This is a genomic window from Sphingomonas sp., from assembly GCF_039595165.1.
Taxonomy (GTDB): domain Bacteria; phylum Pseudomonadota; class Alphaproteobacteria; order Sphingomonadales; family Sphingomonadaceae; genus Sphingomonas.
The window spans coordinates 1-56367 of record NZ_JBCNMA010000006.1; the positions used below are offsets into that span (position 1 = coordinate 1).

Here is a 56367-nt window from a genome sequence, read left to right on the forward strand (position 1 = left end):
CCGGCGCACCTGCGGGCCGCGAAATCCCATAGCCGCGTCCAGTCGGGATCGGCCTTGGTGCCGCTCGGCGAGCCGTCGAACAGGCAGATGGTCGTGCCGCTGAGCAGCCCGCCGACCTGGATGTTCCACATCACCCAGCCGCTGGCGCTATACCAATGGAAGCGGTCGCCGAGATTGTTGGCGCAGTAGCTGGGGCCGAGGTCGAAATGCAGCCGGCCAGCGGCGGTGGCGAGGACGATGCCGCCATGACCATGCACGATTGCCTTGGGCAGACCGGTGGTGCCGCTGGAGTAGAGGATCCAGAGCGGGTGATCGAAGGGCAGCCATTCCGGCTCGAACGCCGCGACCGCGCCGTCATCGCGTGCGATTGCAGTCGCGAAGTCGACGGCATCGGGCACCTCGGCGTCGCTGCAGCCGCTGGCGACGAGGAAGAGCGTTTCGATGCAGGGCAGTTGCTCGCGGATTTCGGCCACCGCGGCACTCCGGTCCAGGGCCTTGCCCGCATAGGAGATGCCGTCGACCGCGATCAGCGCCTTGGGCGCGGTCTGCCGCCACCGGTCCAGCACAGCATTGGTGCCCATGTCGGGCGAGCAGAGCGTCCAGACCGCGCCGAGGCTGGCGCAAGCGAGCAGCCCGACCACCGCCGCCGGGACATTCGGGAGATAGGCGGCAACGCGATCCCCCGGCGCGATCCCGCGCGCGCGGAGCTCGAGCGCGAGCGACGCCGCCTGGCGCTGCAACTCCGCCCAGCCGAGCGTCAGCCTGCCCCCGCGCTCATCCATGGCGACGATCGCAGGCTGACCCGCTTGGTCGGCCGCCGTGACGTGCCGGAACACCTGCCGCGCATAATTGACCTGGGCCCCGTCGAACCAGCGCGCGCCGGGCATCCGATCTTCGTTCAGGACGGCGGCGAAGGGCGTCGGGGAGACGATCCCGTCAAAGTCCCATATGCTGCGCCAGAAGCCGTTGAGATCCTCCACCGACCAGCGGCGCAGCGCCTCATAGGTCGAGAATTCATTCCGATGCGTGGCGCTCAGCCAGTCGCGATAGAGGCGGATCTGCGGAATGGGGGTCGAGAAGTCCGGGCTGTTACTGGCACGGGTCATTGAATGGCGAACCTTGGCTGATTTTCAGTTGGTTGTGCATGCCGGGATGGGCGGGCGGCGCTCCCGTTGGAGGAGCGCCGCAGCCATCGTTCAGAATGAGCTCCGCAGGCTCATCGCCGCATAGCGGCCGATCGGGTTATAGGCGCCGCCGATGCCGTCGGTGCCCGGGAAGAAGGGCGGAGTCGCGTCGAACAGGTCGTTCACCTGCAAGCCGAGCTCCAGGCCCTTGGCGAAGGCGAGATCGGGCAGCCGCACCGACAGTCGAAGATCGACCGTGGTGTAGCCTTCCGATTGGTAGAGGCTCGAGCCGGTCGGCGTCGCATAGGATGCGGTGACGCCGGTGCGATGGTTGACGAAATTGACGAAGGTAACCGGACCCGCCGTGACGCCCAGCGTCGTGCGCAGCGTGGCGCGGGGAATGCCGGCGTCGAGCGAATTGCTCTCGACCGAGGTCGGCGACAGCTGGTTGCGGTAGTTCAGGATGTAGTTACCGGCGACCCCCCCAAAGATCGTGCCGAAGGCCGCGGACTGCCGGTAGCGAACGTCGAAGTCGATTCCGCTGGTCTTGCGAACGCCGAAATTGCCCTGACGCAGATCCAGGATGTTGCCGATCGCCGGGATGGCCGAGAAGGTGTAGAAGAACGGCACGGTGTCCGTGATCGCCGCGCTCAGCTGCGCTGCGGTCGGATCGCGAATGACTCGTGACGCGAAGGTCGGGTCGCTGAACAGCAGCGCGCCAAGGCCCGACGGCGTGCCGATCACATCGTCATATTTGATGTCGTAGAAGGTCGCGCTCGCGGTGAGGTTGGGCGCGAATTTGGGCCGGAGGTCGATGCCGAACGAATAGGTGCGCGCGGTTTCCGGCGTCAGCGCCGCGTTGCCGCCGAACAGCAGGATCGTGTTGACCTGCGCCGCGCCGCGCGACGGGTCGCGGGCACCGAAGGCGTCGACGAGCGCGGCGGCGGAATAATAGGAGCCGACGGTCGAGCCGAGGTCGCGGAGGCCCGGGGCGCGGAACGAGCGGCCGAAGCTGCCGCGCAGGTTCACGCCGTCGACGGGCTCCCAGGTCAGGCCGACCTTGGGATTCGTGGTCGAGCCGAAATCGCTATAGTGATCGTAGCGCCCCGACAGCGACAGGGTCAGGCTGCGGGCCAGCGGCCCGGCATTGCCTTCGCCGAAGAGCGGCACGAACAGTTCGCCGTAGAGCGAGCGGACATTGCGCTCGAGGTCCTCGGGAAATCCGACCCCTCCGCTCGAGCCGCGCTGCATGTAGGTCTCGCGGCGATATTCGGCGCCGAGCGCGATCTTCACCTCGCCGCCCGGGAGCCGGGCCAGCGGGCCGTCGATCTTGATCGCACCGATCCGTGTGCGCTGGCGATTGGTGAAGTCGGTGGGATTGTCGAGGATGGCGGCGACCACCGCCGGGTTGGTCCGCGTACCGAAGGGGTCGAGCGCGGTCGCCGCCGTGGTTCCGGCCGCGGCGGCGGTCAGGGCGGTGGTGTTGATGCCGGGCTGGAAGGTGTCGTTGCGCGACCAGTTGTAGCTGCCGTAGACGCTTGCCTTGAAGTCGCCGGGCAGGTCGATGTCGATCCCCGCCGTCGCATTGCCGGTGCGTACCCGGAAGCTCTGGTCGAAATGATCGGCGCCGACCAGCCGGTCGGGCCGGAAGTCGAAATAGCCGAACAGCGACCCCGTCCCCGGCGGCGCCCGGAAAAAGGGGTTGGCGGCGGTGATCAGGACGAACGTCTGCCCCGGCAAGGCGGCCTGCACGATATCCTCCCGGTCCGAATAGAGGAGATCGGCCCACAAGGTCACGTTGCTCGACAGTTGCTGGCGAGCCGACACCAGCGCGCTGTGCGTGCGGTTCTGCGGCATAAGGTCGACCGGGCCGCGCGGATCGCAGGTGTTCAGGCCCGGCGCGAGGTCCGGCGCAGCGTAGATCGTCCCGGCGAACAGGTTGACGTTCGCATCGGGGCAGACGGCGGAGCGGGTGTCGATGCCGCCGGCCGCCCGGAAGTCGAGCGTGCGGTAGCGGCGGTCGGCGCCGGTGATGTTGCTGTTTTCCTGGTACTGATAGGCGACGATGAGCGAGCCGCCGGCCCAGTCCTGGCCGAAGATGCCGCCGGCGTTGAAGGCGTGATAGTCGTCCGCCATGCCGTACCGGACGATGGCCTCGAGGCCGGAGACGCGCTTGCGGGTGATGAAGTTGACGACGCCGGCGACCGCATCCGACCCGTAGATCGCCGACGCGCCGTCGGCGACGATCTCGACGCGTTCGATCGCCAGTTCCGGGATGAACGGAAAGTCGGGATTGGTCTGCTGGGTGCTGCCGGAGATCAGGCGATGCCCGTTCATCAGCGGCAGGGTGGCGGCGGTCGGCAGTCCGCGCAGGCCCGGCGCGAAGGAGCCGAGACCGGCATTGCTCGTGCGCGGGGCGGTGTTGAAGCTGTTGAGCTGGGGCACCGTGGCCAGCAGTTCGGGGGTGCTCGCGGCGCCGATCAGCTTGGCGTCCTCCCGCGACACGCTGATCAGCCCGGATCCGGTCGGCGGGATGCCGCGGATGCTGGTGCCGGTGATGACGATGTCGGCCTCCGCCTCGGCCTCCGCAGCGTCCTGCTCGGCGCGATCGCTCGCCTCGGCGCTCTGGGCCTGAGCCGCGATCGGCAGGCCCAGCGCCGCCAGCGCGAGCGCGGTACGGCACAGCAGCCGCGCACGATGTCCCATGCGAATGGCTCGGATCGACATGACGTTCTCCCCTCCTGGATGTGTCTTGGTCGCGGACATGGCCGCTGCCGCACTTTGTCGGCTTGATGCCATGCTTATGGTCTGACACATCCTCTCGTAAGCGCATTTGCGGACATCGCTGTGTCTTTAGCGGACACGTAGGGGGAGGGTGGCAGCCATGACCATGGGGATGAAAGACGAGAGCGGACCAACCAGCCGCAGTGCCCGCGCCGGTTTCCCCTCGCTCAACCAGCGCAGTTTCGCGCCGTTCAAGATCGCCACCGTGATCGACACGGTCGCGAGCCGCGGCATCGCGCCGGAGACGGTGCTGGAGCGGACCGGGCTGACCCCGGCGGAGGTGCGCGATCCGCATACGCTGACTTCGATCGGGCAGTATCTGATCGCGTGCGAGAATATCGTCGCGGCCGGCGCGCAGTTCGCTGATGCCTTCGCGATCGGCTCGCGCCTGCACCTCTCCGCCTATGGCATGTACGGCTATGCGCTGATGTGCTCGCCGACGATGCGCGACTTCTTCGACTTCGCCGTGCGGTATCAGCCCCTCGCCACACCGACCGTGCGCCTGGAATGGCGTACCGAGGGCGACGTTGCGATCTGGCAGTTCCGCGAAATCTACCGCGACGTGATGAGCAGCGACGTGCGCACCTTCCTGATGCGGCAGCAGATGAAGATGACCTTCACGCATATTCGCGACACCGCCGGCGCCGACAATTTGCCGGTGTGCGCCCTGTTCGCCCTTCCGAAGGACGCGCACGCGGCCGGTGACGCGCTCGCGCTGTCGTGCCCCTGCCGCTACGAGCAGTCGGCGAACGAGCTCCATTATCCGGTCGGTATCCTCGAGCAGACACCGGAACTGGGCAACCGGCTGACCAGGACGATGCTGGAGGAGACGTGCGAGCGATTGATCGGACAGTCGCGACTTTCATCAGGCCTGTCGGGCGAAGTCTATCAATTGCTGCTGAATGCACCCAGCGAGTTCCCGTCGATGACGGCGGTTGCCGCACAGCTCGGCTTGCAGGAACGAACGCTTCGACGCCGCCTCGCCGCCGAAGACTCGAGCTACGGCGCGATTGCCGATGACGTGCGACGAAAGCTGGCCATCGAGTATCTGCAAACCACCCGGATGAGCGTGGACGACGTGGCCTGGAAGGTGGGCTTCAGCGACAGCGCGAATCTGCGCCGGGCGATCAGACGGTGGACCGGCAGGACGATCAACGAGGTCCGTGCAGGGAAATGGGGAATGACAACCGTTGAGCCGAACGGGCGGTCGGCCGCAGACTAGTCGAGGCCGCTGTCAACGGACCGCCGCCGATTATCCGGCCCGAACGGCATCGATCCACCTGTCTTATTCGCTGCCTACGCATCGATATGGCAATGTAATTCACACTCAAGAGAGTGAATGTTGACATGATTGATGCGATCGGCGACACCAATGCCAGGTCGACGCACGATCGACGGCATCGAGGAGAGGCAAATGAGGGGAATGCTGCTCGCGTCCGCTTGCGCGGTCGCGCTTTTTACCAGCCCTGCTGTCGCGCAAGCGCAGGATGCGGCCGATGGCGAAGCCCAGTCGCGCGAGGCGGCGGACGAGGTCATCGTCACCGCGACCCGCCGCGCCGAGCGCATCCAGGACGTGCCGCTCAGCATCTCGGCGTTCCAGCAGGAAGAGCTGACCGAGAAGGGCATCGTCGGGTTCGAGGGCATCGCCCGCGAAACGCCCGGCGTGGTGCTCAACCGTCCCACGCAGAACTTCAACAATTTCACCGCGCGCGGCATCGCCACCAATGGCTACAACGCCAATCTGCAAAGCTCGGTCGCGGTCTATATCGACGAGCTGCCGGTCTCGACGATCGGCAATACGACCGTCGTCGATCCCAACCTGTTCGATGTCGAGCGAGTCGAGTTCCTGCGTGGGCCGCAGGGCACGCTGTTCGGCTCCGGCTCGCTGTCGGGCGCGATGCGCATCCTCACCAAGAGCCCCGTCCTCGGCAGCTTCGACACGTCGGCGCTGGTCGATCTCGGCCTGACCGGCTCGGACAGTTTCCGGCAACGCTACAATCTCATGATCAACCTGCCGATCGTCTCCGACAAGCTCGCGGTCCGCGCGGTCGGCTTCTACCGGAACGAAGAAGGTTATCTCGACAATGTCGGCACCGGCGTGCACAACTCGAACACGCTGGTCGACTGGGGCGGGCGCGTGGTTGCCTTGTGGAAGCCGACCGACCGGCTCTCGATCCGGCTGCTGGGCTCGTACGAGGACAGCGATCCCAAGGACAGCTCGCTGACCAGCCCGTCGCTCGGCCGTGAGAAGCGCATCTCCGACCAGCCCGACCGCTTCACCGGCAAGCAGACCGTGATCAACGGCACGATCGAATATGAGTTCGACTTCGCCAAGCTGACCAGCTCGTCGACCTATTCCGATTTCGACCAGCGCTTCTATGTCGATCTCGCCGGCACCTTCCCGCCGGGCTCGTTCCCCGGCGCGCCGATCGCCTTCGGGCTCGACGCCGACGCCTATGACAAGGTATTCGTGCAGGAAACCCGGCTCGCCTCGTCGCTCGACGGCCCGCTCCAGTTCGTGGTCGGCGGCTTCTATCTCCACCGCCGCCGCGACGTCGACTATTTCTACCGCTCGTCGCCGGAGTTCATCCAGGCGCGCAACTATACTGGCTTCGAGGGGCAATATTACCAGAAGCTGCTGACTCACCAGGTCAACGAGGAGCTCGCCGGGTTCGGCGAGATCACCTATCGCTTCTCGCCCAAATTCTGGCTGACCGGCGGCATGCGCTATGGCCGCATCTCGGCGCAGGGCTTCACCGAGGCGGGGGGCTATCTCGCGACTGCGGCGGGCTTCAACTATTTCGACTATGCGTTGCTCGGTCTGCGCAACATCGCCTTCACGCGTACCCCATACCAGGCCGCGACCGGCGTCAAGGCGTCGGGTTCGAAGCCGTCATGGAAGGCGAGCGCGACGTTCAAGCCGAGCGAGGCGCTGACCACCTACGCCACCTTCTCGACCGGCTTCCGCGCCCCGATCGTCAACGCGCGGGCGGGCGCCCCGAGCCTTGTCGACCCCAATGACATCATCATCCCCTACGGGGCCGAGTCCGACGATCTCAAAAGCTATGAGATCGGGGCCAAGGCACGCTTCCTCGACGGCCTGGTGACGATCAACGCCGCAGCCTATCTCATCGACTGGAGCAACATCCAGGCCCAAGCCAACCGCCGCTCGGACTCGGTCCAGTTCGCGACCAATATCGGCGCCGCGCGAAGCAAGGGCGTCGAGGTCGAGCTCGGCGTCATTCCCGCCAGGGACGTGTTCATCGGGCTGAACGCGGCGTACAACGACGCCAAGATCACCAGGCTCACGGCTGAGGAGGCCGCGATCTCCGGTGCGGTGCTGGGGCACCGTCTGTCCGCGCCGCGGCTCCAGGGCGCGATCTACCTGTCCTATGGCTTCGACCTGGGAGACGACGCCAAGGCGACGCTGGCGGCGAACGCCCAATATGTCGGATCCTACAACAGCTCTTTCCCGAACACGCCGGGCAACCCCAATCTGCGCTTGTCCACCTTTGGCGAGACCGACGAATATGTGAACACCAACCTCTCGCTCGGCATCAAGCGGCGCAGCCTGTCCGCCCAATTCTATGCCGAGAACCTCTTCGACGACCATTCGGTGGTCTACATCCATCCCGAGGCGTTCCTGGTGAGCCGCTTCGGCACGTTGCGTCCGCGCACCGTGGGCATCCGCCTTGGCTACGGCCTCTGACGCAGCGGCGGTCGGCGGCGACGCCGGCCGCCCGCCCGCGGCGAACCGGTCGTGGTTCGTGCTGGCGGCGCTCACCTTCGTCTATGTCCTCAACTTCCTCGACCGGCAGCTGATCGGGATCCTCGCCAAGCCGATCCAGGATTCGCTCGGCGTCACCGACGGCCAGCTCGGGCTGATCGGGGGTCTCTATTTCGCGATGTTCTATTGCTTCATCGCGATCCCGGTCGGCTGGTTCGCGGATCGCACGAGCCGCGTCGGCGTGCTTTCGCTGGCCTGCGCGATCTGGAGTGGGGCGACGGTCGCGTGCGGCATGGCGGCCAATTACGCGCAACTCGTCGTCGCGCGCATGGCGGTCGGGTTCGGCGAGGCGGGCGGCGTGCCGCCCTCCTATGCGATCATCACCGACAGCTATCCGCCGGGCAAGCGCGCCGCGGCGCTCGGCATCTTCAATCTCGGCCCGGCGATCGGCGCGGCGATCGGCGTTGCGTTCGGGGCGGCAGTGGCGGAGCGTTTCGGGTGGCGGATGCCGTTCATCATCGTCGGCGCTGTCGGCGTCGTCACCGCGCTGCTCGTCTGGCTGCTGATCCGCGAGCCGCGGCGCGGCGCGATGGACGGTGCGCCCGCCCCCGGCGCCTCCGACAAGGCTCCGTTCTGGCCCACGGTGGGCATGTTCCTGTCCAATCCCGTGCTGATGCTCGCGGCGCTGGGCAGCGGCGCGACTCAGTTCGTGACCTATGGCCTCGGCAATTTCGCGGTGCTGTTCCTGATGCGCGAGAAGGGCATGGCGCTGGGTGACGTCGCGATCTGGTACGCGCTGGTGCTGGTGCTCGGCATGGGCGGCGGCATGGTGTTGTCGGGGCGAGTCATCGATCGCATGACGCGGCGTTCGCGCACCGGCTATGCCGTCGCGCCCGCGCTGTCGCTTGCTATCGCCATGCCCTTCTATCTCGGCTTCCTGTGGGCGCCGGGATGGGCGTTGTCGCTGGCGCTGCTCGCGGTGGTGATGGCGTTCAACTATTTCTACCTCTCGGCGTCGGTCGCGCTGGTGCAGGAGGAGGTGAAGCCCAATCAGCGCGTGCTGTCCGGCGCGCTGCTGCTGCTCATCATGAACTTCATCGGCCTCGGCCTCGGCCCGACCTGGGTCGGCTTCGCGAGCGACTGGTTCAGGGCCCAGGGCGACACCCACAGCCTGCAGTCCGCGCTCTACACGCTGACGCCCTTCTACCTGGTCGCGATCGCGCTCTTCTTCTGGCTCGCGCGCCTGCTGCGCCGCGACGCCGTCACCTTGCAGGGATCCGCATGAAACAGCTTCGCTTCGCGGCGCTCGCCGCCGCGCTCGCCGCCGGCGCGCCGGCGCTCGCCCAGTCGCCGACCGTGACCGCGCCCGCCGGTACGATGGAGGGAGCGCTGCAGGACGGCGTCCGTGTCTTCCGTGGGATTCCCTATGCGCAGCCGCCGGTCGGGCCGATGCGATGGAAGCCGCCGGCGGCGCTGCCGGCCTGGCAGGGGGTACGCAAGGCTACCGCATTCGGCCCGTCCTGTGTCCAGCCGCGGTCGGGCGGCACCAGCATCTACACCAACCCGCCCGAGCGAATGAGCGAGGATTGCCTGACCCTCAACATCTGGGCGCCGCAGACGGCGGCCAGGCTGCCGGTGATCGTGTGGATCCACGGCGGCGCGCTGGTCAACGGCTACAGCCACGAGCCGATGTACGACGGCGTTCGCATGGCACAGCGCGGCGGCGTGATCGTCGTCTCGATCAACTACCGGCTCGGCATTCTCGGCTATCTCGCGCATCCCGAGCTCAGCGCGGAATCCGGCGAGGGCGTCTCGGGCAATTACGGGCTGCGCGACCAGATCGCGGCGTTGCAGTGGGTCAGGCGCAACATCGCGGCGTTCGGCGGCGATCCCGGCAATGTCACCATCGCCGGGGAGTCGGCGGGCGCGCTCAGCGTCATGTACCTGATGGCCTCGCCGGCGGCGCGCGGCCTGTTCCACAAGGCGATCGCGCAGAGCGCCTATATGATCACCGCGCCGGAGCTGAAGCGGGGCCGTTTCGGCCTTCCCTCGGCCGAAGCGGCGGGGGCGCAGGCGATGGCGGCACTCGGCGCAACGAACCTCGCGGCGTTGCGCGCGGCCGACGCCGCGCAGCTCACCCGCGATGCCGCGGCGAAGGGCTATGGCCCGTGGGGCACGGTCGACGGCAAGCTACTGACTCGCCAGCTGGTCGAGACCTGGGACCGCGGCGAGCAAGCCCCGGTGCCGCTACTGGCCGGCTTCAACCAAGGCGAGATCCGCTCGCTGCGCATTCTGCTTCCGCCCGCGCCGGCGAATGCCGAGGCCTATGAGACGCTGATCCGCGCACGCTACGGCGATCTCGCGGCGGCATTCCTGCAGCTCTATCCGGCGCGTGACGTCGGCGAGTCGATGCTCGCGGCGACGCGCGATGCGCTCTATGGCTGGACCTCGACGCGGCTCGCGATCGGGCAGACGGCGATCGGCCAGCCGGGCTATCTCTATTTGTTCGACCATGGCTATCCCGCCGCGGACGAGAATGGCCTGCACGCCTTCCATGCCGCCGAGATTCCCTATGTTTTCGGCACGGCGGCCAATGTGCCCCCCTATTGGCCAAGGATCCCGGACGGCGTCGACGATCGCCGGCTGTCGGTGGCGATGCTGCAATATTGGACTTCGTTCGCGCGAAGCGGAACGCCCAGCGCCGAGGGGCAGCCAAGCTGGAAGCCCTATGGGCGGGACGCCAGCCATATGACGTTCGCAAAGGAACCCCGGCCCGGCACGCGACTCTATCCCGGCATGTTCGCCCTGCATGAGGCTGCGGTGTGCCGCAGGCGGGCCGCGGACCAGCCGTGGAACTGGAACACCGGGATCATCTCGCCCGTGCTTGCGAGGACGGCGGGGTGCCGATGATCGACGGGAGCATGCAGGACTATCCGCTCACGCTCGACAAGTTTCTGCTTCACGCCGCCAAATGGCATCCGCGCGCGCAGGTCGTCACCGCGCACGCGGGCAGGGTGGACCGGATCGGCTATGCCGAGCTCGCCGATCGCGCGCGCGGCGTGTCGGGCGTTCTTGCCGGGCTCGGCGTCCGGGCCGGCGACCGCGTGGCGACGCTGGCCTGGAACAGCCAGGCGCATGTCGAGGCGTGGTATGCGATCATGGGCATGGGGGCGGTGTGCCACACGCTCAATCCGCGCCTCACCGCCGCGCAGCTTGCGGCGATGACGGTGCAGTCCGAAGCGCGGCTGCTGGTGGTGAGCGCGGACCTGCTCGCGCTCGCGCTGCAGATCGCCGAACGGGCAGGGGGGATCGCGCGGATCCTGCTGATCGACGGCGGGTTGACGGGCGATCTTCCGGCCGGCACGCCCCCCGTGACGCTGCTCGAGCCGCTGATCGCCGGCGCTTCGCGCGCGGTGCCATGGGGCGAGTTTCCCGAGACCGCGCCCTCGGGCCTGTGCTTCACCTCGGGCACGACCGGCGAGCCCAAGGGCGTCACCTATACCCATCGATCGAGCTTCCTCCACACCTTGCGCGTCCTTCAGGCCGACGTGATGGCGATCTCGGCCGCGGACGCCGTGCTCACCGTGGTGCCGATGTTCCATGCCAATGCCTGGGGACTGCCCTTCGCCGTCCCCGCGGCGGGCGGCAAGCTCGTCCTGCCCGGACGGCACACGGACGGCGCGAGTCTCGCGCGGCTGATCGCGGCGGAAGGGGTCACGGTGGGAGTCGGCGTGCCGACCGTCTGGCTCGGCGTGGCTGAGCATCTCGAGGCGAGCGGCGAGACGCTGCCGAGCCTCGAGCGCGTCATCGTCGGCGGTTCGCCGCTCGCGCCGGCGCTGATGGCGCGAATCGAGGAGCGGCTGGGCGTCGCCGTCCAGACGAGCTGGGGCATGACCGAGCTCTCGCCGTCGGGCACGGTCGCGCGTCCGCACGATCCAGCGCGGCGCGCGATCGTCTCCGGGCGCCCGGCGATCGGCGTCGACTTGCTGATCACCGATGCCGAGGGGCGTGCGCTACCCGAGCAACGCGAGACCGAGGGACATTTGCGCGTGCGCGGCGCCGCGGTGATCGACCGCTATTTCGGACAGAGCGAGCCGGCCATCGACGCCGAGGGCTGGTTCACTACCGGCGATCTCGCGCGCATCGACAAGGACGGCAACCTCATCATCACCGGGCGCGCCAAGGACCTCATCAAGTCCGGCGGCGAATGGATCAATCCGGCCGAGATCGAGGCGGTGGTGGGTTCGTTGCCCGAAGTCTCGCTGGCGGCGGTGATCGGGCGCGTCGATCCCAAATGGGGCGAACGCCCGCTGCTCCTCGTCGAGATGCGCGACGACGCGTTCAGCGACGATCAGTTGCTCGAGCCGCTGCGCGGCCGGGTCGCGCCCTGGTGGATCCCCGATGCGGTGATCCGGCTCGACGCGATGCCGCTCGCCCCGACGGGCAAGATCGACAAGATTCGCTTGCGGGCACAATATGGAAACGCTTGAGCATCGGATCGGCTCGGCGCAGTCCGTCCGGACGGCGCCGGAGAATGCAGAGGAATATCGTCAAGTGCCCGATCGACCCGCTACCCGGCGACGCACCACCAAGGCGGAGCAGCGCGCCGAGACGATGGAGCAGATTCTCGACGAGGCCGAGCTGCAATTCTCCAAGCATGGGCTGCACGGCGTCACGCTCAAGGACGTGGCGAAGCGCGTCGGCGTGCATCACACGCTCCTCAACTATTATTTCGCGGACAAGAAGGCCCTGTTCGATGCCGTGTTCGCCCGCCGCGCGGTCATCACCAGCGAGCGGCGGATGCGCGCGCTCGACGATTATGACGCCGCGACCGGCGGCAAGCCGACGGTGGAAGGGGCGCTTCACGCGTTCCTCGACACCGATCTCGACCTGTATATCGAAGGCGGCGACGGTTGGAAGAACTATGGCGCGCTCGGCGCGCTCGTCGCGAACACGCCCGAATGGGGCGCCGAGCTCATGGACGAACATTTCGATCCGGTCGTGTTGCGGCTGATCGAGCTGCTCAAGAAGGCGCTGCCGCACTGTGCCGAGGCCGACATCTTCTGGGGCTATCACTTCGTGACGGGCGCCCTGATGGTCACGCTCGCGCGCACTGGCCGGATCGACAAGCTGTCGGGAGGGCTGTGTGCGTCCGACGACTTCGCCGCGGTCAAGGCGCGCATGGCCTCTTTCATGGCGGCGGGGTTTCATCAGATCTGCGGAACGTCGGGTTGAAGGCCCGCGCTCGCAGACGTGCGAATAAGATATTCACTCACTAGAGAGTTAAAGGGAGAAGCTTAATGTTGCTCGAAGGCCGGATTGCGATCGTGACAGGTGCCGGCGGCGGCCTGGGCCGTGCGCATGCGCTTTATCTGGCGAGCCAGGGGGCTAAGGTCGTGGTCAACGATCTTGCCTTGGCATCCGCTGAGGGCGTTGCCGGCGAGATCCGTGCGCACGGCGGCGATGCGATCGCGATCGCGGGTTCGGTGAGCGATGAGCGTGCGATGGCCGATATGGCCGCCACCGCCCAGGAGACCTGGGGGCGCGTCGACATCCTGGTCAACAACGCCGGCATCCTGCGCGACAAGAGCTTCGCCAAGATGAGCATCGACGATTTTCGCGCGGTGGTGGACGTGCACCTGATCGGCGCCGCGATCTGCAGCAAGGCGGTGTGGGAGATCATGCGCGAGCAGCGCTTCGGCCGGATCGTGATGACCACCTCCTCCTCGGGTCTGTGGGGCAATTTCGGGCAGGCCAATTACGGTGCCGCGAAGATGGCGCTGGTTGGGCTCATGCAGACGCTGGCGATCGAGGGCGAGAAGCACGACATCCGCGTCAACTGCCTCGCGCCGACCGCCGCGACGCAGATGACTCATGGCGTCCTGTCCGAGGCGAGCCTCGCCGCGCTCGATCCGTCGCTGGTCAGCCCGGCCTTGCTCCCCCTGGTCAGCGACGACGCGCCGAGCCGCACTATCCTCTGCGCCGGTGCCGGACATTTTGCCGCATCGCGTGTCACTTTGAGCCAAGGCTTGTATTTGGGCGCGGGCGACCACGTTGGCCCGGCATTGGTCGCTCGCTGGGATAAAGTTGGCGATCCGGAGGGCGAGCTCGCACCGAGCTATGGCTTCACCCAGGCAGAGCGCGAACTGGCGAGCGCTGGTATGATCGACCCCACCGTGGTGAATATGCGACGGCAATGAGGCTACAACGTTGCGCGCCCTATAGCGGTCTTCGACTTGCCCACCGGCGATCCCGAAGGCGCCATTGTCCAGGCGATGAGGGGGCCGGTGCCGCGATTCAGCAAGGCCGAATCCGGCTCCAAGCCAAATCAGGCAAGCTCGACCCCTTGCTCGCGCGCCCAGTCCTCCAGCGCCGCGCGCGTGTCGTGCGGCGGCAGCGCGAGGAAACCCGCCATCGCCCCGATCAGCGCGCCGCGATCGAGCGTGCGCAGCATCGCCTTGATCGGCCCGACCGCCGCCGGGGTGATCGAGAGGCGCTCGATGCCGAGGCCGATCAGCGCCATCGCCTCGAGCGGTCGGCCGCCCATCTCGCCGCACACCGCCAGCGGCACGCCCGCGGCATTGGCCTCCAGCGTCACGCGGCGCAGGAAACGGAGGATCGATGGCGAAAGCCAGTCGTAGCGCACCGCGAGCTTGGGATGTGCGCGGTCGGCGGCGAACAGGAATTGCGTCAGGTCGTTGGTGCCGATGGAGAGGAAATCGATATTGGGCAGCAGCAGGTCGAGCACCTCGGCCAACGCCGGCACCTCGAGCATCGCGCCGTAGCGGATCTGCAGCGGGAGCTTGTGCCCGCGCGCCTCCAGCCAGGCCCGCTGGCTCTCGAACAGGCTGCGCGCCTGGTCGAACTCCCACGGCTCGCTGACCATCGGGAACATGACGTTGAGCGTGCGCCCGGCGGCAGCTTCCAGCAGCGCGCGCGCCTGCACCTTCATCAGGCCTTCGCGGTCGAGCGCCAGGCGCAGTGCGCGCCAGCCCATCGCCGGATTCTCCTCCTCGCCATTCTCGTCATGGTCGAGATAGGGCAGCGCCTTGTCGCCGCCGATATCGACCGTGCGGAAGGTCACGGGCCGGTCGCCCGCCGCGTCGAGCACGTCGCGATAGAGGCGGCGCTGCCCCTCGCGCTGGGGCAGGGTGGCGGAGACGAGGAACTGGAATTCGGTGCGGAACAGCCCGATGCCGTCGGCGCCGGTCAAGTCGAGCGCCGCGACGTCGTCGCGCAGGCCGGCATTGACCATCACCGTGACGCGGTGCCCGTCCTTGGTGATCGGCGCCTCGCCCTTCAGCGCGGCAAAGGCGGCGCGGCGTTTCTGCGTGATCAGCAGCTTGGCGTCGAACGCTTCCTCCATCGCGGCCGTGGGCCGGATGATCAGCGTGTCCTCGGTCACGTCGACCAGCAGCCGGTCGCCCTCGGCGATCAGGCGGCGGATGTCCTTGACGCGGCCCAGCACCGGCACGCCCATCGCGCGCGCGACGATCGTGACGTGCGCGGTCAGCGAGCCTTCCTCGAGCACCACACCCTTGAGGCGGCGGCGGTCATATTCGAGCAGCTCGGCGGGGCCGAGGTTGCGCGCGATCAGGATCGAATCCTGCCGCAGGCCGAGCTGCGCGGCGGTGCCGAGCTGGCCCGAGACGATGCGCAGCAACCGGTTGGACAGGTCCTCCAGATCGTGCATGCGGTCGCGCAGCAGCGGGTCGTCGATCTGGCGCATGCGCATCCGCGTGCGCTGCTGGACGCGCTCGATCGCCGCCTCGGCGGTGAGGCCGGAGTCGATCGCTTCGTTGATGCGGCGCGACCAACCCTCGTCATAGGCGAACATCTTGTAGGTCTCGAGGACCTCCTCATGCTCGCCGCCGACGCCGAACTCGGCCTGGCTGGTCATGCGGTCGATCTGCTCGCGCATCTTGTCGAACGCGGCATAGACGCGGTGGCGCTCGGCCTCGATGTCCTCGGCGACGGTGTGCTCGATCGTGATGCGCGGCTGGTGGAACACCGCCGCGCCCGCCGCCATGCCCTCGACCAGCTTGAAGCCGGTGACGCGCGCGGTCGCGGTCGATTGCGGGCGAGTCGACCCGCCGCCGCCGCCGGCCGGATCGATCAGGTCGGCATTGGCGATCAGCTCGGACAGCACCATCGCGACCGTCTGCAGCGCCTCGATCTCGACTTCTTCATATTTGCGGGGATCGGCATGCTGCACCGCGAGCACGCCGACCGCGCGCTCCTTGCGGATGATCGGCACGCCGGCGAAGCTGTGGAAACGCTCCTCGCCCGTCTCGGGGCGATAGGCGAAGTCGGGATGCGCTGCCGCCTCGTCGAGGTTCAACGTCTCGACGTTCGCCGCGATCGTGCCGGTCAGGCCCTCGCCCAGGGCGAGCTTGGTGACGTGCACCGCCTCCTGCGCGAGGCCGCGCGTGGCGAACAGCTCGAGCACCCCCTCGCGCAGCAGGTAGATCGAGCAGACCTCGCTATTCAGCGCCTCGCCGATGATGTTCACGACCGAGTTGAGCTTGGCCTGCGCCGGCGCGCGCGACGCCATCACGTCGTGCAGCCGCGTCAGGATCTCGCGGGCGGAGGCGGCGGCGGAAACGGGCATGAGATCGCGCTATCAGATCGGCGCGGGCACGCCAATCGGCGTTCTCGGGAAACGGCACCGGCCCGCTCCCTCACCCGGCCAACCCATCAAGATATGCTGGCGTGGCGGCTGCGTAGGGGAGCGGCCGGTGTCGACCTCCAACAGACGCTCAGGCGGCGCGCTTCTCCAGCGCGTGCGCGGCCTCGGCGAGCAGCTGGGCGATGATCTCGGCGACCGGCTCCTCCTTGGTCACCATGCCGACCGACTGGCCCGCCATCAGCGAACCATTGTCGACATCGCCCTCGATCACCGCGCGGCGCAGCGCGCCGGCCCAATAATGCTCGATCTGCAGCTGGGCTTCCATCATCTCGACCTTGTTCTCGTCGAGCAGCTGCGCGACCTCGCGCTGCTTGGCGGTGAACAGCTCGGACGAGGCGTTCTTGAGCGCGCGCACCGGGATCACCGGCAGCCGCGGGTCGATCTGCACGCTGGCGACGGCGTCGCGGGCCGAGGCGCGGAAGAAGGCCTTCTTGAAGTTCGGATGCGCGATGCTCTCGGTCGCGCAGGCGAAGCGCGTGCCTAGCTGCACCCCCGCCGCGCCCATGTCGAGATAGCCGGCGATCGCCTCGCCGCGCCCGATCCCGCCGGCGACGAACACCGGCACTTGGCTTGCGACCTCGGGCAGAATCTCCTGCGCCAGCACGCTGGTCGAGACCGGCCCGATATGCCCGCCGGCCTCCATCCCCTCGACCACCAGCGCGTCGACGCCCGAGCGGATCAGCTTCTTGGCGAGGCTCAGCGCTGGCGCGAAGCAGATCAGCCTGGCGCCATTCCCCTTGATCGCATCGAGCGACCCCGCCGGTGGCAGTCCGCCCGCGAGCACGATATGCGTCACCTGGTGCTTCGCGCAGACCTCGATGAGATCGAACAGCTGCGGATGCATGGTGATCAGGTTCACGCCGAAAGGCTTGTCCGTCAGTGCCTTGGTCCCGGCGATCTCGGCATCGAGCAGCTCGGGGGTCATCGCGCCGCACGCGATCAGCCCGAAGCCACCCGCGTTGGAGATCGCGGCGACGAGGTTGCGCTCGCTCACCCACGACATCGCGCCGCACAGGATCGCGGTCTCGCTGCCGAGGAATTCGACGCCACGCGCCATGCGGCGCTGAAGCCGCTCTTGACCAATGCTCATGCGCGCGGGCCTAGCCGGGCGAGGCGGTTTGAGGCAAGCAGATGATATGCGGCAGGACATCGGCGAACTGGTGATCGGCACCCCGGGACAGGGGCTGCACGAATTCACGCCTGCGGTGCTGCGGTGGGTGGCGGGCACCGGCATTGCCACCGGGCTGCTCACCCTGTTCGTGCGCCACACCAGCTGCTCGCTGCTGGTGCAGGAGAATGCCGCTCCCGCCGCGCGGCGCGATCTCGAGCGCTGGCTCGCCCGCCTCGCGCCGGAAAGTGACGGCTACGAGCATGACGACGAGGGGCCGGACGACATGCCCGCCCACCTGCGCGCCGCGATCACCGCTACCTCGCTGGCGATCCCGGTGGCGAACGGCGCGCCGGTGCTCGGCACCTGGCAGGGCATCTACCTGTTCGAACACCGCCGCGCGGCTCACCGGCGGCGGGTCGCGGTGCATTTGATCGGCGGCTAAAGGGCGGCCTCAGGCCGCCTCGTCCTCCGGCGCGTCCAGCCCGTACGCCGTGTGCAGCACGCGCACCGCGAGCTCGGTCTCGTCCTCGTGGATCAGCACGCTGACCTTGATCTCGCTGGTGGTGATGGCGAGGATGTTGATGCGGCGCTCGCCCAGCGTGTCGAACATCGTCGCGGCGACGCCGGCATGGCTGCGCATGCCCACCCCGACGACGCTGATCTTGGCGATCTTGGTGTCGTGGATCAGCGCGTCATAGCCGATCGGGCCCTTCGACTTCTCGAGCACGTCGAGCGCACGGGCGAGCTCGGCCCGCGGCACGGTGAAGGTCACGTCGGTCGAGCCCGTGGCGTGCGCCACGTTCTGCACGATCATGTCGACGTTGATCCCGGCCTCGGCCAGCGGGCCGAAGATGTGCGCCACCGCGCCCGGCCGGTCGGGGACGTTGGTGAGCGTCACCTTCGCCTCGTTCTTGTCGTGCGCGATGCCGGTGATCAGCTGGCGTTCCACGTCGTCAATCTCCTCTTCGCCGACGATCAGCGTGCCGCGATGGCCGTCATCGTCGGACTTGTCCTCGAACGAGGAAAGCACGCGCACGCGCACGCCTTCCTTCATCGCCAGCCCGACCGAGCGGGTCTGGAGCACCTTGGCCCCGACGCTCGCCAGCTCCAGCATCTCCTCGTACGTCACCTTGGTCAGCTTGCGCGCCCTCGGCACGATGCGCGGATCGGTGGTGTAGACCCCGTCGACATCGGTGTAGATGTCGCAGCGGTCGGCCTTCATCGCCGCCGCCACCGCCACCGCGCTGGTGTCCGATCCGCCGCGCCCCAGCGTGGTCACGCGATTGTCGTCGGCGAGGCCCTGGAAGCCCGGGATCACCGCGACCGCGCCGTCGGCGAGGCTGGCGTTGAGCGCGTCGGTGTCGATCGTGCCGATGCGCGCGCTCGAATGCGCGCTGCTGGTATGGATCGGCAGCTGCCAGCCGAGCCACGAGCGCGCCGGCACGCCGAGCGCCTGCAATGCGATCGCCAGCAATCCGCTGGTCACCTGCTCGCCCGAGGAGACGACCACGTCATACTCGCGCAGGTCGTAGAGCGGCGAGGCCTCCTTGCAGAAGCCGACCAGCCGGTCGGTCTCGCCCGACATCGCCGAGACGACCACGGCGACCTGGTTGCCCGCTTCCCACTCGGCCTTGACGCGATTGGCGACGTTGCGAATCCGCTCGATGCCCGCCATCGACGTGCCACCGAACTTCATCACGATGCGTGCCATTTATTCGTGCCCCTTGGGAAGCTGTGGGCGCGCTGATAGGAGGGGGGGATGGCGATGACAAGCAAAGCAACCATTGACCCGCGTGAAGCTGAGCATTTCGGAAAGCTCGCGGCGGACTGGTGGAACCCCAGCGGCTCCTCGGCGATGCTCCACCGCCTCAATCCGCCGCGGCTGCGCTATATCCGCGAGGCGGTCGACGCGCATTGGGGCACCGATCCAGCCGGCTTCTCCCCGCTCGCGGGCAAGACGGCGCTCGATGTCGGTTGCGGCGCGGGGCTGCTGTGCGAGCCGCTTGCCCGGCTCGGCGCGCAGGTCACCGGAGTCGATGCCGCGCCCGAGAATGTCGGTGCGGCGCGGGCGCATGCCGACGCTTCCGGGCTGGCGATCGACTATCTCGCGGGCGAGTTCGAGCAGGTCGCCGCGGGCCGCACCTTCGACCTCGTCACCTCGATGGAGGTGATCGAGCATGTCACCGATCCCGCCGCCTTCGTCGCCGGCCTCGCCGCCGCGCTTGCCCCGGGCGGCCTCATGATCCTCTCCACCCCCAACCGCACCGCGCTGTCGCGCCTCGCGATGATCACGGTGGGCGAGGGCCTGGGCATGATCCCCAAGGGCACGCACGACCATGGCAAGTTCATCACGCCGGACGAGCTCGCGGAACTGCTCGCGGCGGCCGGCCTAGGGGTAGCCGACCGCCGCGGCCTCAGCTTCTCGCCCGCGCACGGCTTCGTGCTGAGCGAGGACCTGAGCCTCAATTACCTGCTGACCGCGCGCCAGCTCGCATAGCGGTCCGGAATCCGCGGCGAGCGGTGGATGCGGTCGAAGATGCTCCGCTCCAGTCGCTCGAGCCTGCGTGTCTCGTCGCGGGGCGGGCGCGGATCGTCCTTCATCCCGCGTCTCGCCCCGACATCCGGAACAGCGTGCCCGCGGTCACCCACAGACCGGTGAAGAAAGCGGTCAGCACGATCACGTCGCGCGGCCAGCCCCGTCCTTCGATGCCGAGATCGCCGGCCAGCGCGATCACCCCGACCGCCAGCTGCACCGCCGCGGCGACGAACAGCGTTCGCGCCAGGCCGCCTGACTTGAAGTGAGCGATGCACGCGCCGCCGATCAGGATCGTGATCACGCCGGCGAACATCAGATTGGCGGGATTGCCCTCATGGCCGATGATGCCGACCGCGAGGTTGAGCCAGATCAGCAGGAACAGCCCGAGCGTCGTCAGCACCGATGCCGCGCGATAGGCGACGCTCGGCGCGCGGCTGGCGAGGAAGTCGTATGCGCCGAGGATCGCGGCGAACAACATCCCCATCACCACGAAGTCCGATGCCGTCCAGTCGACTTCGCTGGTGTAGCGCATCGCGATCGCGGGTACGCAGAGCAGCCCCGCCGCCGCGCTCCAGCGCCCCACGCGCCACCAGTTGATCTGCCTCGTCTGCGCCGTTGCCGTCATCGCTCATGTCTCGTCTCGTTGAACCGAAGGCACATGCTTCGCGCGGCGCGGCGCTGAGCGTCATGAGCAAAGGCTGAGCGTTCGCTGAAAAGTGCCCCGCCGTTAGAACAGCCGCCCGCCGTTCGGCACCGCGACGCTGGGATGGAACAGCACGACCTTGCCCTCGGCATCGGGGAAGCCGAGCGTCAGTACTTCGGACATCATCGGCCCGATCTGCCGCGGCGGGAAGTTGACCACCGCCGCCACCTGCCGTCCGGGCAAGTCGTCGAGCGTATAATGCTCGGTGATCTGCGCCGAGGAGCGCTTGATCCCGATCACGGGCCCGAAGTCGATTGTGAGCTTGTAGGCGGGCTTGCGCGCCTCCGGAAACGGCTCGGCGGCGAGGATCGTGCCGACACGGATGTCGACCGCGAGGAACTGGTCGAAGCCGATCTCCGCCGCGGCCGGCGCCGCGGCGTCGTGGTCCATGTGCATGTGGAACTCCTTACTCATATCCTCCCCCTGGCGGGGGAGGGTTCGGGACATCTAGAGGCTCGCGCCGTCGAACTTGTGGATGGTCAGCGAATCGAGGTCGATATCGTCCGCACAGCGCAGGTTGATCGCCGCCATCGCCTTGCCGTCCGGCCCCACGCCGCCGCCATAGGGCGCGCAGCCGCAGGTCTTGCAGAAGGTGTGGCGGATATTGTGCTTGTTGAACTGGTAGACCGTCGTCGCCTCCGGGTCGCCATGCGCGGTGAACTGCTCGGCCGGCGCGAAGTGGAGGAGATAGCCCTTGCGGCGGCAGATCGAGCAGTTGCACGCCATCGCCGCGGTCGGCGTGTCGCCTTCGAGCGTATAGCTCATCTTGCCGCATTGGCAGCTTCCGGTGACGGGCATTCAGGCTCTCCCTCGTTGACAGGCTCGCCGTGGTTCGCACAGTCGCGCCCGGAAGGAAACCGCATGGCCGTGAAGCTCAATCCCGACTGGCTCGAACCGCTGCAGCGTGAGTTCGACGCGCCGTACATGGCGTCGCTCCGCCAGTTCCTGGTCGACGAGAAGGCGGCGGGCAAGCGCATCTTCCCCAAGGGCGGCGACTGGTTCCGCGCGCTCGACCTGACCCCGCCGCAGGACGTGCGCGTCGTGATCCTGGGGCAGGACCCCTATCATGGCGAGGGGCAGGCGCACGGCCTGTGCTTCTCGGTCCAGCCCGGCGTCCGCGTGCCGCCGAGCCTGGTCAACATCTACAAGGAACTGCACAGCGACCTTGGCATCCCGCCCGCGCGCCATGGCTTTCTCGAGCATTGGGCGAAGCAGGGCGTGCTGCTGCTCAACAACTGCCTGACGGTCGAGATGGGCCGCGCCGCCTCGCACCAGGGCCGCGGCTGGGAGAGGTTCACCGACGCGGTGGTGGCGCATGTCAACGCCGGCGAGAAGCCGGTGGTGTTCATGCTGTGGGGCAGCCATGCGCAGAAGAAGGCGCCGTCGGTCGATCCGCGGCATCTCGTGCTGAAGTCGGTCCACCCCTCGCCGCTGTCGGCGCATGGCGGCTTCTTCGGCTGTCGCCATTTCTCGAAGGCGAACGAGTTCCTGGAAGCGAATGGGCGAGGCAAGATCGACTGGGCGTTGCCGAGTCTTTGATGGAGAACGGCGCCAGCCCGCTCCCCCACCCGGCCACCCATCAAGATACACTGAAGTGGGTGGCCGGGTGGGGGAGCGGGCTGGTGCCGCCAGATCAGCTCAGAAGCTGATCCGCGCCGCCACGCGGATGTCGCGGCCGGTGAGCGGCACGAAGTCCTTGGTGAACGACGCATGCCGCCGCGCCTCGACGTCGAAGATGTTGTTGGCGGAGAGGATCAGCGAGGTCTCGCGCTTCTCGCCGAACGGGTGCCAGGTGAGCGAGGCGTTGACCAGGGTGAAGGCCGGGGTCTCGGTCTCGAACGCGGCGATGCGCGATTGCCTGGTGACGTGCTCGACCTCGACCCGGCCACCGAACGGACCCTGGCTGGCGTCGATCCCGGCGAGGACGCGGAACGGCGGGATGCGCGGGACGGGGCTGCCGTCCTCGAGCGTCGCGCGGACATAATCGACGACCACATTGCCGCCGAGCGTGAACTCGCCCTGGTGGATCAGCGTCGCCGACACCTCGCCCTCAATGCCGAGATAGCGCGCGTCGGCTTGCCGGTACTGGAACACCGGCAGCTCATCGATCTCCAGCCCGGTCTCGGTCTCGTAGATATAGTCGGTGAACCAGTTGGCATAGCCGGCGAGCTGGAACTTGAGGCTGCCCACCGCGCCGCGAGCATAGACTTCGCCGCCCCAGCTCTTCTCGGTGCGGAAATTCGGGTCGCCGACCTCATAGGCCTGAGTCGCGACATGCGGCCCGTTGGAGAACAGCTCCTCCGCCGATGGTGCGCGGACCGCGCGCGAGGCGTTGACGCCGACCTTGATCCGCGGCCCGAGCTCGTACGACACGCCGACCGCGCCCGAAAAGGCATCGAACCCCCGATCGACGCGGCCGACCGGCGCGTCCTCGTCGATCCCGAGCTTGACCGCGTTGGAGCTGACCCCGGTCCGCTCGTAGCGCAGCGCGCCCTCGAGCCCGAGGCCGCCGCCGAGCTTGACCTCTTGCAGCGTGAACAGGCCGTACTGGTCGGTGACGTTCGGCGGCACGAACGCCTCCTCGCCCACCGCCGAGAAATCGCGCGTGAAGCCCTGGAAGCCGACCACCCCGCGCCAGCCGCCGCGATCGGCCTGGACCAGCTCGAGCCGTCCCTCGAACCCGGTCGAGGCGAACACGGTGCCGACCTCGTCGCCCTCGAACTCGGTATGCTCGTAATCCGAATAGCCCGCGCGCACGCGGATCTTGTCGAGGAAGCCGCCATTGACGTTGACCTCGCCGCGCAGGTCGGCGCGCCACTGGTGCAGGCCGATCGTAACCGGGCCATGCTCGTGCCCGCCCTCTTCCTCATGGTCGTGCGCGCCCGGCGGCCGCTCGGGCACGCCGTAATTGGTGTCGTAATAGCCCACCGAGACGCCGAGGCTGCCGCCGTCGTTGATCAGCGCCAGCCCGCCGCCCAGCGTGTACGTGCGCGTGCCGCTGTTGGGCAGGCGGCCGCGCAGATTGGCGAGCGCGGTGGCCTCCGCCGCCTCGTCGTCATGGCCGTCCTCGATCGCGTGCTCGGCGCGATGCAACTGGTCGGCGCGCAGCTCCGGGCTCAGCACATAGCCGCCGACGCGGACGTCATCGGTCTTGCGGTAGCTGCCGTCGAAGTGAACCACGAACTGATGGTCGAGCGCGACATCCACCGCCGCGCCGCCGCTGCGCTCGTCGGCCGCCGAGCCGTAGGTGCCGACCGCGTCGACATGGACGCCATTCTCGGGTACCGCGCGCGGGATGCGGCGGTCGAGCACGTTGACCGCGCCGCCGATCGCCTGGCTGCCGAACAGCAGCACCGCGGGGCCGCGCAGCACTTCGATCCGCTCGGCCGTCAACGGGTCGATCGACACGGCATGGTCGCTCGAAGTGTTGGAAACGTCGAGCGTGCCGAGCCCGTCGCTGAGCACGCGCACGCGCTCGCCCTGGAAGCCGCGCAGCACCGGGCGCGAGGCGCCCGGGCTGAACGAGGTCGCCGAGACGCCGGGGACCTTGGTCAGCGTGTCGCCGATCTGGCCGCGGATGTCGCGCACGAGCTCGTCGCCCGACACCACCGACGCGCCCGCGAGCAGGTCGAGATCGGCGACATAGGGCGCGGTGATCACCACGTCCGCGTCGGGATCGCCATGCACCGCGCTGCGGCTGGTGGCGTCGCGCTCGGTATGGTCGGTGGTCTGCGCGAAGGCGGGGACGGTGAGGAGGGTGGTGGCGAACAGGGCGGCGGCGCTACGCTTCATGGATACGCGGTCCTCGAACTGGGATTGCGCGCCTCCCCTAAAGGCAATGTTACATCATCACAAGAGCCAATCGGATGAAAAAATCCTCATGTGCGGGTGGCTAGGGTGCGGCGACGCGATCCTCGATCACGGGCACGAAGCGCCGCCCGTCCCACAGCGACGCGGTGAAGCTGCGGCTGCCATCCGCCGCCATCGCCCAGCGCCAGCGCAGCGACCCGTCCGGCGAGCCGCCGGCGTCGCGATCCGGTTCGGAGCTTGCAGGAATCGAAGCGGTCGCAGGGACGCACGACGCGCGGCGCACCTTGGGTTGCTCGGGCAGGGGACGCGGCGCCTTGAGCTCGTCGCCGCCGTCATAGATCCATTTCCACCCGCCATCGGCCTGGCGCACCCACACCGTGGTGAAATAGCCCGAGCCGCCCGGCCGCACCCACGGGCCGGTGTTGACCGCGACCTTGCCGTCGCACGAGACATAGCTCTCGGCGGGCCACCATTGCACCGCGATCGGCGGGTCCTTGCGGTCCTTGAGGAAGGCCTGGGCATTGCCCGGCCCAGGCACGAACATCACCGCCTCATCGGTCGCGTAGCGGCGGAAGGCGGTCCATTGGCCTTCGGTCTGCGCGGCACGGTTGAAGTCGCGCTCGGCCTCCACCGCCGTCCCCGCCTGTGCCAGAAGCAGGGCGGCGAGGATCACAGCGCGGCCAGGTCGAGCGCCAGCCCCTCGCGGCGGTGCGCGGCGACCAGCGTGTTGCGCAGCAGGCAGGCGATCGTCATCGGCCCGACCCCGCCCGGCACCGGGGTGATCGCGCCCGCGACCGAGGCCGCGCTGTCGAACTCGACATCGCCGGTCAGCGCGCCGTCGACTCGGTTGATGCCGACATCGATCACCGTCGCGCCGGGCTTGAGCCACTCGCCCTTGACGAAGCCGGCGCGCCCGACCGCCGCGACGACGATGTCGGCGCGCGCGACATGGCCGGGCAGGTCCCGGGTCCGCGAATGCGCCAGCGTCACGGTGCAGCTCGCCTGCGTGAGCAGCGCCGCCATCGGCTTGCCGACGATGTTCGAGCGGCCGATCACCACCGCGTCGAGCCCCGACAGGTCGCCGAGCTGGTCCTTGAGCAGCATCAGGCAGCCGAGCGGGGTGCACGGCACGAAGCCCTCGATCCCGGTCGCCAGCCGCCCGGCGTTGACCGGGTGGAAGCCGTCGACGTCCTTGTCGGGATCGATGCGCAGCAGCACCGCCTGCTCGTCGAGCTGCGCGGGCAGGGGCAGCTGGACGAGGATGCCGTCGACCGCCGGGTCGGCATTGAGCTGGTCGACCAGCGCGATCAGCGTCGCCTGGTCGGTGTCGGCGGGCAGGCGGTGCTCGAAGCTCGCCATGTTGGCGGCGAGCGTCGCCTTGCCCTTGCTGCGGACATAGACCGAGGAGGCGGGGTCCTCGCCGACCAGCACCACCGCGAGTCCGGCCTTGCGCCCCGCCTGCGCCGCGAATGCCGCCGCCGCCTCGCCCACGCGCGCGCGCAGGCCGGCCGCGAACGCCTTGCCGTCGATGATCTCAGCCGTCATGCGACGCCCCATAGAACGTCGCGGCAATCGCCGCCAGCGCCGAAGCGTCGCCCGCGATCGCCAGCCGCTTGAGCCGCGAGGTCTCGCCGCTGGTCAGGACCACGTCGCGCTTGGGGACGCCGAAGGTCCTGGCCGCCAGCTCGAGCAGCGCCGCATTGGCCGCGCCGTCCACGGGCGGCGCGGCGAGCCGGGCGGAGAAATGGTCCGCAGTGCCGGCCGCGAATGCATCCCTGGAGGCCCGAGGCGTCACCCGGACCGCGATGCGGATGCCGTCCTCGGTCTCCTGCCAGGGGACGGTCAGACCGAGCTGCCGATCAACGCCCTGGCGACGTTCGGCAGGACCGCATCCTGCAGGATCCAGATGATGATGAGCACGACGAACGGCGCGAAATCCATGGGCCCGGTGTCGGGCAGGATGCGGCGGATCGGGCGGTAGATCGGCTCGGTCAACGTGTTGAGCCCACGCCACAACGAGCTGACGAAATCATTATAGGTGTTGATCACGTTGAACGCGATCAGTGTCGACAGGATCGCCTGAACGACGACGATCCACCACAGCACGGTCAGCAGAATCTGGGCGATCGAGAAGGTGATATCGAGGAAGGTGTCCAACAGGTGCCTCCGGAGTTTTCACCGCTTCTACCGGAAAGCCCGGCGCAGCGGCAACCGTGTTAGCTATATAGTACGCCTCAGCGGTGAACCAAGGTGCCCGCGCCCTGCGTGGTGAAGATCTCGAGCAGCATCGAATGCGGCACGCGCCCGTCGAGGATGACCGCGGCATCGACCCCGGCATCGACCGCGGCGACGCAGGTCTCGACCTTGGGGATCATCCCGCCGCTGATCGTGCCGTCGGCCATCAATGCCGCGATCCGGCCGGGATCGAGGTCGGTGAGCAGTTCCTTGTCCTTGCTCAGCACGCCCGGCACGTCGGTGAGCAGGAAGAAGCGCGACGCGCCGAGCGCCCCGGCGATCGCGCCGGCCATGGTGTCGGCGTTGATGTTGTAGGTGTGGCCGTCGGCGCCGAGCGCGATCGGCGCCACCACCGGGATGAAGCCCTGCGCCGACAATGTCGTGAGCACGCTCGCATCGACCGCCACGGGCTCGCCGACGAAGCCGAGGTCGACATGGCGCTCGATCCCCTGCAGCGGATCGGCCGCGCTGCGCGACACCTTCTTGGCGGTGACCAGGCCCGAATCCTTGCCGGAGATGCCGATCGCCTTGCCGCCGGCGGCGCCGATCCAGCTGACGATCTCCTTGTTGATCGATCCGGCGAGGACCATCTCCGCGATCCGCGCGGTCTCCGCGTCGGTGACGCGCAGCCCGCCGACGAACTGCGATTCGACGCCGAGGCGCTTGAGCATCTGCCCGATCTGCGGCCCGCCGCCATGCACCACCACCGGGTTGATGCCGACCGCCTTGAGCAGCACCACGTCCTCGGCGAAGTTGCGCGCCAGCTCGGGATCGCCCATCGCGTGGCCGCCATATTTGACCACGAAGGTCTTGCCCGCGTAGCGCTGCATGTAGGGCAGCGCGTCGGTCAGCGTCTCCGCCTTGGCGAGCATCTTGGGATCGGGGGCATGGTCGGTCATGCCGCGCGCATTAGCGTGAGTTGCCGGGATGCGAAAGCGGCGGAGGGCGGCGGGAAGTTGACAAAGTTACGCGCAACGCGGTTCATTCTGTCAACTTGGCCGCCTTTGTCGGACGCGGGTTCGGCAGCACCGTCCTGCCGTGTGGATCGACGAAATCAAAGAGCGGTGCCTGGCACCGAACGACCCAAGCAAATGAATTCCAACATTGCAAGGGTCCGCTATTGGGTGGCTAGCGGACATCAGGACTGTCGAACCAATTCTGCGACTGCCGCGTCTAAATGGTAAAAGCGATCTTCCTCAGACACCCGTTCTACCGCTGATTGCAGAAAAATTTTCGTCCGCTCGTCTAAGAGGAGCTTGGCAACTTCTCGACGCGCGTCTTCACTCACTTCTTCCCAGAAGGAGCGCATGACTTCTCCATGCTTACAAAGGTGCTTCAATTCAGATATGATGAAGCTCGCCATATTGAGCGCAGCGTTCGCTGAGGTTGACGAGCGCCAGCGCTCGAAGGGAGGCGTCACTGGTTCGCCTAAGGTCGCGATGCCACAGAACCACTCAGCAGCTTCGGAAGGCCATTGATCCGGATGCCTTTCAATCATCGCATCGAAGGCAGCGTGGAAGAAGCGCAGAACTGCAGATTGCTGATCGGCTGGCCAAGTTCCCCATGTCGCCATCTTTAGTCTACTCGCGATAACGGGCGGCTCCGTTCCAAGCCAAACGGGATTCGTGACGGCAAGCTCGAAGATGCGCGGCAGAAAGTGCCGGTAATCGCGGTCGTTACCAACTGTCGTGATTGCCCAGCCTGAATAAGGTCCGATTTGCCCGCCGCCCAACTCTCGCAACGGTGCAGAGGTGAGCGCTCGTAGAATCTCGTTCCCATTCCGCAGGCGTGACGTTTCGAGTTCGCGCGGACAGGGCATGCCCGCAAACACTATGTAGCTATGCTCGATGGCGTCACGAAGATTTGCTTCTGCCTCAGTCATGTTTCGAACCTAGCGGCCGGACGAACGGCCGCAAATGGGATCGTTTGCTGCACGTCCGCTTTCAGCGCGGCGTTGTCACCGCGGATCGGCTGAAAATGGGTGGCTAGAGGCCATCGAGGGCGTGATCGACGCGTATGTTGGGAAAGGCTTTCGAGAGGCACGCTGTCACGTCGGGCAAAGATCGCTGAGACCGAAAAATGATCTTGGCCCCTCCATCGGTCCATTGCTCATAACGAGGCTCAGTGCCTCCACATTTCAAGATCAACGGAGGGATGACAGACTTTCCGTTTGCGATGAAGTCTGGAGCTTCCTTGGGTGGATTATGGGGCGGTAACAGATACCGGCTTTCCCCAAAAGTCGCCTCAAAACGGATGGCTGGTGCCACGGCTTTATTCGATGGTTCCTCCGAACAGCTCGCGACCAACACGCAAAGGAACAGTGCTGAATGAGGCGGCCGCATGTGGCGAAGATGAGTCAAGACGCGCGCGTCCGCAATGGGGTCGTTATCGGTTCGTCCGCTATTGGCGCGGCCTCCGCACCTGCGAACGGATTCAAACGGGTGGAAAGCTACCGCTTCTGATTTATGCTGATGTGATGGGAAGCGTGGGCGCACTACGAAAGCGGGTTCTGGCAATGGTTCATAACGCCGCCGTCGTCAGCGACGCTTTGGAAGCGAACGGCGTGGTCTCTTTGGATCACGCCGACGATCTTGCTTTCACACTTACTACTGCCAATCCTTGAGCCTTCTTCGATTCCCAATATCCTCGCAGCTCATTGGGACATTTATCTCATGTTCTTTGGGACTTCCTTTGCATTGGGCGCATATTGTTGGCGTCGCGGCGGTCGAGCGGATCTCGACATCTAGGAAACACCGGAACCGCAGCCGCCAATCATATCCACCGTCTGCAAGTGGGTGGGAAGCTGCCGTTAGGGCTTACGAGCGGACTGCTCGCATTCGTCCTCGCTCTGCACCAGCTTCGTTGATTTGATCACGGTGAACACGAACGTCGTCCGGTCGGTGGGGCCGAGCCGAGACCGATCTTCGTATCCTTCAGCGGTGACGCAAAAGCTAGGAGTGTCTCGCGTGATTTCCGGCGGCAGAGTATCAAAGTGCTTGGTGCGCCATTTCTCGTCCCTAATGTCGATCTCAAATACGCGCTCTTTAGGGCCGTCCTGCCGGACGAAGTGCGGATACTCCCAATGCAAGACCATCACCCCACGCACGCTTTCGATTGGAAAGCTTTGAGGCAGTGGCATCGATAACTGCGCGGTCGCCAATGCGCTCAAAACCATCCGCGCACTGATCAGAATGGAGTAGGTCATGCTGATTGGTGACAGCGAAGCCGGGCGTCCGCAATGGGGTCGTTTGCCGTCCGACCGCTTTTAGGACGCCGCCGTCAGGGCAGGAGCGTCTAAAACTGGGTGGTTAGCTGCCGAAGTGATTGAGCAAGCGCGTGAGCCAACTTGGCTTTCGTTCGATGATCTCACCCGTGCCCCATACCGGATTTGCATGTTCGGGATCGAGATAGCCGTTGATGCGAATAAGGATCGGGCCGTTCACCTGCTTTTTCCAATCGGCGTCCCACGTCACTGCCATGTATGGGCCTTCGCTTTCGGGCCTGACGTAGGTTCGGCCAATCGGCAATCGCTCGGCTAAATCAGTCCAAGCGAACTTCCCCACCTCATATGCGACATCGCTGACGCGAAGTTCGAGTTCCCTATCGTCGTCTGACTGTGTCACCATGATGGAGACAGTTTATAAGGCAAAGCGCGACGGCAGCTATGGGGTCGTTAGCGGCCGTACCCGCCCGCGTCATCCCGGCTCTGTGCCGGGATCCATGGCGTCTCGGGCGGTGCGCTGGAGCCCCGTGCTTCCTGGTCGCCTCCCGGTGGATCCCGGCCAAGGCCGGGATGACGGTCCAAGTGCGGTATCGCACCGACCGTCCGCCAAGCCTTGCTCAGGCGCTGCGGTCCAGGCTCCGCCCGATCGCCACGAAGCCCGCGATCAGGGCCGGGATCAGCACGATCGACAGCACCACCTTGGCCAGCATCTGCCCCATCAGCAGGTGGCCGATCGGGAACTCGCCGTAGAAGGCGACGGTGATGAAGATCAGCGTGTCGACGATCTGGCTCAGCACGCCGGCGATCGCGCCGCGCAGCCACATCATCTTGCCGCCCTCGCGCTTCAAGGCGCTGAAGATCGTGACGTTGAGCAATTGCGACGCGCCATAGGCGGTGATCCCGCCGAGCCAGATACGCCAGGTGCCGCCCATCATCATGTCGAACGCGGCGCGGCGCTCGGCCGGCATGTCGGCGGCGGGGGGGAGGGTCAGCACCAACGCGGTCAGCGCGATCGAGGCGAGCAGCGGGATGAAGCCGAGCAGCACCAGCCGGTTCGCCACCGCGCGCCCGTGCAGCTCGGCGACCGCGCTCGACACCGCGACCAGCAGCAGGAAGGCGAAGATCCCCGCCTCGACCGCGAGCGGTCCCAGCGCCACCTGCTTGTTGCCCAGCACGCCCGCGATGCAGACCATGCCGCCGTAGAAGATCGAAAGGGTGAAGAGCGAGCGCGAAAGCGGGGCCGGTGTGGTCATGGCCGTTGCTAGCCCGGTTTCCCTGGATACGGAAGCACCTAGCGATGCGCGAATCGTGCGCTATGCTGCGGCCCCGTACGCCGTGCGACAGACGCGGCTCTTGGGGGCTTTCCAGTTGAACAATCTTCCGATCGGCATTCTCGGCATCGCCGCGATCATCGGCATCGCGGTGCTGCTCTCGTCCAACCGCCGCGCGATCCGGCTGCGCGTCGTCGGCGCCGCCTTCGCGCTCCAGGCCGGTATCGCCGTGCTCGTGCTCTACGTCCCCGCCGGCCGGTCGGTGATCGAGGGGATGGCGCGGGGAGTCTCGGCACTGCTCGGCTATGCCCAGGCTGGCACCGACTTCATCTTCGGCCCGCTCGCCAAGCCCGAGATGGGCGGCCACAGCTTCGCGATCGCCGCGCTGCCGGTGATCATCTTCTTCGCCAGCCTGGTCTCGATCCTCTATTATCTGCGCATCATGCCGCTGGTGATCCGGTGGATCGGCGGGGCGATCGAGAAGGTGACCGGGGTGAGCAAGGTCGAGTCGCTGTGCTCGGCCGCCAACATCTTCGTCGGGCAGAGCGAATCGCCGCTGGTCATCCGTCCCTATCTCGCGAGCCTCACGCCGGCGCAGCTGTTCGCGGTGATGAGCGTCGGCATGGCCGGGGTCGCGGGCACGATCCTCGCCGCCTATGCCGCGATGGGGGTCGGCATCCAGTATCTCCTCGCAGCATCCTTCATGGCCGCGCCGGGCGGCTTGCTGATGGCCAAGATCATCATGCCCGACGAGCCGGCGAGGCAGGCCGAACTCCCGCTCGAGGGCGAAGCGCCGGTCGATCCCGAGGAGGCCGCGATCCGCGCGGTCGAGAAGGACCTCGACGAGGAACGCCCCGCCAACATCATCATGGCCGCGGCGATGGGCGCGCAGATCGGCGTCAAGATCGCGGTCGCGGTGGGCGCGATGGTGCTCGCCTTCGTCGCTTTGGTCGCGCTCGCCAACGGCCTGCTCGGCGTGGTCGGCGGGTGGTTCGGCTATCCCGCGCTGACCTTCCAGGGGGTGATCGGGACGGTGTTCGCGCCGATCATGTTCCTGATCGGCATCCCCTGGGCCGAGACCGGCGCGGCGGGCAGCCTGTTCGGCACCAAGATGGTGCTCAACGAGTTCGTCGCCTTCCTCAACCTCGGCACGACGCCGGGGCTGAGCCAGCGCAGCGTCGCGATCATCACCTTTGCCCTGTGCGGCTTCGCCAATTTCAGCTCGATCGCGATCCAGATGGCGGCGACCGGCAGCCTCGCGCCCAACCAGCGCCCGATGATCGCCAAGCTCGGCATCAAGGCGCTGATCGCAGGCAGCCTCGCCAATTTGATGAGCGCCGCGCTGGCGGGGTTGCTGCTGCCTTAGCGGGTCGGCACCGGCTCCGCGCCCGAATAGTCGTAGAAGCCGCGCCCGGTCTTCCGCCCGTACCAGCCGGCCTCGACATATTTGACGAGCAGCGGGGCGGGGCGGAACTTGGGGTCGCCGGTGCCCTCGAACAGCACCCTGGTGATCTCGAGGCAGGTGTCGAGGCCGATGAAGTCGGCGAGGGTGAACGGCCCCATCGGGTGGTTGAGGCCGAGCTGGATCGCGGCGTCGATGTCGGGGATCGTCGCCACGCCCTCGCCGAGCGCGAAGCACGCCTCGTTGAGGAAGGGCATCAGCACGCGGTTGACGATGAAGCCGGGCGCATCGTTGGCGTGGACGATGCGCTTGTTCAGCGTCCTGCCATAGGCTTCGACCGCCGCGACCGTCGCGTCGCTGGTGGCGAGGCCGCGGATCAGCTCGATCAGGCCCATCACCGGCACCGGGTTGAAGAAATGCACCCCCATGAAGCGCGCCGGATCGGGCGAGGCCTGCGCGAGGCGCGTGATCGGGATCGACGAGGTGTTGCTGGCGAGGATCGCGTCCTTGCCCAGCACCTTGCCGACAGCGGCGAAGATCTCGCGCTTGATCTCTTCGCGCTCGGTCGCGGCTTCGATCACCAGGTCGCAGGGGCCGAACGCGCCGGTGCCGGCGACGCACTCGATGTTGGCCAGCGCCGCATCCATCGCCTCGCTGGTGATCTTCTCCTTCTCGACCGCCCGCGCGAGCTGCCTGGCGATGCCCGCCTTGCCCTTCTCGGCGCGCGCCTGGTCGATGTCGGACAGCAGTACGCGATAGCCCGCCTGCGCCGAAACCTGGGCGATGCCCGCTCCCATCTGCCCCGCGCCGATCACGCCAACCGTCTGCATGCCTGTTCTCCGAAATCTGATATGCAGGCGTCCTACCGACTCGCTCGCGAAACGGCTAGAAGGGGGTTTCATGCTGACGATCGCGCTGCTCGCCTGGGCCCAGGCGGCCGCTCCGCAACCCGCTCCGGTCAAGGTGTTCGGCGCCTGGGCCGTGGGCTGCGACAACGCCAGGCGTTGCGAGATGACTTCGATCTGGCCCGACGACAACCAGCCCGAGGAAGGCTCCCCTTACGATCAGGTCTCGGTCTCGATCGATCGCGCGGCGGGGCCGGCGGGCGGCTTCACGGTCGAGATTCAGCTTCCGGGCAATTCGGGCAGCGACCGGGTGCGGGTGAGCACCGAGCGCGGCTTCTCGATCTGGGCCGTGCCCAGGAACGACCTGCTCCGCTTCACCGGCGCGCAGGCGGCGCAGATCATCGCCGCGATGGTCGACGGCACCGACCTGCGGGTCGGCGACGAAACCTCGGTGAGCGGCATGGCCTCGCTCAAGGGCTCGTCGGCGGCGCTGCGCTTCATCGATGCCGAGCAGGGCCGCGCCGGCACGGTGACCGCGGCGGCGGCGAAGGGCGCCAAGCCGGCGAGCACCGTGCCCGCGCCGCCCGCGCTGCCGCAGATCGGCTATGTTCGGCCCGCCGGCGCCGCCGCGCCCTTCACCCCGGCGATGCGCAAGGCGCTCGACAAGTCGAGCGAGTGCGGCAGCGTCTATGAAGGCGGCACCGGCGAATTGCCGGGCGTCGAGACCCATGCGCTCGGCGGCGGCAAGACGCTGGTCCTGCTGCCGTGCGGGAGCGGCGCCTATAATTTCTCGACCGCGCCCTACATCCTGTCGGGCAAGGGCGCGCCGGTGCGCGCGCGCTTCGACGTTTCGCCGGGGATGATCGCCGAGGGACCGCAGGAGCTGGTCAATGCGAGCTTCGACGCCAAGACCGGGCGCCTCGAAAGCTACAGCAAGGCGCGCGGTATCGGCGATTGCGGCGGCGCCGAGACCTATGTCTGGGACGGCGCCATGTTCCGCCTGGTCGAGGCGCGCTCGATGCCCGAATGCCGCGGATCGATCGACTGGCTCACCACCTGGCGCGCGCAGGCGGTGCCGAAGTAAGCGCTACCGCGCCGGCCAGGCCCAGTCCGGACGGCCGGCCTGATCGACGATCGTCTCGCCCAATTCCTTGCGAAGCTCGATGCGGAAGGTTTCGGCATGCCGGTCGAGCGCGTCCACCAGCCTCGAGGCGTGCGAAACGACGATGACCTGGCACCGCTCGGATGCCTTGACCAGCAGCCGCGCGAGCGGATCGAGAAGGTCGGGATGGAGACTCGATTCGGGTTCGTTCAGGATCATCAATTCCGGCGGGCGAGGCGAGAGCAGCGCGGCGGCGAGCAGCACGTAGCGAAGCGTCCCGTCGGACAGTTCCGACGCGAGCAACGGGCGAAGAAGCCCATATTGCCGCATCTCGACCTCGAACCGCTCGCCGACCGACAGGGTCGCGCCGTCGAAGGCATCGGCGATCGCGTTCTCCAGGCTGTCGACGTCGCCGATCTCGATGATCGTCTGCAGGGCGGCGCCGATGTTCGATCCGTCGCCCGCCAGGACCGGGGTGAAGGTTCCCACCTGTGCCCGGCGCGCCGGGGCGTCGCGGTCGGTGCGGAGATCGTCGTAGAAGCGCCAGCCGCGCATGCGCTCGCGCAGGAGCAGCAACTCGAGCCCGTCGGCTGCATCGGCGCAATGCGTCATCATGCTGTCGAAGGCGGAGAGATTGCCGAAGCCGTCGCGCCAGACCCCCGATTCGCCGCTTCGAACGCGGACCAGCGGACCATGGCGATCCGCGAGCAGGTTGGCCCGGCCCAGCGTCGGGCCGGTCCACAACGCCTCCACCTTGATCTGGGGGTCATGGCCGAACCGGGTGCGCGACGGGATCGGCAAGCCGAGGTCGATGGCGTAGCCGAGGTCTTCGGTGGCGAAGCCCAGTTTGAGACTGACCGGCCCGCTCCGCACCGTTCCCTGAACCGGCCGCGTGCCGCTGCGCATCTCCCGGCTGAACTTCTCCGGCCCTGCCCACAGCGTCGACCCCAGGCCCCCTTCCGCCGCCAGCGAAGCGATGGCGCGGCCTTGCGCGACCTCGGTGAGCAGTCGCAATGCCCGGTACAGGCTCGATTTTCCGCTGCCGTTCGCTCCGGTGACGACATTGAGCCGCCCCAATGCCAGCGTCACCTCGCGAAGCGAGCGATAGCCGGACACGGCGAGGCTGGTGATCATCCGGCGCCGCCGCTCGCCTCGGGCAGTGCGATCTCGAACAGCTGCGGCCAGCGCTTGCCGGTGACGTAGAGCTTCCGGACCCTGGCGTCATAGGCGATGCCGTTGAGCACCGACTCGCTGTCCGGCACCTTGACCGACGCGGCGACCGCACGGAGGTCGATCACGCCCTTGATCACGCCCGTCGCCGGGTCGATCCGCGCGATCAGGTCGCTATGCCAGATGTTCGCGAGGATCTCGCGGCGGGCATATTCGAGCTCGTTGAGCTGACTCACCGCCCGCCCGCGCCAGGTGACGGTGATGCGGCGGCGTTCGGCAAAGGTGGCGGGATCGAGGAAGCGCAATTCGCTGCTGCCGTCGGACAGGATCAGGCTCTCGCCGTCCTGAGCCAGCCCCCAGCCTTCGCCGGAATAGGTGAACTCGCCGAGCTTGCGGAAGCTGTCGCGATCCCAGCGGAAGCCCTTGCCGTGCTTCCAGGTCAGGCTGACGATCGTCTTGCCCCAGGCTGTGCTGCCCTCGCCGAAATATTGGGCGGGCAAGCGTGTTTCGCGGATGACCTTGCCGGTCTTGAGATCGACTTCGCGGATCGCCGATTCGCCATGCTGGCCGGTGCTCTCGAACAGCCGCCCGTCGCTGAAGAACAGTCCCTGGGTGAAGGCGCCCGCATCGTGCGGATAGGTCGCCACCACCTCCGCCGCCTCGATCCGCTCCAGCGGCGAGGCGGCCGGCGTCTCCGCCGTTTGCGGTGCGGAGGAAGGGGGAGGGGCAGAAACAACCGGGGCCGCCCCGGCCAGCATGGCCAAGGCGACCCCCATTGTCGCTCCGCGCCCGGCCGCGATCAGCCGGAGCATGGCGCGCGTTCCGTTACTGCGCCGGCTGCAGGTTCACCGCGGCATACTTGCCGCGACGGTCCACCTCGAGCTCGAACTCGAGCCGGTCGCCTTCGTTGAGCGTCGGCATGCCGGCACGCTCGACGGCCGAGATGTGCACGAATGCGTCGGGCTGGCCGTCGTCGCGCTGAATGAAGCCGAAGCCCTTCATCGCGTTGAAGAACTTGACCGTGCCGGTCGCCTTCTCGCCGGTCAACTGGCGCTGCGGGCCACCCGCACCGCCGGCGCCGCGCGGACCGTCACGGTCGCGCGGGGGGCCGCGGTCCTCGACCGGAAGCGGCTCGCCGTCGATCTTGAGCTCGGTCGCGCTGATGCGCCCGCCGCGATCGACCAGCGTGAAGCCCAGCGGCTGGCCCTCGGCCAGGCCGGTGAGGCCGGCCTGCTCGACCGCGCTGATATGCACGAACACGTCCTCGCCGCCATCGTCACGGACGACGAAGCCGAAGCCCTTCTGGCTGTTGAAGAACTTGACCACGCCGGTGCCTTCGCCGACGACCTGCGGGGGCATGCCGCGGCCGCCGCCACCACCGCCGCCGAAGCCACCGCCGCCACCGCCGCCGCCGAAGCCGCCACCACCGCCACGATAGCCACCGCCACCGCCGCCGAAGCCACCACCGCCGAAGCCGCCACGATCACCGAAACCGCCGCCGCCGAAGCCGCCGCGATCGCCATAGCTGCTGCCGCCGAAATCGTCGCCGCCGAAACCGTCGCGCTTGTCTCTGCCGCGCCCGCCGCGATCCCCGCGGCGCCCTCGATCAAAACTCATTGCCCTGTTCGTCTTCCCGGTCGCCCAACTCGATCTTGAAAGCCGTGCGCCGGACGAAGACGCAGACATTCCGGCGCTCTAACGACACGCCCATGGAATCGGGTCATAACCGAGAACGGGACAATAGGCGAACGATTTCGTCGCGATTCCAGCACTGGTCCAGCGCATACTTGCGCATGCGTCGCAGGGACGGCAGAGCAAATGTCCATGGATATCGCCGCTTTGCTCGCCGACCCGGCCGCCTGGGCCGCCCTGCTCACCCTGATCGTGATGGAGGTGGTGCTCGGCATCGACAACCTCATCTTCATCTCGATCCTCACCAACAAGCTGCCCGAGCACCAGCAGCAGCGCGCGCGCCGAATCGGCATCGGCCTCGCGCTGGTGATGCGCATCGTGCTGCTCTCGATGATCTGGGTGATCGTCTCGCTGACCACGCCGGTGTTCGATCTCGGGCTGCAGGGCGCGCCCGGCGCGCATGGCGAGCCGAGCTTCGAGACGGCGTTCTCGTGGCGCGACCTGATCCTGATCGCGGGCGGGCTGTTCCTGGTGTGGAAGGCGACCAAGGAAATCCACCACACGATCGATCCGGTGCCCTCCGAAGACGAGATCCTCGACAAGAAGCAGGTCGCGACCCTCAACTTCGGCGGCGCGATTTTCCAGATCATCCTGCTCGACATGGTGTTCTCGGTCGATTCGATCCTGACCGCGGTCGGCATGACCGACGAGATCGCGATCATGGTGACGGCGGTGATCGTCACCGTCGGCGTGATGCTGGTCGCGGCCGACCCGCTGGCGAACTTCATCAAGCGCAATCCCACGGTGGTGATGCTCGCGCTCGGCTTCCTGCTGATGATCGGCGCCGTGCTGATCGCCGACGGCTTCGGCGTGCACGTGCCCAAGGGCTATATCTATGCCGCGATGGCCTTTTCGGCGCTGGTCGAAATCCTCAACATGGTGGCGCGCAAGTCCAAGACGAAGCGCGACGCCGCCGGCGACCGGCCTGCAGGCCATTGAGCGTTCAGGCTTAAACGGCTAGGCGGACGCATGGCCGTTTTCCTGCACGAAGAAGATATTCCCCAAGGCATCTTCGCCCCGGGCGTCGACATCGCCGTCGATACCGAGACGATGGGGCTGATCACGCCGCGCGACCGGCTGTGCGTCGTCCAGCTTTCCGCCGGCGGGGAGGACGAGCATCTCGTCCGCTTCTCGCCAGGCAGCGACTATGCCGCGCCCAATTTGCGCGCGCTGCTCGCCGATCCTGCGCGGGTGAAGCTCTACCACTTCGCGCGCTTCGATCTCGCCGCGATCCGCCATTATCTCGGCGTCACCGCGGCGCCGGTCTATTGCACCAAGACCGCCTCGCGGCTGGTGCGTACCTATACCGACCGCCACGGCCTCAAGGACCTGGTGCGCGAGCTGCTCGGGCAGGAGATCTCGAAGCAGCAGCAATCGTCCGACTGGGGCGGGCCGGTGCTGAGCGACGCGCAGAAGGACTATGCCGCCTCGGACGTGCGCTTCCTCCACGCAATGCGCGAGGAGCTCGACCGCCGCCTCGCGCGCGAGGGACGGGTCGCGCTGGCGCAGGCCTGCTTCGACTTCCTGCCGCACCGCGCCGAGCTGGATCTCGCCGGCTGGCCCGAAGTGGATATCTTCGCGCATGTTTGAAATCGTGCCGCACCAGCCCGCTCCCCCACCCGGCCACCCATTGAGTGTACCGTGTGGGTGGCCGGGTGGGGGAGGGGGCTGGTGCCGCTCTCTCGGCGAGAACGCGCATGTCTGAGATCGCCGTCCAGGAACGCTCGCGCCGCAAGCGCTGGGCGCGCCCGGGCAGCAGCCATGATCATATCATCCGCACGATGCTGCTGGTCCTTCCCGCAGGCATCGGCGTGCTCGGCGCCTTCCTGGTGATGGCGCCCTTGTTCATGGGGGGCGACGTCTCCTTCGTGCTCGACAAGAACAAGGTCGATGTCGCGAGCGAGCGGCTGCGCATCCAGTCGGCGCGCTATCGCGGCGAGGACGCCAAGGGTCAGCCTTTCGTATTGCGCGCGGGATCGGCGGTGCAGAAGAGCTCGGCCGAGCCGGTGGTCCAGCTCAACGACCTCGCCGCCGGCATCCGCCTCTCCGACGGTCCGGCCGAGGTGCGCGCCGAGCGCGGCCGCTACGACATGGACAGCGAGCAGGTCGCGGTCGACGGCCCGATCACCTTCCGCAGCGCCGACGGCTACCAGCTCGACACGCGCGATTCGACGATCGACCTCAAGAGCCGCCGCCTGACCGGCACCGGGCAGATCGACGGGCGCACGCCGCTCGGCACCTTTAGCGGCAACAAGATGACCGCCGATCTCGACAAGCGAACCGTGCGGATCGAGGGCAATGCCCGCTTGCGGATCGATCCCAAGCGCGCAAATAGGTGATCATGGCCCGCCCGCTCCTCATCCTCGCGCTCGCCGCCACCGCCACCACCGGGGTGCTCGCCACCTCGGCGCTGGGCCAGGCGCGCCACGACTCGAACGCGCCGATCGATTTCGCCGCGCAGAGCATCGACCTGCAGGACCGGGCGAACCGCGCGATCCTGTCGGGCGGGGTGCGAATCACCCAGGCGAACATGACGCTGACCGCGGCGCGTGTCACCGTCACCTATACCGGCCAGATCACCGACGGCTCGCCCTCGGTGTCGCGCTTCGACGCGTCGGGCGGCGTCACCGTCACCCGGCCCGACCAGACCGCGCGCGCGCAATATGGCGTCTACGACATCAACCGGCGCGTGATCACGATGCTCGGCAACGTCACCCTGACCCAGGGCAGCAACCGCGTGAGCGGCGGGCGGCTGACGATCAACCTCGACACCGGCCGCGCGTCGATCGACGGCTCGGGCGTCGGCACGACCAAGGCGCCCGACGGCAGCGTGATCAAGTCGGGCGGGCGCGTCACCGGGCGCTTCACCGTTCCCAAGCGCGATTGACCGCAGGCGGGGTTTACACCGCCGGGTTCCATCCTAACTTCGCGCCGTGGCTCGTCATGCATGAAACTTGCCAAGTGACTGCGCGGCAAGGAATCGCTAAGCATCGCCTGCGACCAGGAAGGGCATGATGGCAGACGTCGAAACGCTGGAACCGGTAACCGCCGCCGATACGGGCAGCCCGCCTTCATCGGGCCTGGCCGTGGTGTCGATCGCCAAATCCTACGACAAGCGCGTCGTGCTGTCCGACGTGTCGCTGTCGGTCGGCAAGGGCGAGGTGGTCGGGCTGCTCGGGCCCAACGGCGCCGGCAAGACGACCTGCTTCTACTCGGTGATGGGGCTGGTCAAGCCCGACGCCGGGCGCATCATGCTCGACGGACAGGACATCACGCCGCTGCCGATGTACCGCCGCGCGATCCTCGGCCTCGGCTATCTGCCGCAGGAAACCTCGATTTTCCGCGGGCTCACCGTCGCCAAGAACATCTCCGCCGTGCTCGAGCTCGCCGAGCCCGATCGCGCGGCGCGCGAGGCGCGGCTCGAGCAGCTGCTCGAGGAGTTCGGGCTGACGCGGTTGCGCGACGCGCCGGCGATGGCGCTGTCGGGCGGCGAGCGGCGCCGCGCCGAGATCGCCCGCGCGCTCGCCGCCGATCCTTCGATCATGCTGCTAGACGAGCCGTTCGCGGGCATCGACCCGATCTCGATCGCCGACATCCGCGACCTGGTGAAGGAGCTCAAGACGCGCAACATCGGCGTGCTCATCACCGACCACAACGTCCGCGAGACGCTCGACATCGTCGACCGCGCCTCGATCATCTATGACGGCCGCGTGCTGTTCGCGGGCTCGCCGGCGGACCTCGTCGCCGACGCCAACGTCCGCCGCCTCTATCTCGGCGAGGGCTTCTCGCTCTAGGACATGTCGCGCCGCCTCCTCCCCCTCCGTCGCCCCAGCGCAAGCCGGGGTCTCGCGGTTTCGGAGCGCGAGCTTGCCGCACGAGACCCCAGCTTTCGCTGGGGTGACGGGCAACATCCATGAGCCTCGCTCCGCGCCTCGACCTGCGGCAGTCCCAATCGCTGGTGATGACGCCGCAGCTGCAGCAGGCGATCAAGCTGCTGGCGCTGTCCAACCTCGAGATCGAGACCTTCATCGCCGAGGAGATCGAGAAGAACCCGCTGCTCGACGCCGGCGCCGGCGAGGAGCGCGAGCCGGCCGACGCGCCGGAGCCCGAGTTGCTGGCCGAGCGCGAAGGGCCGGCGGATGCCGCCGAGCTGCTCGATGCCGGCGCGGCGACCGGCGAAGCCTCGCTCGACGTCGATTTCACCGCCGAGACCTTCCATCACGACAGCCCCTCGGACTCGATCGGCGGGCTCGACGGCGGGCTGGGGCTGGCGGGCACGGGGTCGGGCGGCGCCGGCGATGACGGTCCCGACTTCGACAGCTTCTCGGCACCCGATCTCAGCCTCGCCGATCACTTGCTCGCCCAGGCCGGCGCGGCGGTCGACGGCGCGGACCTGTTCATCGCCCAGCACCTGATCGACCAGATCGACGAGGCGGGTTATCTCACCGTCTCGCTGCTCGACGTGGCGACGCGGCTCGGCGTGCCGCTGGCGCGTGTCGAGGCGGTGCTGGCCGTCATCCAGACCTTCGACCCCACCGGCGTCGGCGCGCGCGACCTCGCCGAATGCATCGCGCTGCAGGCCAAGGAGGCCGACCGCTACGATCCGTGCATGGCCGCGCTGATCGCCAATCTCGACTTGCTCGCGCGCGGCGAGCTGGCGCGCCTGAAACGCATCTGCGGGGTCGACGACGAGGACATGGCCGACATGATCCGCGAGCTGCGCGGCTATGATCCCAAGCCCGGCTGCCGCTTCGGCGGCGAGCCCATGCTGGCCGTCACCCCCGACATCTTCGTCGCGCCGCGCGGGCAGGGCTGGGCGGTCGAATTGAACGGCGCGACGTTGCCGCGCGTGCTCGTCAACCGCGCTTATTATGCCGAGGTATCGGCGGGCCCGCAGGACAAGTCGAGCAAGGCCTGGCTCAGCGACATGCTCGCCAGCGCCAACTGGCTGGTCAAGGCGCTCGACCAGCGCCAGCGCACGATCATCAAGGTCGCGTCGGAGATCGTGAAGCAGCAGGAGGCATTCTTCCGCCACGGCGTCTCGCACCTCAAGCCGCTGACCCTGCGCCAGATCGCCGACGCGATCGAGATGCACGAATCGACCGTCAGCCGCGTGACGTCGAACAAGTACCTGTCCTGCGCGCGCGGGCTGTTCGAGCTGAAGTATTTCTTCACCTCGGCGATCCAGTCCGCCGATGGCGGCGACGCGGTCTCGGCCGAGGCGGTCAAGAGCGCGATCCGTGCGCTGATCCAGGCCGAGGATCCGCGCAAGATCCTGTCGGACGATACGCTGGTCGAGATGCTCAACGCGAAGGGCTTCGACATCGCCCGCCGCACCGTCGCCAAATATCGCGAGGCGATGGGCATCGGCAGCTCGGTCCAGCGGCGGCGGCAGAAGGCGCTCGAGGGCGCCTGAGACTCGTCTTGAGATGCGCGAAAGTGCGCATTCTGACACGGTACCGGCCCGCTCCCCCGCCCGGCCACCCACGCCAGTGTATCTTGATGGATGGCCGGGCGGGGGAGCGCGCCGTGCCGCAATGCGCCGACAGGCGCATTCTCAAAAAGAAAAGCGCTGTTGCGCTCGCCGTCATCCGTGTCAAAGCAGCGGCCATGACCAGCATCGGCATCTACGGCAGCCTCGGCCGCATGGGCGTGGCGATCCGCGACATCCTGGCGGAGCAGGGCGTTGGCTTTGCGGGCGGCGCCGATGCCGGCGACGATCCCGCCGCGGTCGCGGCTGCGGCGGATGCGCTGGTCGATTTCTCAACCCCCGTCGCGCTGGAAGCGCACCTCGCCGCAGCGCGCGCGGCCGGGACCCCGATCGTGATCGGCACCACCGGGCTCAACGCGCAGCACCACGCGCTGATCGACGATGCCGCGCGCGACATCGCGGTGCTGCAGACCGGCAACACTTCGCTGGGCGTCGTGCTGCTGGCGCGGCTGGTACGCGAGGCGGCGGCTCGGCTGGGGCCCGACTGGGACATCGAGATCGCCGAGATGCACCACCGCCAGAAGGTCGACGCGCCGTCGGGCACCGCGCTGATGCTGGGCGAGGCGGCGGCGGCGGGGCGCGAGGTCGCGCTGGGCGAAGTCCGCGTCGCCGACCGTGCGGGCCTCACCGGCGCGCGTGCGGAAGGGACGATCGGTTTCGCCTCGCTGCGCGGCGGCACGGTCGTCGGCGATCACCTGGTCGTGCTTGCCGGAACCGGCGAGCGGATCGAGCTCGCCCATCGCGCGGGGGATCGCGCGATCTTCGCGCGCGGGGCGGTCAGGGCGGCGCTGTGGCTCGCGGGCAAACCCGCCGGCCGCTACACGATGGATGCGGTGCTCGGCCTTTGAAGAAGGCCGACATCTTCCACTTCTTCGAGCGGCTGGCTGAAGCCAATCCGCATCCCGAGACCGAGCTCGAATCGGTCAACGACTACACGCTGCTCGTCGCCGTGGTGCTCTCGGCGCAGGCGACCGACGCCGGCGTCAACAAGGCGACGCGGCGGCTGTTCGCGCAGGTCGACACGCCCGAGAAGATGGTCGCGCTCGGCGAGGAGGGCTTGAAGCAGCACATCAAGACGATCGGCCTGTTCAACAGCAAGGCCAAGAACGTCATCGCCCTTTCGCACGCGCTGATCGCCGAGCATGGCAGCCGGGTGCCCGCCGATCGCGACGCGCTCGAGAAACTCCCCGGCGTGGGGCGCAAGACCGCCAATGTGGTGATGAATGTCGCGTTCGGGCAGGAGACCTTCGCGGTCGACACGCACATCTTCCGCGTCGGCAACCGCACCGGCCTCGCCCCCGGCAAGACGCCGCTCGCGGTCGAGAAGCAGCTGGAGAAGAAGGTGCCGCAGCCCTTCCGCCTGCACGCGCATCACTGGCTGATCCTGCACGGCCGCTATGTCTGCAAGGCGCGCACGCCCGAATGCTGGCGCTGCATCGTCGCCGATCTGTGCGCCTACAGGCCCAAGACCCCGCCGCCGAAGGGCTGGGACCCGGCCGCCGTTTAGCGCTGGCGCGGCGGCTTTTGCTTTGCTAGGCGCTGCAACCCACGCACCCGTAGCTCAGCTGGATAGAGCGCTGCCCTCCGAAGGCAGAGGCCACAGGTTCGAATCCTGTCGGGTGCGCCAAGGACCTCCGCCACTTTCGTCACTTGACGCACGCTTGCTCCCAGCGACTTTCCGGTCGGGCAGCGGAACATCGCCGCGTGCTCCGACTCGCGCACCCTGGCTCGTCGAACGCGCCGTGCGACGCGATCCGCAAATCACTTGGCGCGCCATCATGCTCCGGCTACATCTCATGCCCAATAATGATGCATGATCCCATTAAATGGGATTGGAGTGAGGATGGGCGAAATGCCAAGCGTGCTGAACCACAGGATCGTGCGGGCAACCACCGCCGTATCGCTCGCGCTGGCGCTGCTCGCCCAGACCTCGCCGACCACCGCGCCGCCGCCCCCGCTCGCCCGCGACGGTACCCCGCAAATCTTCATCGCCAGCGATTCGACCGCGCAGAGCTATGATGCGGCGCGCTATCCGCAGACCGGCTGGGGCCAGATGTTCGCTTGCGCGCTTCGCAAGGGTATCGGGCTGCAGAACCGGGCGATCGGCGGACGCAGTACCAAGAGCTTCCTCGCCGAAGGCCGCTGGGAGCGGCTGCGCGCCGACCTCCGCAAGGGCGACGTCGTGCTCATCCAGTTCGCGCACAACGATGCCAATCTGAAGCCCGAACGCTATGCGCCGGCGGAGACCGTCTATCGCGCCAATCTCGAGCGCTTCGTCACCGAGGCGCGGGCGGCGGGGGCGACGCCCGTCCTCGTCACGCCGATCGCGCAGCGCATGTTCGAGCCCGGCGGCCGCACCAAGGCGGGCTTCGCCGCCTATTCCGCCGTCGTGCGCGATGTGGCGAAGCGCGAGCGGGTGAAGGTCGTCGACCTCGAATCGCTCAGCCGGAGCTGGATCGACCGCGCCGGCGCCGAACGCGCCAAGGCATTCTACCTCCACTTGAAGCCCGAAGACGGATTCCAGGCCTTTCCGAACGGGATCGCCGACGACACGCATCTGAGCGAGCTCGGCGCGCGCGGTGCGGCCGCGCTGGTCGCGAGAGAGTATCGCCGCTTGCGGCTACCGCACTGGCAAAGGATCGACGCTGAGGTTCCGGCGCTGCTGCGCCGCGAACCGCTGGGGCGCCGCGGCTGCGTCTGACGCTAGCGGCCCTCGCGCTCGAGCAGCTCCTCGCGGATGTGCACTGCCTGAAGCGACAGGCGCACTTCGACCAGAAAGGCGATCAGCCCCGCCGTCAGCAGGAGCATCGAGGCGATGAAGGTCACCGCGACGATTCCACCGATGTCGAGATGAGTCAGCGTCGCGCTGAACATCAGCGCGACGACCAGGCAGATCAGGATCGCACTCGCGACGCACAGCCAGATCGAGGTGTTGATCACCGACAGCCGCCGGTCGATCAGCCGCAGCTCCCATACGTGCCGGTCGTGCTCGGCCCCCCGCGACACCGGGTGGAGCTGCTCGATCTTGCGCGAGCGATCGACCACGCGCGCCATGCGCCCGATCAGCACGTTGAGGAAGCCGGCGACGCCCGCGAGCAGGAAGACGGGCGCGATCGAGACCTGGATGGTCTGGGCGACGGTGGAGAGCATCAGCGGCTGCATTCGCCCCACTCTATGGCGCACGTGCCGCGCCGCCAAGCGGCTTGCACCGGTTGGTAACGCATTCGCGTTATCGCGCGGGACATGACCAGGCCGATGCCGCTCGCCGAGTTCACCCGCTTGCCCCCGCTGCTCGCCGCGAGCATCGGCGACGGCCTTGCCAGCGCGCTCGACACGGTCGCGGACCATGCCGCGCCGACGCACCGCTTCCTGCGCTATGGCTGGTTCGCCGCGGCGCTCGCGGCCTATGGCGGCGCGGCGCGCACGCTGACCGTGGCGCGCGAGGGCGTGCCGGTGCTGGCGCTGCCGCTCGTCCCGCTCGGCCCATCCTTCCTGCGCCTCGCCGCGGTGCCCGGCTGCTACTGGCCGTTCCGCAGCTTCCCCGCCGCGGCCGACGCCGGCGCCGAAGCCTTCGAGCTGCTGCTCGACCAGCTCGGGCGCGAGGCGAACGCGCTGCGCATCGGGCCGGTCTATGACGGCGACCCGGCGCTCGAGGGCCTGCGCGCCGCCGCCGCGGCCAAAGGCTGGGTCGCGCTCGATCGCTTCGTGGCGGAGAGCTTCCTGCTCGACATGACCGCGCTGCGCGGCGAGGGGACGTGGCCGCGCAACTCGACGCTGCGCAAGAACCGCTTCCACGAGAAGCATCTCGCCGAGCATGGCGCGCTCGACTGGAGCTTCGTCGCGGGCGCGGACTGGACCCAAGCGGCGTTCGACGACCTCGCCGCGATCGAGCGCAAGAGCTGGATCGCCTCACGCACCGACGGCAGCGACGCCAAGTTCACGAGCGACGGGCACGGCGCCTTCTGGCGCGCCGCCGCCAGCGATCCGGTGATCGCGGAGATGATGTGGGCGGCGCTGCTCCGCATCGACGGCGAGCCCGCGGCCTTCTCGTTCGACATGAATGCCGGCACGCTCAAATACGCCATCGCCAACAGCTACGATCCGCGCGTCGCCAAACATTCGCCGGGCAAGCTGCTGTACTATCGCAATCTCGTCCGCGCGCTCGACGACGGCATCGCGACCGTCGACTGGGGCGCTGGTGACAGCGGCTACAAGCGCGTGATCGGCGCCGATGCCGGACCCGCGATCCGCGACTGGCTGTTCGTGCGGCCCGGCTTCCCGGCGCTGGCGGGCCGCCTGCTACGCGGCTGGTGGCGGCGCAGCGGCCACGCCGCACCGGCCGAGTCTAGACCTGGCGAGGCGGCGGCCGAGTGAAGCTCGGCGGGAAGGGCGCGCCGGGCGTGCCCTTGGGACTGCGCAGCACGTTGCGTTCGCCTGAATCCGCGCTCAGCGGGATCTGCATCCCGTCGGTGTCCTCCAGCAGCTTGAACAGCTTGGCGCTCATCCGCTCCGCCAGCGCCTCATGCCCAGGCCGCGCGAGCAGATTGTCGTTCTCCTGCGGGTCGGCCTCGAGGTCGTAGAGCTCGTCGAGATCCCAGATGCCGTGGAAGCGGATGTACTTGTAGCGGTCCTCGCGCAGCGCGTGGACGGTCGGGGTCTGCGGAAAATTGCGCTCCCAATAATATTCGTAGACCAGCTCCTCGCGCCACGGCACCTTTTCACCCCGCGCCAGCGGAAGCATGTTCGCGCCCGCCATCCCCGCCGGCGCGGCGAGACCCGCCGCCGCGAGCATGGTCGGCGCGACATCGATATTGGCGACGACCTGTTCGACCGTGCCCGCCCCGAACAGCGCCGGGCAGCGCGCGATCATCGGCACGCGCATCGATTCCTCGTATGCGGCGCGCTTGTCGATCAGCCCGTGCTCGCCGAACATGAAGCCGTTGTCGCCCATGTAGAGGATCAGTGTGTCGTCGAGCTCGCCGCGCTCGGCCAGCAGGTCCATGATCCGCGCCAGCCCTTCGTCGACCGCGAGCAATGTCTCCATATAGGCCTTGTAGTAATCGGCGATGTCGAGCGTGCCGTGATAGGCGTACTCGACGCCGTGCCAGCTGTTGCGCTGGTTCTCGACCCACATCGGCCGCCCGGGCATGCCGGGCTTCATGTTGTCGGGGTAGCGGAACCTGGCATCCTTGTAGCGTCCGGCATGGCGCGGCGCAGGGATGAACTCGGAATGCACGGCCTTGTGCGCGAGGTGCATCATCCATGGCCGCTTGCGGTCGCGCTTGCCGATCCAGTCGAGCGCGTATTCGGTGAGCTCGTCGGTGATATAGCCTTTTTGCGGCACCTTGTTGCCGTTGACGTTGAGCCCGTCGGGATGGGGCAAATAATGGCCCTGGCCCTTGAAGCTAACCCAATGGTCGAAGCCCGGCTGCGGCGTATCGGTCTCGGCGCCCATATGCCACTTGCCGATGAACGCGGTCTCGTAGCCGGCACGCTGGAGATATTCGGGATAGTAAGTGAGGCCGGGCGGGATCGGATGGTTGTTGTCGACCACGCGGTGCTGGTGGGCATAGAGCCCGGTGAAGATCGAGGCGCGCGATGGCGAGCAGAGCGCGGTGGTGACGAAGGCGTTGCGGAAATGCACGCCCTCGCGCGCCAGGCGGTCGAGCGTCGGGGTCTCGCCGAAATCCTGCGCTTTCATGAACCCCATCGCGTCGTAGCGATGGTCGTCGGTCAGCACGACCAGGATGTTGCGCGGCCGCGTCCCGGAGAGGTGCTTGAGCGTGAGGTTCTTCTTCCGTGGATTCGCCGCCGCCGCCCAGCTGTACAGGCCGAACGCCCCGCCGCTGCCGGCCAGCAGCACGCCGCGCCGGTCGATCTCGTTGCTCATTCCCGTCCGCCCAGATGCTGGTCGAAGAAGCGTGCGATGACGCGATAGGCCTCGGTCGATTCCGGCATGTCGGGCCAGACGAAGAAGGCATGCGGCAATCCGTCGAACAGGAACAATTGGCTCGCTACCCCGGCTTGCGCCAACCGCCGGTGCGCCAGCGTCAGCGCGCTCGCCGCGAAGTCGCGGCTGCCCGCGAGCAGCAAGGTCGGCGGGAATGACTCGATCTCGGCTTCGGACAGCAGCGGGTAGGCAGCGGCATCGTCGGCCGCCACCCCCGCCATGTAGGGCGTCTGCAACAGGGGCGGCAGCGGCCCGGCCGGGGGCGCGGTGCCTTCGGCGCTCGGCCCGGCAAGATAGGCGCTGTCGCCGCCGAAGCCCGCCGCGGTTCCGCAGAAGGTGCCGAGCGCGCCGGGACGCGGCAGCCCCTGCCTGCGGATCCACGCGACCGACTGGGCGGCGATGATCCCGCCCGCGGAACAGCCATAGATACCGATCTGCTCCGGCCGGTAGTGCTCGAGCAGGGCGCGATAGACTGCGCTCACATCCTCCGACGCCGCGGGATAGCGGTGCTCCGGGGTCAGCCGGTAATCGACCGTGACGACCTTGATCCGCGCCGTCGCGGCGATCGGAATCGCCTCGACCAGCGCACCGCTGCCCGCTCCCCACATGAACGCGCCGCCATGGACGTTGATCAGCACGCGATCATGGTTGCGCGGATCGATTCCCGCCTCGGGCGTGACGATGTCGACCGCCACGCCGCCCAGCGACGCGCGTTCCTCGCGGGTGCGGAAGTGCCGCCGCATCTCCGCCAGCCGATCGTCATTGTATTTCTGGTAGAAGGCGCGCTGCTTCGCTAGGTCGCCCCCGAGATCCGGCGCCCGCGCCGTGCGCATGCGCAGAAGCACCGCCTTCGCCTCCTCGCTCAGCTGGTCCGAAGGCGGCAGCGTGAAGGCGGGTATGTCGACCGCGGCGGGGCTTTGCTGCGCCGGCGCCGGAGCGGCTGCGAGCAGCGCGAGCAGCGCGACGATGGTCTTCATGCGCTCGCGGCCTCTCATTAGTGACTCAGATGCGAATAGGGATCGGTCTGCCCCGCGAGCCACGGATCGCGGGTCGCCTTGCGCATTTCAAGCAGCCGCCCCCGCAGTGCGTCACGCACCGTCGCGTACGCCGGATCGGCGGCGAGGTTGACCAGCTCGTCGGGATCGCGCGTCAGGTCGTACAGCTCCTCCGCCGGGCGATTGCGATACGCCGCCTGGCTGCGCTTCCCGAGCGGGATCGCGGGATCCGCGGCGATCGCCTGCCAGCTCGGCGAGCCCGCGACGTCGCCCGCTATGGGATAGTCGAGCGGGTGGGCGAGGTTGAGGATGTAGCTGTGCGTCCGCGTCCGCACCGCGCGCATCGGGTAGTACTGGTTGATCTCATGGAATTCGTGGCTCGCGAACACCGCGTCGCGCGCCGGGTCGTCGGCCTTGCCGAGGATCGGCAGCAGCGACTTGCCCGGCAGTGGATAGTCGGGCGGCGCCACGTTCGCCCATTCGAGCACGGTCGGCGCGATATCGATCCAGCTGACCATCGCGTCGTTGACAGCCGCGCCCATGTCCGGCGCGCGGACGATCAGCGGGAGGTGCAGCCCCGGCGCGTAGAGGTTGGTCTTCGCGCCGGGGAAAGGCCGGCCATTGTCGCTGAGGAAGATCACCAACGTATCGTCCGCACGCCCGCTCTCGCCGAGCAGGTCGAGCAGCATGCCGACCCCGCTGTCGAGCCGGCTCAGCGATTCATAATATTCGGCAAGGTCGCGCCGCACGGCGGGCAAGTCGGGCAGATGCGAAGGGATATGCACCTTGGCGGGATCGTAGCGGACCGGCTTCACCCCGGGCCAGGGCCGGTCGTTGCCGTAATCGGTCGCGGCGCGGTGCGGGTCGCTGTACGCGACGGTCACGAAGAAGGGCCGGTCGCTCGTCGAGCGGATGAAGCTCGCCGCCGCGGTCGCCATCTCGCGGACGTCGCGGATGCCCGAGCGTTCGGGCACCAGCTCGGCTTCGAACGGGAAGGCGCTGTCGGGGCCGATATGCTTCTTGCCGATCAGCGCCACGGCATAGCCGGCGCGGCGCAGCAGCGACGGCAGCGTTTCGATCCCGTCGAGCAGCGACTGGTGGTGTACGTCGTGCTGCAGCCCGTACATGCCGTTCTGGTGGCCGTAGAGCCCGCTATGGATCACCGCGCGGCTCGGGCTGCACGACGAGACCGCGGCGAAGGCGTTTGCAAAGCGCGTGCCCTCGCGCGCCAGCCGGTCGAGCCGCGGCGTCGCCACCGGCACGCCGTAGCAGCCGAGGTCGAGCCCCTGGTCGTCGGAGATCAGCAGCAGCACGTTGCGCTGCCGCTTGCCGGGCTGCGCAGCCCGCGCGGTGCCTGCCGAGACCGCCGCCGCCCCCGCCATCCCCTTGAGCAGCGTACGGCGGTGCATGGGCGGATCTCCCGCTGAGAGGAAAGGGTCCCGGACCGGGAAGGGGAAGGGGGCCTTCGGTCCGGGAGAGGAGGGGTTCTAGAACTTCACCGCGGCGCTGAAGCGGAACGAGCGGCCGAGGATCGGACGCGCCAGGATCGCGCCCGATCCCTGCCCGCCGATGATGCGCGGATTGCCCTCGGTCAGCCCGATCTCGTCAGTGAGGTTGTTGCCCGTCACCGCCAGGGTCACATGCTCGCCGACATCGACCGTGATGCCCGCGTCGAGCTGGTAGAAATTGGGCAGCACCTGCGCGTTCTCGGGGTCCGAGAAACGGTCGCCGGTATATTGCAGCGTGGCGAACACCGCCGGCCTCACCCCGCCGAGGTCAACTTCATAGGCCGGGGTCACGCGCCACGCCCAGCGCGGCTGGCGCTGCACCTGGTTGCCGGTGTTGTCGACCGTCCCGCCGGTGAAGAAACCCTCATAGCTCGCGTCGAGCCAAGTGCCGCCCGCGGTGATGCTGAAGCCGCGGAACGGCCGCACCGCTCCTTCGATCTCGACGCCGGTGGTCTTGGCGCCGCCGACTTCCGGGATCGGCACGTTGTTGACGAGGCGCGACGATGCGAGGCCATCGAACTTGTTGTGGAACAGCGTGGCATAGAGGCTGATCAGCGGCGTCGAGACCTTGAGGCCACCCTCATAGGTGTCGACCTCGGCGATCTGGGTCAGCCCCTCGCGCAGATTGTCGAACTGCGGGAAGCTGTTGCCGCGGCTGTAGCGCGCGAACACGCCGATCTCGCTGGTGAAGTCATAATTGACGCCGACGGTCCACGACCAGGCCGAGTCCGAATAGTGGAGCTGGCGCGGGCCGCCGAGCACGGTGACCGAATTGTCGTAGAGCGTGTTGGGGTTGCCATCCAGGTTGACATTGCCGCCCTCCGCCGCGCCGCGCGGAGTGCGCAGCGTGGCGTCGACCACGTGGCGCTGCCAGCGCACACCGCCATCGATGCGCAGCTCGGGCGTGATCTGGAATTCGTCGACCGCGTAGAAGGCGTAGTCGGTGCCCTTGTAGAAGGCATCGACCTGGAAGCCGGGGCCGCTGGTGAAGCCGTTCAGCGTCGCCGTGCGTCCGCCGTTCAGCGTCAGGTTGAGCAGCCGCGCATTGGGCTCGGCGGTGAGCAGCACCTGGTTGCCGAGCACCCATTTGTCGCGTGAGCTATAGTCGGCGAAATAGAAGCCGCCGGTGAACTTGTTGTTGCCCGCGGTCCACTCGAACGCCGAATCCGACACGAAGGACGAGATCTTCTTGCGCACTTCCCAGATGCCGGCGCGCATCACCTGCGCGTTGGCGCCGCCGGTAACCGCCTGCCCGCCATTCACATAGGTGAGGCTGGAGACGGTCGATCCGGCGCCGCCCAGCGCGACCGCCACATCGGCGGCCGAGCGCGGCGGGCCCTCGGGGACCATGCCGATCGTGTCGGCATTGCCGCCGAGATAGCTCAACCGCTCGCGCAGGCGCAGGCCCTCGGCGACTTCATAGTCGAACGCGATGCCGGTGTTGATCACATCGGCGCCGCGGCCCTGGGCCAGGTCGATGGTGCGGCCGACGATATTGGTGGTCACGCGCGTCTCGCGCCCAGGCAGCGTGCCGGTGCCGGCGTCGAAGCCGGGATAGGCCGAGATCTCGCCATTGTTCGACATCACCGGGATCGGCAGCAGCCACTGGCCGCGGTCGTTGAGGTAGCGCGCATAGATCTCGACCGATCCGCGATTGTCGAACTCGTGGCGGATGTTGGCGGTGATCTGCCCGCCCTTCTCGGCGCGGAACTGCGGATCGCGCACGCCATTGCCCTGGGCGTAGTAGCCGCCGACCATGAAGCCGGTATTCTCGCCGAGCGGGCCCGACACCCAGGCGTCGCCGCGGATCTCGCCATAATCGGTGTAGCTGACCTTGCCGAAGCCCTCGAAGTTGCTGCCGCCGGTGCGCGGCACGACGTTGACGGTGAGGCCCGGCTGGCCGTTCGAGAAGAGCGAGCCGGTGCCGCCGCGTACCGCCTCGACGCGCTTGACCGTCTCGTCGAGGCGGATCAGCTGCGAGTTTTCGAGGAACGAGAGCGTCGCCGGCGGGAAGATCGGCACGCCGCCGAGCTGGAAGGTGACGAACTGCGCGTCGCCGCCCGAGGGATAGCCGCGCACGAAGATGTTGGCGCCGTTCTGGCCGCCCGAGCTCTCCGCCATCACGCCCGGCACGCTGCGCAGGATGTCGGCGGTGCTGGTCGGCGCGGCGCGGTCGAGCGCTTCCTCGCTCAGCGTCGTGACCGCGAACGCCGCGTCCTGGCGGCGCGTGCCGCCGCCAGCGGTACCGACCACGACGATCTCTTCGGTCGTCTCGGCTTCGTCCTGCGGCGCGGCGGCCGTGTCAGTCGTCTGAGCGTGAGCTGCGGTGGCGAGCAGCGCCAGCGGCGCCGCCCCGAGCATGAACATGGCACTGCGAAGCATAAATCCTCCCCATCGAGCGTGCGTCGGCACATTTGCCTTCCAGGGGATAATGCTATGCATATCTGAAATGCTTTTCAAGGGGTCGTTTCACCGCTGGATGCACAGACGGCTTGCGGCCCATGCTGCCGCGCCCTACCAACGTCGCGATGGGCAGGGAGCCGAAGAGTAAGCGCGGGGGCGCATCGCGGCTGACGATGCAGGACATCGCGCGCCTCGCGAACGTCTCGACCCCGACCGTGTCGCGCGTGCTCAACGGTAGCCCGCTGGTGACCGAGGAGACGCGCGAGCGCGTGCTCGAGGTGGCGCGCGCGCATGGCTATGCCGTCAACCGCAATGCGCAGAAGCTCCGCCACGCGCGTACCAACACCGTCGCGGTGGTGCTCGATTTCGGATCGCACCGCCATGGCGCGATCGGCGACCCGTTCATCTTCGAGCTACTCGCCGGCGTGTCGGAAGCGCTGTCGATCCGCAACCAGGACCTGCTGCTCTCGCCCCCGGGGCTCGACGACGCGCGTGCCTTTCGCGACTTCTTCCAGGCGCGCGGCGCGGACGGGTTCATCGTGCTCGGCCAGGGCACGCGTGACGCGATGCTGCGCAGCCTTGCGCGCGAGAATCTGCCGCTGGTGGTGTGGGGGGCGGTGGCGTCCGACGCCGGCTATTGCGCCGTCGGCAGCGACAATCTCGCCGGCGGCAAGCTCGCCGCGCAGCATTTCCTGGCGCAGGGCCGCAAGCGCTGGCTGTTCCTCGGCGACACAAGGCATGAGGAATTGCGGCTGCGCTACGAGGGGTTGAAGCTCGGCGCGGCGGGCCATTCCGACGTGTCGATCGAGCTGCTCTCGATCCCGTCGATGGCCTTCACCGCGACCGGCGATGCGGTGACGTCCTATCTCGCGCAGGGCGGCGGGCCCGATGCGGTGTTCGCCTTCTCCGACACCGCGGCGATGGCCGCGATCGGCTCGTTCCGCGCGCGCGGGCTCACGGCGCCGAAGGATTTCTCGCTGGTCGGCTACAACAACATCCCGCCGACCGCGCATTTCAGCCCGGCGATCACCACGATCGACCAGAAGACCGACGTCGCCGGCGCGCTGCTGGTCGAGAAGCTGATGCAGCGGATCGATGGCGGGCGGCCGCAATCGGTGACGCTGCCGACACGGATGGTGGTGCGCGAGACCTGACCCACCCGAAACATTTGGGTACCCTCGCGCATCCGCTCTTGAAATCGATATCAAAGGTCCGTTATCCCCGACTCCGAACTGGAGAGGAGCCGGCCGTTGGGGGCCCATCGCAACCATCGGGGCGAAGCCCTGCAATTCGGGAATGACGGCTGGACCGTCGGAATCGCGGGCGACGATCCGGCATGCGAGGGCTGGGCCGCGACGTTGCTCGCGCTGTCCAACGGCGCGCTCGGCGTGCGCGGCGCGATCGAGGAGCGCGCGCGGGCGACCACCTTCCTGGCGCAGGCCTATGAGACCACGCCGATCCATTATCACGAGCGGCTGAGCGGCTTTGCCGAACAGTCGGACTCGCGGGTGCCGGTCGCCGAGCCGCTCGGGCTGCGCGTGCTGGTCGACGGCACCGAGGTCGATTTCGCCGCGGCGCGGATCGTGGAGACTCTGCGCACGCTCGACCTGCGCAGCGGCCTGCTCACGCGGCGCACGCGCTGGACGCTCGCCGGCGGGCGATCGCTCGAGATCGTCGCCGAGCGGCTTGTCCCGATCGACGGCAGCCCTGTGCTGCTGCGCCGCCTGCGCGCCGACGCGGGCGGCGCGCGAGTCACGCTCGAGCCTTACCTGGCCGCCGCGCCGCGGCCCGAGGGCCAGTCCGACGATCCGCGGATCGGCGTCAATCTCGGCTCGGGCGGCTTCGTCACCGAGCAGGCTGACGAAGACCAGGTGATCGAGCGGCTCCAAGGCAGCGGGATCGGCGTCGCCGCGACGCAGCGGGTGCGCGGCGATGGGGAAGCGACCTTCGCCGTCACCGGCTTCGCCGTGGGCAAGGCCGAGTCCGCCACGCTCGCCACGCAGGCGGCGCAGCTCGCCGACGCGCACCTCGCCGCCGGCTTCGACGCCGCGCTCGAAACGCAGCGCACCGCCTTCGCCGCCTTCTGGGACCGCGCCGACATCACCATCGATGGCGATGCGCGCACCACCGCGGCGCTTCGCCTCAACCTCTATCATCTGTACTGCTCGGCCGGGCGCGACGGCGATTCGACCGCGGCGGCCAAGGGCCTCACCGGCGAGGGCTATGAGGGTCATTATTTCTGGGACACCGAGGCGTTCATGCTCCCGGTGCTGGCGGTCCTCGCACCCGAGGTGGCGCGCGCGATGCTCGTCTATCGCTATCGCACGCTCGACGCGGCCAAGGCCAATGCGCGCGCGCTCAACCATGAAGCTGGCGCGCTCTACGCCTGGCGCACGATCGGCGGGCGCGAATGCTCGGCGCACTATCCGAGCGGCTCCGCGCAGTACCACATCAACGCCGCCATCGCCTTCGCGATCGGCCTCTATGCCGATGCGACCGGCGACGAAGCCTTCCTCGCCGAAATGGGCGCCGAGATGCTGGTCGAGACCGCGCGGCTGTGGCTCGCGCTCGGCGACTGGCGCGAAGGGCGCTTCCA

General features: G+C 67.9%; 52 protein-coding genes and 1 tRNA gene (1 of these 53 only partly in view). 26 read left to right on the plus strand and 27 right to left on the minus strand.

The genetic code is table 11. From position 1 onward, the window contains the following. Together ABDV68_RS01770 and ABDV68_RS01775 are read right to left on the minus strand one after the other, a co-directional pair. Nucleotides 1-1106: AMP-binding protein (locus ABDV68_RS01770; RefSeq protein ID WP_343517928.1), on the minus strand; the 1106-nt coding region annotated here is incomplete at its 3' end. A 90-nt stretch (nt 1107-1196) separates the two neighbouring features. Next, the gene (locus ABDV68_RS01775) at nt 1197-3851 is read right to left on the minus strand and encodes a TonB-dependent receptor (protein WP_343517929.1); all 2655 of its coding nucleotides are present in this window, start codon (nt 3849-3851) and stop codon (nt 1197-1199) included. Nucleotides 3852-4008: 157 nt separating this feature from the next. On the opposite strand from ABDV68_RS01775, the gene ABDV68_RS01780 reads away from it, so the two are divergent. The 7 genes from ABDV68_RS01780 (at nt 4009) to ABDV68_RS01810 (ending at nt 13835) form a co-directional block, all read left to right on the plus strand. Continuing rightward, a complete protein-coding gene (locus ABDV68_RS01780) occupies nt 4009-5130 on the plus strand; it encodes an AraC family transcriptional regulator ligand-binding domain-containing protein (RefSeq protein ID WP_343517930.1) in 1122 nt (373 codons plus the stop codon). A gap of 192 nt (nt 5131-5322) precedes the next feature. Next, nucleotides 5323-7617, plus strand: a complete 2295-nt coding sequence (locus tag ABDV68_RS01785) for a TonB-dependent receptor (protein WP_343517931.1) — start codon at nt 5323-5325, stop codon at nt 7615-7617. Next, nucleotides 7601-8920, plus strand: coding sequence for an MFS transporter (locus ABDV68_RS01790; RefSeq protein ID WP_343517932.1), 1320 nt, complete (start codon nt 7601-7603; stop codon nt 8918-8920). The genes ABDV68_RS01785 and ABDV68_RS01790 overlap by 17 nt, the downstream gene beginning before the upstream one ends. Then, complete coding sequence (locus tag ABDV68_RS01795) at nt 8917-10545, plus strand: carboxylesterase family protein (protein ID WP_343517933.1); 1629 nt, start codon at nt 8917-8919, stop codon at nt 10543-10545. The genes ABDV68_RS01790 and ABDV68_RS01795 overlap by 4 nt, the downstream gene beginning before the upstream one ends. Further along, nucleotides 10485-12125: an AMP-binding protein gene (locus ABDV68_RS01800; protein WP_343517934.1), complete on the plus strand. Its 1641-nt coding sequence runs from the start codon at nt 10485-10487 to the stop codon at nt 12123-12125. Before ABDV68_RS01795 ends, ABDV68_RS01800 begins: the two co-directional genes overlap by 61 nt. Before the next feature lie 64 nt (nt 12126-12189). Beyond that, the gene (locus ABDV68_RS01805) at nt 12190-12870 is read left to right on the plus strand and encodes a TetR/AcrR family transcriptional regulator (RefSeq protein ID WP_343517935.1); all 681 of its coding nucleotides are present in this window, start codon (nt 12190-12192) and stop codon (nt 12868-12870) included. A gap of 65 nt (nt 12871-12935) precedes the next feature. Beyond that, a complete protein-coding gene (locus ABDV68_RS01810) occupies nt 12936-13835 on the plus strand; it encodes an SDR family NAD(P)-dependent oxidoreductase (protein ID WP_343517936.1) in 900 nt (299 codons plus the stop codon). A 128-nt stretch (nt 13836-13963) separates the two neighbouring features. Here ABDV68_RS01810 and ptsP read toward each other — a convergent pair whose 3' ends face one another. Further along, nucleotides 13964-16246: a phosphoenolpyruvate--protein phosphotransferase gene (ptsP, locus tag ABDV68_RS01815; protein ID WP_343517937.1), complete on the minus strand. Its 2283-nt coding sequence runs from the start codon at nt 16244-16246 to the stop codon at nt 13964-13966. A 148-nt stretch (nt 16247-16394) separates the two neighbouring features. Beyond that, nucleotides 16395-17414: a nitronate monooxygenase gene (locus tag ABDV68_RS01820; RefSeq protein WP_343517938.1), complete on the minus strand. Its 1020-nt coding sequence runs from the start codon at nt 17412-17414 to the stop codon at nt 16395-16397. Nucleotides 17415-17460: 46 nt separating this feature from the next. On the opposite strand from ABDV68_RS01820, the gene ABDV68_RS01825 reads away from it, so the two are divergent. Further along, entirely contained in the window at nt 17461-17877 is a 417-nt protein-coding gene (locus ABDV68_RS01825) for a secondary thiamine-phosphate synthase enzyme YjbQ (RefSeq protein ID WP_343517939.1), read from the plus strand. A 9-nt stretch (nt 17878-17886) separates the two neighbouring features. Here the strand turns inward: ABDV68_RS01825 and ABDV68_RS01830 are convergent, their stop codons facing one another. After that, complete coding sequence (locus ABDV68_RS01830; RefSeq protein ID WP_343517940.1) at nt 17887-19146, minus strand: aspartate kinase; 1260 nt, start codon at nt 19144-19146, stop codon at nt 17887-17889. Nucleotides 19147-19194: 48 nt separating this feature from the next. Here ABDV68_RS01830 and ubiG point away from each other — a divergent pair, with 48 nt between their 5' ends. Beyond that, on the plus strand, nt 19195-19932 hold the full coding sequence (ubiG, locus tag ABDV68_RS01835) for a bifunctional 2-polyprenyl-6-hydroxyphenol methylase/3-demethylubiquinol 3-O-methyltransferase UbiG (protein ID WP_343517941.1): 738 nt from the start codon (nt 19195-19197) through the stop codon (nt 19930-19932). Nucleotides 19933-20032: 100 nt separating this feature from the next. Here ubiG and ABDV68_RS01840 read toward each other — a convergent pair whose 3' ends face one another. From ABDV68_RS01840 to ABDV68_RS01850, 3 genes are all read right to left on the minus strand, one after another. Then, nucleotides 20033-20596: a hypothetical protein gene (locus ABDV68_RS01840; RefSeq protein ID WP_343517942.1), complete on the minus strand. Its 564-nt coding sequence runs from the start codon at nt 20594-20596 to the stop codon at nt 20033-20035. Between the two features lie 102 nt (nt 20597-20698). Next, nucleotides 20699-21070, minus strand: a complete 372-nt coding sequence (locus ABDV68_RS01845; protein ID WP_343517990.1) for a tRNA-binding protein — start codon at nt 21068-21070, stop codon at nt 20699-20701. A 51-nt stretch (nt 21071-21121) separates the two neighbouring features. After that, complete coding sequence (locus ABDV68_RS01850) at nt 21122-21472, minus strand: GFA family protein (protein WP_343517943.1); 351 nt, start codon at nt 21470-21472, stop codon at nt 21122-21124. 63 nt (nt 21473-21535) lie between these two features. Between ABDV68_RS01850 and ung the strand changes: the two genes are divergently transcribed. Then, complete coding sequence (gene ung, locus ABDV68_RS01855) at nt 21536-22213, plus strand: uracil-DNA glycosylase (protein WP_343517944.1); 678 nt, start codon at nt 21536-21538, stop codon at nt 22211-22213. 99 nt (nt 22214-22312) lie between these two features. Here ung and ABDV68_RS01860 read toward each other — a convergent pair whose 3' ends face one another. The 7 genes from ABDV68_RS01860 to ABDV68_RS01890 form a co-directional block, all read right to left on the minus strand. Further along, a complete protein-coding gene (locus ABDV68_RS01860; protein WP_343517945.1) occupies nt 22313-24466 on the minus strand; it encodes a TonB-dependent receptor in 2154 nt (717 codons plus the stop codon). A gap of 100 nt (nt 24467-24566) precedes the next feature. Next, nucleotides 24567-25157 (minus strand): hypothetical protein, encoded by a 591-nt coding sequence (locus ABDV68_RS01865; RefSeq protein WP_343517946.1) that lies wholly within the window; start codon nt 25155-25157, stop codon nt 24567-24569. Continuing rightward, a complete protein-coding gene (folD, locus tag ABDV68_RS01870; RefSeq protein WP_343517947.1) occupies nt 25154-26029 on the minus strand; it encodes a bifunctional methylenetetrahydrofolate dehydrogenase/methenyltetrahydrofolate cyclohydrolase FolD in 876 nt (291 codons plus the stop codon). The genes ABDV68_RS01865 and folD overlap by 4 nt, the downstream gene beginning before the upstream one ends. Further along, complete coding sequence (locus ABDV68_RS01875) at nt 26019-26330, minus strand: DUF167 family protein (RefSeq protein WP_343517991.1); 312 nt, start codon at nt 26328-26330, stop codon at nt 26019-26021. Before ABDV68_RS01875 ends, folD begins: the two co-directional genes overlap by 11 nt. Next, entirely contained in the window at nt 26327-26641 is a 315-nt protein-coding gene (locus ABDV68_RS01880; RefSeq protein WP_343517948.1) for a YggT family protein, read from the minus strand. The genes ABDV68_RS01875 and ABDV68_RS01880 overlap by 4 nt, the downstream gene beginning before the upstream one ends. A gap of 77 nt (nt 26642-26718) precedes the next feature. Further along, a complete protein-coding gene (gene argB, locus ABDV68_RS01885; RefSeq protein ID WP_343517949.1) occupies nt 26719-27618 on the minus strand; it encodes an acetylglutamate kinase in 900 nt (299 codons plus the stop codon). A gap of 239 nt (nt 27619-27857) precedes the next feature. Next, nucleotides 27858-28601, minus strand: a complete 744-nt coding sequence (locus tag ABDV68_RS01890; protein ID WP_343517950.1) for a hypothetical protein — start codon at nt 28599-28601, stop codon at nt 27858-27860. A 315-nt stretch (nt 28602-28916) separates the two neighbouring features. Between ABDV68_RS01890 and ABDV68_RS01895 the strand changes: the two genes are divergently transcribed. Next, nucleotides 28917-29342 (plus strand): hypothetical protein, encoded by a 426-nt coding sequence (locus ABDV68_RS01895; RefSeq protein WP_343517951.1) that lies wholly within the window; start codon nt 28917-28919, stop codon nt 29340-29342. A gap of 186 nt (nt 29343-29528) precedes the next feature. Here ABDV68_RS01895 and ABDV68_RS01900 read toward each other — a convergent pair whose 3' ends face one another. The 3 genes from ABDV68_RS01900 to ABDV68_RS01910 all read right to left on the minus strand — a co-directional run bounded on the left by ABDV68_RS01900 (nt 29529) and on the right by ABDV68_RS01910 (nt 31195). After that, nucleotides 29529-29924 (minus strand): hypothetical protein, encoded by a 396-nt coding sequence (locus ABDV68_RS01900; protein WP_343517952.1) that lies wholly within the window; start codon nt 29922-29924, stop codon nt 29529-29531. 103 nt (nt 29925-30027) lie between these two features. Continuing rightward, the gene (locus ABDV68_RS01905) at nt 30028-30345 is read right to left on the minus strand and encodes a hypothetical protein (RefSeq protein ID WP_343517953.1); all 318 of its coding nucleotides are present in this window, start codon (nt 30343-30345) and stop codon (nt 30028-30030) included. Between the two features lie 214 nt (nt 30346-30559). Beyond that, the gene (locus tag ABDV68_RS01910; RefSeq protein ID WP_343517954.1) at nt 30560-31195 is read right to left on the minus strand and encodes a queuosine precursor transporter; all 636 of its coding nucleotides are present in this window, start codon (nt 31193-31195) and stop codon (nt 30560-30562) included. Nucleotides 31196-31310: 115 nt separating this feature from the next. Between ABDV68_RS01910 and ABDV68_RS01915 the strand changes: the two genes are divergently transcribed. Next, a complete protein-coding gene (locus tag ABDV68_RS01915; protein WP_343517955.1) occupies nt 31311-32579 on the plus strand; it encodes a nucleoside transporter C-terminal domain-containing protein in 1269 nt (422 codons plus the stop codon). On the opposite strand, the gene ABDV68_RS01920 is transcribed toward ABDV68_RS01915, so the two are convergent. Continuing rightward, on the minus strand, nt 32576-33445 hold the full coding sequence (locus ABDV68_RS01920; RefSeq protein ID WP_343517956.1) for a 3-hydroxybutyryl-CoA dehydrogenase: 870 nt from the start codon (nt 33443-33445) through the stop codon (nt 32576-32578). The genes ABDV68_RS01915 and ABDV68_RS01920 overlap by 4 nt on opposite strands. A 70-nt stretch (nt 33446-33515) precedes the next feature. Here ABDV68_RS01920 and ABDV68_RS01925 point away from each other — a divergent pair, with 70 nt between their 5' ends. Further along, nucleotides 33516-34544 (plus strand): DUF1176 domain-containing protein, encoded by a 1029-nt coding sequence (locus ABDV68_RS01925; protein ID WP_343517957.1) that lies wholly within the window; start codon nt 33516-33518, stop codon nt 34542-34544. Between the two features lie 3 nt (nt 34545-34547). On the opposite strand, the gene ABDV68_RS01930 is transcribed toward ABDV68_RS01925, so the two are convergent. From ABDV68_RS01930 to ABDV68_RS01940, 3 genes are read right to left on the minus strand one after another with little or no spacing between them, the layout of a single operon-like run. After that, on the minus strand, nt 34548-35696 hold the full coding sequence (locus tag ABDV68_RS01930; protein ID WP_343517958.1) for an AAA family ATPase: 1149 nt from the start codon (nt 35694-35696) through the stop codon (nt 34548-34550). Next, nucleotides 35693-36508 (minus strand): glutaminyl-peptide cyclotransferase, encoded by an 816-nt coding sequence (locus ABDV68_RS01935; protein ID WP_343517959.1) that lies wholly within the window; start codon nt 36506-36508, stop codon nt 35693-35695. Before ABDV68_RS01935 ends, ABDV68_RS01930 begins: the two co-directional genes overlap by 4 nt. 49 nt (nt 36509-36557) lie before the next feature. Next, nucleotides 36558-37349, minus strand: coding sequence for a cold-shock protein (locus tag ABDV68_RS01940; protein ID WP_343517960.1), 792 nt, complete (start codon nt 37347-37349; stop codon nt 36558-36560). Between the two features lie 207 nt (nt 37350-37556). Between ABDV68_RS01940 and ABDV68_RS01945 the strand changes: the two genes are divergently transcribed. From ABDV68_RS01945 to ABDV68_RS01990, 10 genes are all read left to right on the plus strand, one after another. Next, a complete protein-coding gene (locus ABDV68_RS01945; RefSeq protein ID WP_343517961.1) occupies nt 37557-38363 on the plus strand; it encodes a TerC family protein in 807 nt (268 codons plus the stop codon). Between the two features lie 30 nt (nt 38364-38393). Beyond that, complete coding sequence (locus ABDV68_RS01950; RefSeq protein ID WP_343517962.1) at nt 38394-39014, plus strand: ribonuclease D; 621 nt, start codon at nt 38394-38396, stop codon at nt 39012-39014. 107 nt (nt 39015-39121) lie between these two features. Next, nucleotides 39122-39763, plus strand: a complete 642-nt coding sequence (lptC, locus tag ABDV68_RS01955) for an LPS export ABC transporter periplasmic protein LptC (protein WP_343517963.1) — start codon at nt 39122-39124, stop codon at nt 39761-39763. 2 nt (nt 39764-39765) lie between these two features. Then, nucleotides 39766-40311, plus strand: a complete 546-nt coding sequence (locus ABDV68_RS01960; protein WP_343517964.1) for an LptA/OstA family protein — start codon at nt 39766-39768, stop codon at nt 40309-40311. A gap of 127 nt (nt 40312-40438) precedes the next feature. Then, the gene (gene lptB / locus ABDV68_RS01965) at nt 40439-41218 is read left to right on the plus strand and encodes an LPS export ABC transporter ATP-binding protein (protein ID WP_343517965.1); all 780 of its coding nucleotides are present in this window, start codon (nt 40439-40441) and stop codon (nt 41216-41218) included. A 119-nt stretch (nt 41219-41337) separates the two neighbouring features. After that, the gene (rpoN, locus tag ABDV68_RS01970) at nt 41338-42840 is read left to right on the plus strand and encodes an RNA polymerase factor sigma-54 (protein ID WP_343517966.1); all 1503 of its coding nucleotides are present in this window, start codon (nt 41338-41340) and stop codon (nt 42838-42840) included. Nucleotides 42841-43034: 194 nt separating this feature from the next. After that, nucleotides 43035-43763, plus strand: a complete 729-nt coding sequence (gene dapB / locus ABDV68_RS01975) for a 4-hydroxy-tetrahydrodipicolinate reductase (protein WP_343517967.1) — start codon at nt 43035-43037, stop codon at nt 43761-43763. Beyond that, nucleotides 43760-44422 carry an endonuclease III gene (gene nth / locus ABDV68_RS01980; RefSeq protein ID WP_343517968.1) on the plus strand — a complete coding sequence of 221 codons (663 nt, stop codon included), beginning with the start codon at nt 43760-43762 and terminating at the stop codon, nt 44420-44422. The genes dapB and nth overlap by 4 nt, the downstream gene beginning before the upstream one ends. Before the next feature lie 43 nt (nt 44423-44465). Beyond that, nucleotides 44466-44542, plus strand: a tRNA-Arg gene (locus tag ABDV68_RS01985). Nucleotides 44543-44767: 225 nt separating this feature from the next. After that, nucleotides 44768-45616 carry a rhamnogalacturonan acetylesterase gene (locus ABDV68_RS01990; RefSeq protein WP_343517969.1) on the plus strand — a complete coding sequence of 283 codons (849 nt, stop codon included), beginning with the start codon at nt 44768-44770 and terminating at the stop codon, nt 45614-45616. A 2-nt stretch (nt 45617-45618) separates the two neighbouring features. Here the strand turns inward: ABDV68_RS01990 and ABDV68_RS01995 are convergent, their stop codons facing one another. Beyond that, entirely contained in the window at nt 45619-46077 is a 459-nt protein-coding gene (locus ABDV68_RS01995; protein ID WP_343517970.1) for a DUF2721 domain-containing protein, read from the minus strand. An 81-nt stretch (nt 46078-46158) separates the two neighbouring features. On the opposite strand from ABDV68_RS01995, the gene ABDV68_RS02000 reads away from it, so the two are divergent. Next, nucleotides 46159-47289 (plus strand): GNAT family N-acetyltransferase, encoded by a 1131-nt coding sequence (locus tag ABDV68_RS02000; RefSeq protein WP_343517971.1) that lies wholly within the window; start codon nt 46159-46161, stop codon nt 47287-47289. Here ABDV68_RS02000 and ABDV68_RS02005 read toward each other — a convergent pair. From ABDV68_RS02005 to ABDV68_RS02020, 4 genes are all read right to left on the minus strand, one after another. Further along, nucleotides 47261-48805 (minus strand): sulfatase, encoded by a 1545-nt coding sequence (locus ABDV68_RS02005; RefSeq protein WP_343517972.1) that lies wholly within the window; start codon nt 48803-48805, stop codon nt 47261-47263. The two genes, ABDV68_RS02000 and ABDV68_RS02005, sit on opposite strands and share 29 nt — an antisense overlap. After that, entirely contained in the window at nt 48802-49842 is a 1041-nt protein-coding gene (locus tag ABDV68_RS02010; RefSeq protein WP_343517973.1) for an alpha/beta hydrolase, read from the minus strand. The genes ABDV68_RS02005 and ABDV68_RS02010 overlap by 4 nt, the downstream gene beginning before the upstream one ends. Nucleotides 49843-49859: 17 nt before the next feature. Continuing rightward, complete coding sequence (locus tag ABDV68_RS02015) at nt 49860-51269, minus strand: sulfatase (protein WP_343517974.1); 1410 nt, start codon at nt 51267-51269, stop codon at nt 49860-49862. A gap of 78 nt (nt 51270-51347) precedes the next feature. Further along, the gene (locus ABDV68_RS02020) at nt 51348-53750 is read right to left on the minus strand and encodes a TonB-dependent receptor (protein WP_343517975.1); all 2403 of its coding nucleotides are present in this window, start codon (nt 53748-53750) and stop codon (nt 51348-51350) included. Between the two features lie 119 nt (nt 53751-53869). On the opposite strand from ABDV68_RS02020, the gene ABDV68_RS02025 reads away from it, so the two are divergent. Together ABDV68_RS02025 and ABDV68_RS02030 are read left to right on the plus strand one after the other, a co-directional pair. Then, nucleotides 53870-54925: a LacI family DNA-binding transcriptional regulator gene (locus ABDV68_RS02025; RefSeq protein WP_343517976.1), complete on the plus strand. Its 1056-nt coding sequence runs from the start codon at nt 53870-53872 to the stop codon at nt 54923-54925. Nucleotides 54926-55021: 96 nt separating this feature from the next. Next, nucleotides 55022-56367, plus strand: partial view of a glycosyl hydrolase family 65 protein gene (locus ABDV68_RS02030; RefSeq protein ID WP_343517977.1) — the 5' portion only. The gene runs 874 nt beyond the window's last position; 1346 of the gene's 2220 nt are visible here — the first part of the coding sequence; it begins with the start codon at nt 55022-55024; the stop codon falls past the right edge of the window.

What these genes read in the sequence shown, in the direction of transcription:
- lptC (WP_343517963.1), top strand. Translation starts at nt 39,122, where the DNA reads ATGTCTGAGATCGCCGTCCAGGAACGCTCGCGCCGCAAGCGCTGGGCG.
- ABDV68_RS02015 (WP_343517974.1), bottom strand. Translation starts at nt 51,269, where the DNA reads ATGCACCGCCGTACGCTGCTCAAGGGGATGGCGGGGGCGGCGGCGGTC.
- ABDV68_RS01920 (WP_343517956.1), bottom strand. Translation starts at nt 33,445, where the DNA reads ATGCAGACGGTTGGCGTGATCGGCGCGGGGCAGATGGGAGCGGGCATC.
- ABDV68_RS02005 (WP_343517972.1), bottom strand. Translation starts at nt 48,805, where the DNA reads ATGAGCAACGAGATCGACCGGCGCGGCGTGCTGCTGGCCGGCAGCGGC.
- ABDV68_RS01905 (WP_343517953.1), bottom strand. Translation starts at nt 30,345, where the DNA reads ATGGTGACACAGTCAGACGACGATAGGGAACTCGAACTTCGCGTCAGC.
- ubiG (WP_343517941.1), top strand. Translation starts at nt 19,195, where the DNA reads ATGGCGATGACAAGCAAAGCAACCATTGACCCGCGTGAAGCTGAGCAT.
- ABDV68_RS01830 (WP_343517940.1), bottom strand. Translation starts at nt 19,146, where the DNA reads ATGGCACGCATCGTGATGAAGTTCGGTGGCACGTCGATGGCGGGCATC.
- ABDV68_RS01860 (WP_343517945.1), bottom strand. Translation starts at nt 24,466, where the DNA reads ATGAAGCGTAGCGCCGCCGCCCTGTTCGCCACCACCCTCCTCACCGTC.
- ABDV68_RS01845 (WP_343517990.1), bottom strand. Translation starts at nt 21,070, where the DNA reads ATGCACATGGACCACGACGCCGCGGCGCCGGCCGCGGCGGAGATCGGC.
- dapB (WP_343517967.1), top strand. Translation starts at nt 43,035, where the DNA reads ATGACCAGCATCGGCATCTACGGCAGCCTCGGCCGCATGGGCGTGGCG.
- ABDV68_RS01925 (WP_343517957.1), top strand. Translation starts at nt 33,516, where the DNA reads ATGCTGACGATCGCGCTGCTCGCCTGGGCCCAGGCGGCCGCTCCGCAA.
- ABDV68_RS01995 (WP_343517970.1), bottom strand. Translation starts at nt 46,077, where the DNA reads ATGCAGCCGCTGATGCTCTCCACCGTCGCCCAGACCATCCAGGTCTCG.
- ABDV68_RS01850 (WP_343517943.1), bottom strand. Translation starts at nt 21,472, where the DNA reads ATGCCCGTCACCGGAAGCTGCCAATGCGGCAAGATGAGCTATACGCTC.
- ABDV68_RS01780 (WP_343517930.1), top strand. Translation starts at nt 4,009, where the DNA reads ATGACCATGGGGATGAAAGACGAGAGCGGACCAACCAGCCGCAGTGCC.
- ABDV68_RS01785 (WP_343517931.1), top strand. Translation starts at nt 5,323, where the DNA reads ATGAGGGGAATGCTGCTCGCGTCCGCTTGCGCGGTCGCGCTTTTTACC.
- ABDV68_RS01940 (WP_343517960.1), bottom strand. Translation starts at nt 37,349, where the DNA reads ATGAGTTTTGATCGAGGGCGCCGCGGGGATCGCGGCGGGCGCGGCAGA.
- lptB (WP_343517965.1), top strand. Translation starts at nt 40,439, where the DNA reads ATGGCAGACGTCGAAACGCTGGAACCGGTAACCGCCGCCGATACGGGC.
- ABDV68_RS01840 (WP_343517942.1), bottom strand. Translation starts at nt 20,596, where the DNA reads ATGACGGCAACGGCGCAGACGAGGCAGATCAACTGGTGGCGCGTGGGG.
- ABDV68_RS02010 (WP_343517973.1), bottom strand. Translation starts at nt 49,842, where the DNA reads ATGAAGACCATCGTCGCGCTGCTCGCGCTGCTCGCAGCCGCTCCGGCG.
- folD (WP_343517947.1), bottom strand. Translation starts at nt 26,029, where the DNA reads ATGACGGCTGAGATCATCGACGGCAAGGCGTTCGCGGCCGGCCTGCGC.
- ABDV68_RS01910 (WP_343517954.1), bottom strand. Translation starts at nt 31,195, where the DNA reads ATGACCACACCGGCCCCGCTTTCGCGCTCGCTCTTCACCCTTTCGATC.
- ABDV68_RS02000 (WP_343517971.1), top strand. Translation starts at nt 46,159, where the DNA reads ATGACCAGGCCGATGCCGCTCGCCGAGTTCACCCGCTTGCCCCCGCTG.
- ABDV68_RS02020 (WP_343517975.1), bottom strand. Translation starts at nt 53,750, where the DNA reads ATGCTTCGCAGTGCCATGTTCATGCTCGGGGCGGCGCCGCTGGCGCTG.
- ABDV68_RS01820 (WP_343517938.1), bottom strand. Translation starts at nt 17,414, where the DNA reads ATGAGCATTGGTCAAGAGCGGCTTCAGCGCCGCATGGCGCGTGGCGTC.
- ABDV68_RS01945 (WP_343517961.1), top strand. Translation starts at nt 37,557, where the DNA reads ATGGATATCGCCGCTTTGCTCGCCGACCCGGCCGCCTGGGCCGCCCTG.
- ABDV68_RS01890 (WP_343517950.1), bottom strand. Translation starts at nt 28,601, where the DNA reads ATGACTGAGGCAGAAGCAAATCTTCGTGACGCCATCGAGCATAGCTAC.
- ABDV68_RS01960 (WP_343517964.1), top strand. Translation starts at nt 39,766, where the DNA reads ATGGCCCGCCCGCTCCTCATCCTCGCGCTCGCCGCCACCGCCACCACC.
- ung (WP_343517944.1), top strand. Translation starts at nt 21,536, where the DNA reads ATGGCCGTGAAGCTCAATCCCGACTGGCTCGAACCGCTGCAGCGTGAG.
- ABDV68_RS01935 (WP_343517959.1), bottom strand. Translation starts at nt 36,508, where the DNA reads ATGGGGGTCGCCTTGGCCATGCTGGCCGGGGCGGCCCCGGTTGTTTCT.
- ABDV68_RS02025 (WP_343517976.1), top strand. Translation starts at nt 53,870, where the DNA reads ATGCTGCCGCGCCCTACCAACGTCGCGATGGGCAGGGAGCCGAAGAGT.
- ABDV68_RS01795 (WP_343517933.1), top strand. Translation starts at nt 8,917, where the DNA reads ATGAAACAGCTTCGCTTCGCGGCGCTCGCCGCCGCGCTCGCCGCCGGC.
- ABDV68_RS01900 (WP_343517952.1), bottom strand. Translation starts at nt 29,924, where the DNA reads ATGACCTACTCCATTCTGATCAGTGCGCGGATGGTTTTGAGCGCATTG.
- ABDV68_RS01825 (WP_343517939.1), top strand. Translation starts at nt 17,461, where the DNA reads ATGCGGCAGGACATCGGCGAACTGGTGATCGGCACCCCGGGACAGGGG.
- ABDV68_RS01930 (WP_343517958.1), bottom strand. Translation starts at nt 35,696, where the DNA reads ATGATCACCAGCCTCGCCGTGTCCGGCTATCGCTCGCTTCGCGAGGTG.
- ABDV68_RS01990 (WP_343517969.1), top strand. Translation starts at nt 44,768, where the DNA reads ATGCCAAGCGTGCTGAACCACAGGATCGTGCGGGCAACCACCGCCGTA.
- rpoN (WP_343517966.1), top strand. Translation starts at nt 41,338, where the DNA reads ATGAGCCTCGCTCCGCGCCTCGACCTGCGGCAGTCCCAATCGCTGGTG.
- ABDV68_RS01775 (WP_343517929.1), bottom strand. Translation starts at nt 3,851, where the DNA reads ATGTCGATCCGAGCCATTCGCATGGGACATCGTGCGCGGCTGCTGTGC.
- ABDV68_RS01810 (WP_343517936.1), top strand. Translation starts at nt 12,936, where the DNA reads ATGTTGCTCGAAGGCCGGATTGCGATCGTGACAGGTGCCGGCGGCGGC.
- argB (WP_343517949.1), bottom strand. Translation starts at nt 27,618, where the DNA reads ATGACCGACCATGCCCCCGATCCCAAGATGCTCGCCAAGGCGGAGACG.
- ptsP (WP_343517937.1), bottom strand. Translation starts at nt 16,246, where the DNA reads ATGCCCGTTTCCGCCGCCGCCTCCGCCCGCGAGATCCTGACGCGGCTG.
- ABDV68_RS01950 (WP_343517962.1), top strand. Translation starts at nt 38,394, where the DNA reads ATGGCCGTTTTCCTGCACGAAGAAGATATTCCCCAAGGCATCTTCGCC.